At 41.3% G+C, this 57,671-nt stretch carries 56 protein-coding genes and 2 pseudogenes (1 of these 58 running past the window's edge); 31 read left to right on the forward strand and 27 right to left on the reverse strand.

All coding sequences use genetic code 11. The features are described 5' to 3' along the window. Positions 1 to 52: 52 nt before the first annotated feature. From V7K25_RS03140 to ada, 3 genes are all read right to left on the reverse strand, one after another. Complete coding sequence (locus V7K25_RS03140) at positions 53 to 1,063, reverse strand: DMT family transporter (protein ID WP_335154973.1); 1,011 nt, start codon at positions 1,061 to 1,063, stop codon at positions 53 to 55. A gap of 84 nt (positions 1,064 to 1,147) precedes the next feature. Next, the gene (locus tag V7K25_RS03145) at positions 1,148 to 1,786 is read right to left on the reverse strand and encodes a DNA-3-methyladenine glycosylase family protein (RefSeq protein WP_335154975.1); all 639 of its coding nucleotides are present in this window, start codon (positions 1,784 to 1,786) and stop codon (positions 1,148 to 1,150) included. After that, a complete protein-coding gene (gene ada / locus V7K25_RS03150) occupies positions 1,770 to 2,855 on the reverse strand; it encodes a bifunctional DNA-binding transcriptional regulator/O6-methylguanine-DNA methyltransferase Ada (protein WP_335154977.1) in 1,086 nt (361 codons plus the stop codon). The genes V7K25_RS03145 and ada overlap by 17 nt, the downstream gene beginning before the upstream one ends. Positions 2,856 to 3,537: 682 nt before the next feature. On the opposite strand from ada, the gene V7K25_RS03155 reads away from it, so the two are divergent. From V7K25_RS03155 to V7K25_RS03170, 4 genes are all read left to right on the forward strand, one after another. Beyond that, on the forward strand, positions 3,538 to 3,669 hold the full coding sequence (locus V7K25_RS03155; protein ID WP_335154978.1) for a hypothetical protein: 132 nt from the start codon (positions 3,538 to 3,540) through the stop codon (positions 3,667 to 3,669). Positions 3,670 to 3,722: 53 nt separating this feature from the next. Next, positions 3,723 to 6,293, forward strand: a complete 2,571-nt coding sequence (locus V7K25_RS03160; protein WP_335154980.1) for a sensor histidine kinase — start codon at positions 3,723 to 3,725, stop codon at positions 6,291 to 6,293. Between the two features lie 87 nt (positions 6,294 to 6,380). Next, the gene (locus V7K25_RS03165; protein ID WP_442948054.1) at positions 6,381 to 8,120 is read left to right on the forward strand and encodes a PAS domain-containing sensor histidine kinase; all 1,740 of its coding nucleotides are present in this window, start codon (positions 6,381 to 6,383) and stop codon (positions 8,118 to 8,120) included. Between the two features lie 226 nt (positions 8,121 to 8,346). After that, entirely contained in the window at positions 8,347 to 8,646 is a 300-nt protein-coding gene (locus V7K25_RS03170; protein WP_335154984.1) for a hypothetical protein, read from the forward strand. A 292-nt stretch (positions 8,647 to 8,938) separates the two neighbouring features. On the opposite strand, the gene V7K25_RS03175 is transcribed toward V7K25_RS03170, so the two are convergent. Beyond that, a complete protein-coding gene (locus V7K25_RS03175) occupies positions 8,939 to 10,531 on the reverse strand; it encodes an alkaline phosphatase family protein (RefSeq protein ID WP_335154986.1) in 1,593 nt (530 codons plus the stop codon). A gap of 303 nt (positions 10,532 to 10,834) precedes the next feature. On the opposite strand from V7K25_RS03175, the gene ureE reads away from it, so the two are divergent. Genes ureE through ureG form a run of 3 tightly spaced genes read left to right on the forward strand, consistent with a single transcriptional unit; the run spans position 10,835 to position 12,604 of the window. Beyond that, a complete protein-coding gene (ureE, locus tag V7K25_RS03180) occupies positions 10,835 to 11,281 on the forward strand; it encodes an urease accessory protein UreE (RefSeq protein WP_335154988.1) in 447 nt (148 codons plus the stop codon). Further along, positions 11,256 to 11,948, forward strand: coding sequence for an urease accessory protein UreF (locus V7K25_RS03185; RefSeq protein ID WP_335154990.1), 693 nt, complete (start codon positions 11,256 to 11,258; stop codon positions 11,946 to 11,948). Before ureE ends, V7K25_RS03185 begins: the two co-directional genes overlap by 26 nt. Before the next feature lie 59 nt (positions 11,949 to 12,007). After that, positions 12,008 to 12,604 carry an urease accessory protein UreG gene (ureG, locus tag V7K25_RS03190; RefSeq protein ID WP_335155095.1) on the forward strand — a complete coding sequence of 199 codons (597 nt, stop codon included), beginning with the start codon at positions 12,008 to 12,010 and terminating at the stop codon, positions 12,602 to 12,604. A gap of 316 nt (positions 12,605 to 12,920) precedes the next feature. On the opposite strand, the gene V7K25_RS03195 is transcribed toward ureG, so the two are convergent. The 5 genes from V7K25_RS03195 to V7K25_RS03215 all read right to left on the reverse strand — a co-directional run bounded on the left by V7K25_RS03195 (position 12,921) and on the right by V7K25_RS03215 (position 18,310). Beyond that, positions 12,921 to 14,804 (reverse strand): ABC transporter ATP-binding protein, encoded by a 1,884-nt coding sequence (locus V7K25_RS03195; protein WP_335154992.1) that lies wholly within the window; start codon positions 14,802 to 14,804, stop codon positions 12,921 to 12,923. A 79-nt stretch (positions 14,805 to 14,883) separates the two neighbouring features. Beyond that, positions 14,884 to 15,222 (reverse strand): HNH endonuclease, encoded by a 339-nt coding sequence (locus tag V7K25_RS03200; protein WP_335154994.1) that lies wholly within the window; start codon positions 15,220 to 15,222, stop codon positions 14,884 to 14,886. 180 nt (positions 15,223 to 15,402) lie between these two features. Then, positions 15,403 to 15,975 carry a single-stranded DNA-binding protein gene (locus tag V7K25_RS03205; protein ID WP_335154996.1) on the reverse strand — a complete coding sequence of 191 codons (573 nt, stop codon included), beginning with the start codon at positions 15,973 to 15,975 and terminating at the stop codon, positions 15,403 to 15,405. Between the two features lie 380 nt (positions 15,976 to 16,355). After that, entirely contained in the window at positions 16,356 to 17,612 is a 1,257-nt protein-coding gene (locus tag V7K25_RS03210; RefSeq protein WP_335154998.1) for an FAD-dependent oxidoreductase, read from the reverse strand. Positions 17,613 to 17,881: 269 nt separating this feature from the next. Further along, positions 17,882 to 18,310, reverse strand: coding sequence for a hypothetical protein (locus V7K25_RS03215; protein ID WP_335155000.1), 429 nt, complete (start codon positions 18,308 to 18,310; stop codon positions 17,882 to 17,884). A gap of 403 nt (positions 18,311 to 18,713) precedes the next feature. Between V7K25_RS03215 and V7K25_RS03220 the strand changes: the two genes are divergently transcribed. After that, entirely contained in the window at positions 18,714 to 20,036 is a 1,323-nt protein-coding gene (locus tag V7K25_RS03220) for an ABC transporter ATP-binding protein (protein WP_335155002.1), read from the forward strand. Positions 20,037 to 20,086: 50 nt separating this feature from the next. Here V7K25_RS03220 and V7K25_RS03225 read toward each other — a convergent pair whose 3' ends face one another. Continuing rightward, entirely contained in the window at positions 20,087 to 20,233 is a 147-nt protein-coding gene (locus V7K25_RS03225) for a hypothetical protein (RefSeq protein ID WP_335155004.1), read from the reverse strand. A 370-nt stretch (positions 20,234 to 20,603) separates the two neighbouring features. Between V7K25_RS03225 and V7K25_RS03230 the strand changes: the two genes are divergently transcribed. Beyond that, a complete protein-coding gene (locus tag V7K25_RS03230; protein WP_335155006.1) occupies positions 20,604 to 20,972 on the forward strand; it encodes a hypothetical protein in 369 nt (122 codons plus the stop codon). A gap of 16 nt (positions 20,973 to 20,988) precedes the next feature. On the opposite strand, the gene V7K25_RS03235 is transcribed toward V7K25_RS03230, so the two are convergent. Both V7K25_RS03235 and V7K25_RS03240 read right to left on the reverse strand, forming a co-directional pair. Beyond that, complete coding sequence (locus tag V7K25_RS03235) at positions 20,989 to 21,915, reverse strand: phosphodiester glycosidase family protein (protein WP_335155008.1); 927 nt, start codon at positions 21,913 to 21,915, stop codon at positions 20,989 to 20,991. Between the two features lie 85 nt (positions 21,916 to 22,000). After that, on the reverse strand, positions 22,001 to 23,269 hold the full coding sequence (locus V7K25_RS03240) for a DUF4912 domain-containing protein (protein ID WP_335155010.1): 1,269 nt from the start codon (positions 23,267 to 23,269) through the stop codon (positions 22,001 to 22,003). Between the two features lie 596 nt (positions 23,270 to 23,865). Between V7K25_RS03240 and V7K25_RS03245 the strand changes: the two are divergent. Both V7K25_RS03245 and V7K25_RS03250 read left to right on the forward strand, forming a co-directional pair. Then, positions 23,866 to 24,478, forward strand: a pseudogene (locus tag V7K25_RS03245) (PAS domain-containing protein); the annotation flags it as partial. 153 nt (positions 24,479 to 24,631) lie between these two features. Next, positions 24,632 to 25,015: a nuclear transport factor 2 family protein gene (locus tag V7K25_RS03250; protein WP_335155012.1), complete on the forward strand. Its 384-nt coding sequence runs from the start codon at positions 24,632 to 24,634 to the stop codon at positions 25,013 to 25,015. An 80-nt stretch (positions 25,016 to 25,095) separates the two neighbouring features. Here the strand turns inward: V7K25_RS03250 and pyrR are convergent, their stop codons facing one another. The 3 genes from pyrR to V7K25_RS03265 all read right to left on the reverse strand — a co-directional run bounded on the left by pyrR (position 25,096) and on the right by V7K25_RS03265 (position 27,189). Further along, positions 25,096 to 25,632 (reverse strand): bifunctional pyr operon transcriptional regulator/uracil phosphoribosyltransferase PyrR, encoded by a 537-nt coding sequence (gene pyrR / locus V7K25_RS03255; RefSeq protein WP_109008636.1) that lies wholly within the window; start codon positions 25,630 to 25,632, stop codon positions 25,096 to 25,098. 101 nt (positions 25,633 to 25,733) lie between these two features. Next, positions 25,734 to 26,705, reverse strand: coding sequence for an adenosylcobinamide-phosphate synthase CbiB (cbiB, locus tag V7K25_RS03260; protein ID WP_335155014.1), 972 nt, complete (start codon positions 26,703 to 26,705; stop codon positions 25,734 to 25,736). A 43-nt stretch (positions 26,706 to 26,748) separates the two neighbouring features. Then, on the reverse strand, positions 26,749 to 27,189 hold the full coding sequence (locus tag V7K25_RS03265) for an Rrf2 family transcriptional regulator (RefSeq protein ID WP_229554448.1): 441 nt from the start codon (positions 27,187 to 27,189) through the stop codon (positions 26,749 to 26,751). Positions 27,190 to 27,594: 405 nt separating this feature from the next. Between V7K25_RS03265 and V7K25_RS03270 the strand changes: the two genes are divergently transcribed. Then, positions 27,595 to 28,008: an AbrB family transcriptional regulator gene (locus V7K25_RS03270; RefSeq protein WP_334743222.1), complete on the forward strand. Its 414-nt coding sequence runs from the start codon at positions 27,595 to 27,597 to the stop codon at positions 28,006 to 28,008. A gap of 68 nt (positions 28,009 to 28,076) precedes the next feature. Here V7K25_RS03270 and V7K25_RS03275 read toward each other — a convergent pair whose 3' ends face one another. Continuing rightward, positions 28,077 to 29,981, reverse strand: coding sequence for a chloride channel protein (locus V7K25_RS03275; RefSeq protein ID WP_335155017.1), 1,905 nt, complete (start codon positions 29,979 to 29,981; stop codon positions 28,077 to 28,079). Between the two features lie 188 nt (positions 29,982 to 30,169). Here V7K25_RS03275 and V7K25_RS03280 point away from each other — a divergent pair, with 188 nt between their 5' ends. The 7 genes from V7K25_RS03280 (at position 30,170) to V7K25_RS03310 (ending at position 35,519) form a co-directional block, all read left to right on the forward strand. Continuing rightward, entirely contained in the window at positions 30,170 to 30,406 is a 237-nt protein-coding gene (locus V7K25_RS03280; protein WP_335155019.1) for a hypothetical protein, read from the forward strand. A gap of 168 nt (positions 30,407 to 30,574) precedes the next feature. Continuing rightward, positions 30,575 to 30,961 carry a hypothetical protein gene (locus tag V7K25_RS03285; protein ID WP_335155021.1) on the forward strand — a complete coding sequence of 129 codons (387 nt, stop codon included), beginning with the start codon at positions 30,575 to 30,577 and terminating at the stop codon, positions 30,959 to 30,961. A 228-nt stretch (positions 30,962 to 31,189) separates the two neighbouring features. After that, positions 31,190 to 31,426, forward strand: coding sequence for a hypothetical protein (locus tag V7K25_RS03290; RefSeq protein ID WP_335155023.1), 237 nt, complete (start codon positions 31,190 to 31,192; stop codon positions 31,424 to 31,426). Positions 31,427 to 31,845: 419 nt separating this feature from the next. Next, positions 31,846 to 32,730 carry a lipid kinase gene (locus V7K25_RS03295; RefSeq protein WP_335155097.1) on the forward strand — a complete coding sequence of 295 codons (885 nt, stop codon included), beginning with the start codon at positions 31,846 to 31,848 and terminating at the stop codon, positions 32,728 to 32,730. 51 nt (positions 32,731 to 32,781) lie between these two features. Then, positions 32,782 to 33,387 (forward strand): exopolysaccharide biosynthesis protein, encoded by a 606-nt coding sequence (locus tag V7K25_RS03300; RefSeq protein ID WP_335155025.1) that lies wholly within the window; start codon positions 32,782 to 32,784, stop codon positions 33,385 to 33,387. A 621-nt stretch (positions 33,388 to 34,008) separates the two neighbouring features. Then, the gene (locus V7K25_RS03305) at positions 34,009 to 34,563 is read left to right on the forward strand and encodes a hypothetical protein (protein WP_335155027.1); all 555 of its coding nucleotides are present in this window, start codon (positions 34,009 to 34,011) and stop codon (positions 34,561 to 34,563) included. A gap of 179 nt (positions 34,564 to 34,742) precedes the next feature. Continuing rightward, entirely contained in the window at positions 34,743 to 35,519 is a 777-nt protein-coding gene (locus tag V7K25_RS03310) for an SDR family NAD(P)-dependent oxidoreductase (protein WP_335155029.1), read from the forward strand. 127 nt (positions 35,520 to 35,646) lie between these two features. On the opposite strand, the gene V7K25_RS03315 is transcribed toward V7K25_RS03310, so the two are convergent. Beyond that, positions 35,647 to 36,426, reverse strand: coding sequence for a photosystem II S4 domain protein (locus V7K25_RS03315; RefSeq protein WP_335155031.1), 780 nt, complete (start codon positions 36,424 to 36,426; stop codon positions 35,647 to 35,649). A 200-nt stretch (positions 36,427 to 36,626) separates the two neighbouring features. On the opposite strand from V7K25_RS03315, the gene V7K25_RS03320 reads away from it, so the two are divergent. The 3 genes from V7K25_RS03320 to V7K25_RS03330 all read left to right on the forward strand — a co-directional run bounded on the left by V7K25_RS03320 (position 36,627) and on the right by V7K25_RS03330 (position 37,816). After that, the gene (locus V7K25_RS03320) at positions 36,627 to 36,776 is read left to right on the forward strand and encodes a hypothetical protein (protein ID WP_335155033.1); all 150 of its coding nucleotides are present in this window, start codon (positions 36,627 to 36,629) and stop codon (positions 36,774 to 36,776) included. A 143-nt stretch (positions 36,777 to 36,919) separates the two neighbouring features. After that, positions 36,920 to 37,090 (forward strand): hypothetical protein, encoded by a 171-nt coding sequence (locus V7K25_RS03325; protein WP_335155035.1) that lies wholly within the window; start codon positions 36,920 to 36,922, stop codon positions 37,088 to 37,090. A 174-nt stretch (positions 37,091 to 37,264) separates the two neighbouring features. Continuing rightward, positions 37,265 to 37,816, forward strand: coding sequence for a hypothetical protein (locus V7K25_RS03330; protein ID WP_335155037.1), 552 nt, complete (start codon positions 37,265 to 37,267; stop codon positions 37,814 to 37,816). A 65-nt stretch (positions 37,817 to 37,881) separates the two neighbouring features. Here V7K25_RS03330 and V7K25_RS03335 read toward each other — a convergent pair whose 3' ends face one another. The 4 genes from V7K25_RS03335 to V7K25_RS03350 form a co-directional block, all read right to left on the reverse strand. Further along, a complete protein-coding gene (locus V7K25_RS03335) occupies positions 37,882 to 38,088 on the reverse strand; it encodes a GNAT family N-acetyltransferase (protein ID WP_335155039.1) in 207 nt (68 codons plus the stop codon). Continuing rightward, entirely contained in the window at positions 38,089 to 38,400 is a 312-nt protein-coding gene (locus V7K25_RS03340; protein WP_335155041.1) for a hypothetical protein, read from the reverse strand. It abuts the gene before it with no gap. Further along, positions 38,401 to 38,910 carry a hypothetical protein gene (locus V7K25_RS03345; RefSeq protein ID WP_335155043.1) on the reverse strand — a complete coding sequence of 170 codons (510 nt, stop codon included), beginning with the start codon at positions 38,908 to 38,910 and terminating at the stop codon, positions 38,401 to 38,403. It abuts the gene before it with no gap. 261 nt (positions 38,911 to 39,171) lie between these two features. Then, positions 39,172 to 39,549: a hypothetical protein gene (locus V7K25_RS03350; RefSeq protein WP_335155045.1), complete on the reverse strand. Its 378-nt coding sequence runs from the start codon at positions 39,547 to 39,549 to the stop codon at positions 39,172 to 39,174. A gap of 411 nt (positions 39,550 to 39,960) precedes the next feature. Here V7K25_RS03350 and V7K25_RS03355 point away from each other — a divergent pair, with 411 nt between their 5' ends. The 6 genes and pseudogenes from V7K25_RS03355 to V7K25_RS31530 form a co-directional block, all read left to right on the forward strand. Next, positions 39,961 to 40,341: a hypothetical protein gene (locus tag V7K25_RS03355; RefSeq protein WP_335155047.1), complete on the forward strand. Its 381-nt coding sequence runs from the start codon at positions 39,961 to 39,963 to the stop codon at positions 40,339 to 40,341. A gap of 86 nt (positions 40,342 to 40,427) precedes the next feature. After that, positions 40,428 to 42,716: a TonB-dependent siderophore receptor gene (locus tag V7K25_RS03360; RefSeq protein ID WP_442948055.1), complete on the forward strand. Its 2,289-nt coding sequence runs from the start codon at positions 40,428 to 40,430 to the stop codon at positions 42,714 to 42,716. Positions 42,717 to 42,764: 48 nt separating this feature from the next. Further along, the gene (locus V7K25_RS03365; RefSeq protein ID WP_335155051.1) at positions 42,765 to 43,034 is read left to right on the forward strand and encodes a hypothetical protein; all 270 of its coding nucleotides are present in this window, start codon (positions 42,765 to 42,767) and stop codon (positions 43,032 to 43,034) included. Positions 43,035 to 43,106: 72 nt separating this feature from the next. Next, the gene (locus tag V7K25_RS03370) at positions 43,107 to 43,502 is read left to right on the forward strand and encodes a hypothetical protein (protein WP_335155053.1); all 396 of its coding nucleotides are present in this window, start codon (positions 43,107 to 43,109) and stop codon (positions 43,500 to 43,502) included. A gap of 350 nt (positions 43,503 to 43,852) precedes the next feature. Next, the gene (locus V7K25_RS03375; RefSeq protein WP_335155055.1) at positions 43,853 to 44,011 is read left to right on the forward strand and encodes a hypothetical protein; all 159 of its coding nucleotides are present in this window, start codon (positions 43,853 to 43,855) and stop codon (positions 44,009 to 44,011) included. 12 nt (positions 44,012 to 44,023) lie between these two features. Beyond that, a pseudogene (locus V7K25_RS31530) lies at positions 44,024 to 44,170 on the forward strand (helix-turn-helix domain-containing protein); the annotation flags it as partial. 136 nt (positions 44,171 to 44,306) lie between these two features. Here the strand turns inward: V7K25_RS31530 and V7K25_RS03380 are convergent. From V7K25_RS03380 to V7K25_RS03395, 4 genes are all read right to left on the reverse strand, one after another. Beyond that, a complete protein-coding gene (locus tag V7K25_RS03380) occupies positions 44,307 to 46,550 on the reverse strand; it encodes a TolC family protein (RefSeq protein ID WP_335155057.1) in 2,244 nt (747 codons plus the stop codon). Between the two features lie 103 nt (positions 46,551 to 46,653). Then, positions 46,654 to 48,216 (reverse strand): circadian clock protein KaiC, encoded by a 1,563-nt coding sequence (kaiC, locus tag V7K25_RS03385; protein ID WP_335155059.1) that lies wholly within the window; start codon positions 48,214 to 48,216, stop codon positions 46,654 to 46,656. 130 nt (positions 48,217 to 48,346) lie between these two features. Further along, entirely contained in the window at positions 48,347 to 48,670 is a 324-nt protein-coding gene (gene kaiB, locus V7K25_RS03390) for a circadian clock protein KaiB (protein ID WP_109012544.1), read from the reverse strand. Between the two features lie 104 nt (positions 48,671 to 48,774). Then, positions 48,775 to 49,356: a KaiA family protein gene (locus V7K25_RS03395; protein WP_335155061.1), complete on the reverse strand. Its 582-nt coding sequence runs from the start codon at positions 49,354 to 49,356 to the stop codon at positions 48,775 to 48,777. Between the two features lie 750 nt (positions 49,357 to 50,106). On the opposite strand from V7K25_RS03395, the gene V7K25_RS03400 reads away from it, so the two are divergent. Further along, positions 50,107 to 53,346 (forward strand): ATP-binding protein, encoded by a 3,240-nt coding sequence (locus V7K25_RS03400; protein WP_335155099.1) that lies wholly within the window; start codon positions 50,107 to 50,109, stop codon positions 53,344 to 53,346. 58 nt (positions 53,347 to 53,404) lie between these two features. Here the strand turns inward: V7K25_RS03400 and V7K25_RS03405 are convergent, their stop codons facing one another. Next, complete coding sequence (locus tag V7K25_RS03405; RefSeq protein ID WP_335155063.1) at positions 53,405 to 55,339, reverse strand: ArnT family glycosyltransferase; 1,935 nt, start codon at positions 55,337 to 55,339, stop codon at positions 53,405 to 53,407. 164 nt (positions 55,340 to 55,503) lie between these two features. Continuing rightward, on the reverse strand, positions 55,504 to 56,139 hold the full coding sequence (locus tag V7K25_RS03410; protein ID WP_335155065.1) for a hypothetical protein: 636 nt from the start codon (positions 56,137 to 56,139) through the stop codon (positions 55,504 to 55,506). Between the two features lie 560 nt (positions 56,140 to 56,699). Here V7K25_RS03410 and V7K25_RS03415 point away from each other — a divergent pair. Beyond that, positions 56,700 to 57,032 carry a DUF565 domain-containing protein gene (locus tag V7K25_RS03415; protein WP_335155067.1) on the forward strand — a complete coding sequence of 111 codons (333 nt, stop codon included), beginning with the start codon at positions 56,700 to 56,702 and terminating at the stop codon, positions 57,030 to 57,032. 26 nt (positions 57,033 to 57,058) lie between these two features. Beyond that, positions 57,059 to 57,671 carry the 5' portion of a glycerate kinase gene (locus V7K25_RS03420; protein WP_335155069.1) on the forward strand. It continues 392 nt past the right edge of the window, so only the first 613 of its 1,005 coding nucleotides appear in the window; it begins with the start codon at positions 57,059 to 57,061; the stop codon falls past the right edge of the window.

Genomic DNA, 57,671 nt, shown 5'->3' on the forward strand with positions numbered 1-57,671 from the left:
CGGGGGTCATGCCTATGGTTTAAGTAAGTATTGTGTTCTCCCCATACTACACTCATGAATCAGTATTTCTGCAAAAATGGGATGCTCCCGATTGGATCTGGGTATTAACTTTAGATTGCACAGCTTCTTTATTAGAAATTGCTAGATATATACCCCCTACAATTAGAGCCAAACCTAACAAGTTAAAAATACTCAAGTTTTCCGAGAAAAGTATCCAAGCAAGAATCGCAACAATCACTGGATTGAGTAGTAAGAGTAAAGAGATAAATCCTGATGAAAAATTTTTGAGACTGTATACAATTAGCCCATGACCCAAGGCTTCGCAAATAGCAGCTAGGGCAAAGACTACTAACCACCCCGATAAAGTAACTGGAAAAACTTGTTTTTCTAAGATTAGCACTACTGGTATCATTAATGAAGTTGCGATCGCACAGCGCCACAGGAGGATGGTGATAATTGAAAACTTATTGCTGATCTGCTCAATAAGTAAAAAGTTTGCTGCATAAAATATCGATGATATCAGGGCAACAGCATCACCTGTAATATTATTATTAGAACGCAATAAATCTTCTAATCCAACAGCGATCGCACCGATTATAGCTAAGATCAGACCGATGATAAATTTGCGCCCAAAAATTTGATTAAAAAATAGCCATCCTCCTAAAGTAGTAAATAGCGGATTGAGGCTACCTAAGGCATTAGCATTAGCAGCACCAGTCTGAGTTAGCGCCCAAGTCCAAGATAATCGACCTAATACATGAACTAGACCCACTGCGATTAAAAGCGCTATCTCTTTTATTGGATAAGGCTGCTGTGGTAATACAGGTTTATCATCTGTAATTTGAGTCCGTACTTGGTTAATTCCACTCCATAAGCCAAAGATAATAGTCGCTATCCATAAACGATTAAATAATGTAGCAACAGCGCTCATTTCTCTAACAGCAATTTTAATAAATATTGCTGTTAAAGATAAAGCTAATAATGCAATTATTACTATGATTATCGGCAGGATTTTTGAAGTTTTATCATTTTCTGGTGTTAGGCTTAATTGATTTTCTGCCATTTAGTTTATATTTATTATACGAACCGCCAAGTGCGCCAAGTGCGCCATCGCGCAGCGTCTCGTTAGAGAAGGGAGAAGTAGCAATTATTTGGGATTACTTAGGTAATAATGCCATAGAAGTCTTGCCGCAACTGCTCGCCACGGTCGCCAGTGCTGTGTCATTGCTTCTAGTTGTACTGGTGTTGGACGCGTCGCCAAGTTTTTGAGTTTTTGTAGAGCGATCGCGATCGCTAAATCGCCTTTAGGAAAGACATCAGGACGTTGCAGCGCCATTAACAAATAAATATCAACTGTCCAGTCTCCGATACCTTTGAGGCGCTTTAACTCAGTTCTGATCCTATTTTCGTCCATTTGTTCCAGCTTGCTGAGGTCAAGCTGACCAGTTGCGATCGCATTCGCCAACCCACGACAGTATAGAATCTTTTGCCGACTGAATCCAATCGCTCTTAATTGAGCATCATCTAATATCAGAAAATTTTCTGGCGTTAGAGTTACAACAACCCCACAGAGTCTTGTAAATACTGCCCTTGCAGCCGCTACAGAAACTTGCTGTTCCAGAATTATACACAACAGCGTTGCAAAACCCGCTTCTCTTGACCATATAGGTGGAGGCCCCAGTGTCTCTAAAATCCGAGCCAAATCGCTATCAAGTTTGGCAAGCACCATTAAACCACGGGTAAGACTTTCTTCAGTCAACGATTCTAGTTCAGGTGTTTGAGTCATCTTTGAGAAATTTCGATTCTTGTGTAAGCAGTTTTTGTTTGCGCTCAATTCCCCAGTGATAACCACCAAGACTGCCATTACTCCGCAGCACCCGATGACACGGTACAATCAGCGCGATCGGATTAGCGCCACAAGCATTACCTACAGCGCGGACTGCCTGGGGTTTGGCAATATCACAGGCGATATCAGTGTAGGTACGGGTTTCGCCATAAGGAATTTTTTGTAATGCTTCCCACACTTGTTTCTGAAATGCTGTCCCACGGACATCAAGTGGTAAATCAAGATGCGTTTCACCTCCCGCAATGAAGTCGAGGATTGCTTGTAGCCATTCCTTGTGTGTGTGGTCATCACGTATAATGTGTGCTTGGTGAAATTCCTGCTTCAAAATGTGTTCAAGCTTGTCTGCTTCATCACCTAGTTTAACGGCACAGATACCCTTCTCTGTTGTTGCCACAAGCAAATATCCTAGTGAACATGGAGCGATCGCATAAACAATGCTGATTGTCTTTCCAGCTTGTTGGTAAATCTTTGGTGTCATTCCCAATTGTTTAGGTGCTTTCTCATAGAGTTGGCTACTTGAACCATATCCCGTATCGTAAACTGCATCAGCAATTTCCTCCCCTGACTGAAGACGCTGCTTCAATCGTTGGCTACGCAGCGCATCTGCATATTGAAAGGGGGATACGCCAATTATTTGCTTGAATATTCTTTGCAGGTAACTGGGACTCATTTTCACCTGAGAGCATAATTCCGAGAGGGTTGGGATGCGATCGCCTTGTGCTTCAATATATCGACATACTGCTAAAACTTTCGCCTGAGCCGGATTTGGAACTCTTTCAAATTGTGGCTGACAGCGCTTACAAGGTCGAAAACCTGCAATTTCAGCCTCTTCTGGCGACTGGAAGAAACAAACTTGATTGCGATTTGGTCTGCGACTAGGGCAAATAGGTCGGCAATAAACGCCTGTAGAGCGAACACCGTAGAAAAGCTTGCCGTCAATTCTGGGATCTCGATTGACAACTGCTTGCCAAAGAGTTTCTTCTAAAACTGATACCTGTTGTAATTGCATTTATATCTCCTTAGATATATTACAAAGGGAGAAAAAGAAATCTAGTTCCCTCCCCTTTATAAGGGTCTACGGTATACAAGTCTAATTACCCCCCTTAATCCCCCCCTTATTAAGGGTGGAAACAAGAAATTTAGTTCCCTCCCCTTTATAAGGGGAGGGTTAGGGTGGGGTAAAACCTTGGCTAATCAGCTATTTCAGACTTGTTTGTACACCGTAGCTTATTAAGGGGGGGTGCCGCAGACGGTGGGGTTTTTTCTATGCATCTTCATACAGAATTAGTATTAAGTAAAACTAGATTAAATGCATCGATAAACTATTTTCTATCTGATTGTTGCGATCAAAGTTGATTATCTCAATTTTTCAATGTACAAACTCAGATACATTCAAGTCCTCAATCCCAAGCCGGAACTTCTCCCTACAGCCCTTGTCAAGAGAGGAGACACTGTTCGCATTCGGGCATCCTACGGCAGGCGCTAGCCTCTCCCTTTGTAATAGGACTTACGCAAAAGTACACGCTGTAGGGGCAATTCATGAATTGCCCCTACCTGAAAATAAGGGTTTTGGTTATTGTTTGCGTAAGTCCTGTGTAAGAAGAAGAGATGCAAAGTAGAGCATCTAGCGTGCAATGACTATGGAATCATAACTAAATTACCTGGACATAATATAACTCAGCACTCCTGAAATGATTCTCTCCCTGGCAAATCGTTCACCCGATTGGGGGAATGCGATCGCCTCATCAGGAACTACTCTGAAAGAAGGTGCAGTTTTAATTCTGTTAGCAATTATGCCTACAGAATCAAAACTGTTAAATTAGTTATTCTGGCTTTTAATTGTACATCAATAGCTTGTGTATCAAAGGGTCAAAGAGTGGATGAAACCGTTGTAAAATCGCTGTATACACCAAATTGCCCGCAAGACGCTATTAACTTGCTCTCAAAACTTGCTGTCAATTTACCAGGAATGATTTTCCAAGTTCTGCAACAGCAGGATGGTTCTGTGTTAGTTCTTTATGTTAGTTCTGGTTGTGAATATTTGTATGAATTAGAACCAGAAACTATACAGAAAGACTTTCGGGTGCTATACAAACTGATTCATCCACAAGATATAAAAACTTTTACAGAATCTATAGCTTATTGTACTACAAATATTACACCTTGGGATTGGGAAGGTCGCATCATTACGCCTAGTGGCAAACTTAAGTGGATTCAAGCTACTTCGCAACCCGAATTACAAGAATCAGGTGATTTGCTTTGGAATGGCTTGGTCATGGAGATTACAGACCGAAAACAAGCCCAAGAAAAATTGCTTGAGAGTGAGGCGCGGTATCAAGCAATTTTGGATGCTATCCCCGATTTAATGTTTCGCATCAGCCGTGATAGCGAATATCTAGATTTGAAAAGTGAAGGAGCAAATGTCACTCTTTCGAGAGAAGAAATAGTTGGGAAACATGTGCAGGAGTTATTGCCTAGTGATGTTGCCGCAATTAGCCTAGAAGCAATCGCTAAAACTTTAGATTCTGGAACTTTGCAAACTTGTGAATATCAGCTACCAACGCCTTTGGGACTCAAAGATTATGAGGCGCGGTTGGTAGTAAGTGGTCAAGATGAGGTAGTAGCAATTGTCCGAGACATCACAGAACGCAAACAAGCAGAAGTCGCCTTGCAAAATCTGGCCCAAAAATTTGCTAAAGCTTTTAGTTGCAGCCCCGATTCAATTACCATTAGCACACAACAAGAAGGACGCTTCATCGAAGTTAACGACAGTTTTGTGAAACTTTTAGGTTATGAGCGAGATGAGGCGATTGGTAAAACTTCTTTTGAGTTAAATCTTTGGGTACACGATCGCGATCGCCAGAATTTGTTACAAGAGTTGCAAGCCACAGGAGTTGTTCGCAACTTGGAAACTGAATTTCGGCAAAAGTCAGGCAAAATAATTACAACGCTGCTTTCAGCCGAAATCATTGATTTAGATGGTCTGCCTTCGATTTTAGCAGTCCATCACGACATTACAGAACGCAAGCAGGTGGAAGCACAATTACGTCTATCAGCAGAACGCGATCGCTTGTTGGCAAAAACCTTAGTCAGAATTCGGTCTTCCCTTAACTTAGAGGAAATTCTTCAAACCACCGTCACCGAAGTCAGGCAATTTCTACAAACAGATCGCGTTTTTATTGGTTTAAATAACACCCAATTAGGAGCCAGAACTCTTGCAGAATCAGTTGATCCTAATTATCCATCAGTCACAGGATGGTCTACTAAAGATGAAGCTTATCTACAAGAATTGAGAAACTTACTCAAAGATAATGTTGTCGGTGTCATTGAAGATGTAACGCAAGTAGCATTATCTCCCAAAGTCAAAGCGCACTTTCAAAAATTCCAAACGAAGGCGACTTTGACTGTACCAATTATGCTAAATAATGAATTATTTGGGGCGTTAATTGCCAATCAATGTTCAGGGCCGCGTCATTGGCAACCAATAGAAATTGATTTGTTACAGCAAATGTCAGAACAAGTAGCGATCGCCATTCACCAAAGCCAGATTTACCAAAAACTCGCAGAACTTAACACTAATTTAGAACACCAGGTAGAAGAACGAACAGCACAATTGCAGCAAAAAATGCAAGAAGTTGAAGAATTGCATCGGGTAAAAGATGTTGTTTTGCACACAGTTGCCCACGATTTACGAACTTCGGTGATGGGTAACTTGATGGTGTTAAAGAATTTGTTAAATCAGGGAGTGGGCAGTAAGGAAGCAGGGGAGCAGGGAGCAGGGAGCAAGGGGGAGAAAAAATTACCTCTTTCTCCTCTGCCCCCCGCACCCTGCCCCTCTGCCTCCTCCCAATCCCAAATTCCAGTATCTCGCTCGATAATTGAGCGGATGATTCAAGGCAACGATCGCCAACTGACAATGATTAACTCATTGCTAGAAATTAATTCTTGTGAAAAACAAGGTATTGACATTAAACCCGAACCTGTGGATTTTAACACTCTACTGGGAGCAACATTCACCCAGTTGCAACCCATACTGAGACAAAATCAAGCAACTCTAAAGAACTTGGTTCCCGCCGATTTACCATTAGTGATGGCAGATGCGACTCGGTTAGAAAAAGTTTTAGCACATTTAGTAACACATAGCTTGCAAAATAATCCACCAGGCTTAAATTTTATTCTGAGTGCCAGCGTTGAGGGCAAAATGATTCGCACTCAGATTCAAGATGACGGTGTGGTAATGAGTAAACTAGAGTGCGATCGCCTTTTCGATCTGCATGTCCGCGATCCCCAAGATTGTTGTTCTACAAGCATTGGCTTAAAAACGTATCTTTGTCGGAAAGTTATTAAAGCACATGGCGGCGAAATTGGTGTTATTAGTAACCGCAAGCGCGGGTTAACTTTCTGGTTTACACTACCTTTAGCAACATCTCCAAGAAATCGCCCATAAGTCACCAAAAAATGAGAGGGTGTTATTTATGGCAATGTTGAGTTAGAGAAACACCCTCAAGGTATGGGCAAAGTTGCTCGGATGCTAATGGCTACTCCGTTTACAACAGTGCAAAGGTGGTGCAAACAAAGCTTTTCTGCACCAACAAGAGACGAAACCACTACTCTTTACAGAGATTGGCGTAACCGTTTTTTGTGGCAGAGATTGCGTTTATGGTTATGCCTAGCGCTGATGTGTCTGTTATCTTTTACTTTGCGAGACATTTACGGCTTGTTTTTTCCTTTTGCAGAGTTGCAGCACCTGCCAGAAGTACTTAGAACTCAGCGCCTTGTAATTAATATTGCAATGTTGCTGAATATACTAATCTGCCTTGCTTTACATAAAACTAAGTTAGGTCGCGATCGTCCAGATTTATTATTTTTGGGGTCTTCTTGGTCAATTAGTTTAGCCTCACAGTTGTTTGCAACCATCACAGGTTTCGCACTACCCGATAGCATCGGTTGGTCGCTGCTATTCTTGAGTCAAGCTGTGTTGATGCCCGTCTGCTGGATTCTTCACCTGCTGACTCAAGTGAGTGTGCTAACTTACTATTTTGGTGTGAATACGGCACTTGGGCTAAAAACACCAATCCCCGACCATCCAGAAATATATAATGTAACATTCATTTTATACATTTTTTGGTTTTGTGCTATATGTGATATCGGTGTTTATCTGTACGATCGCCTGCAACGTTCTGAGTTTTACGCCCATAAAGAATTGGAATCTGCCTACCAAAAACTTAAGGTTGCAGAAGCTAAATATCGCAGCATTTTTGAAAACGCCGTTGAAGGGATTTTTCAAAGCAGTCCCGATGGACGTTACATTACAGCAAATCCGGCTTTAGCAAGCATTTATGGCTACTCTTTAGCGGAGGAGGTGACAGCAAATTCCACTGTTATTGAACAATTGTACGTTGATCCGAACCGCCGCGCCGAATTTGTCCGCCTGATGGAAAAGTATGGCAGCATTTCCGAGTTTGAGTCCCAAATTTATCGCCGAGACGGGAGTATTGTCTGGATTTCGGAAAAAGCCTATGCAGTGCGTGACGAAAAAGGAAAGCTACTTTACTACGAAGGTTTGATTGAAGATATTACCCAGCGTAAACAAACTGAAGAAGAACTACGAGTATTTTTCCATGCAGTTTCCCACGACTTACGTAACCCAGTGCTGGGTACTTTAATGGTGCTGAAAAACTTGCTTGCACGTCCAGGAGAGAATATTTCCATTTCACGCTCAATTTTAGAGCGGATGATTCAAAGTAGCGATCGCCAACTTAATTTAATTAATTCGTTGATGGAAGCTCATATCAGCGAGGTGCAAGGTGTTGTTTTGCAGCGTCAAGCCGTACAATTACTGACAGTTGTCGAAGCTGCGATCGTAGATTTAGAGCCATTGCTAGAGCAAAATCAAGCCAAGCTGACAAATTTAGTATCCGCAGATTTGCCATTAGTCAATGCAGATCCCACGCAACTATGGCGAGTTTTTTCTAACTTAATTGTCAATGCTCTAAAACATAATGCCCCTGGTTTGCTCTTGACAATTAATGCTACCTGTGAGGGTGAGATGATTTATTGTACTGTTAGTGATAACGGTGTGGGCATTAGTCAACAACAAAGCGAACGGCTTTTTGACCTTTATTTTCGGGGTGCAAGTATCCGCAATTCTGTAAGTTTGGGATTGGGGTTGTATCTGTGTAAGCAAATCATCCATGCTCACGGTGGCGAAATTGGTATTAATAGTGCATTGAATGCAGGGGCAACCTTTTGGTTTACATTACCTATTAGCTGACCTCCGGTTATTTATCCGCCAGCGATGCACTGAGCATAGCCGAAGTGTCGTACAAAATACTCAACTGAATTCTGACTTCTGACTCCTGAATTCTTTAGTCTGCCGTAAATCTTAGTATTAGTGACTAAAGTAACTATTTAAAGGTGACTTTAGATACAGGCTTGTGCCTGGTTATTCCAATTATATTGAGAATATACAAATCAATGCAACGGAGATTAAAGGATATATGAACCGCTTTAAATCTATTCTTCTTGGAGGCTTATTAGCAGCTGCTTCAATTGCCGCTCTTTCTCAAAATGCTAATGCTGCTGAATTTAAATCTGAGCATGAGCATTTTAATCGTAGTAATAGTGTAGCTTTTAATAACAATAGAGTCCAACACGAACGTCAAGTCCGTGAACAACGCGCTCGTGAATTGCGTGAACGTCAAGCCCGTGAACGACGCGCTCGTGAATTGCGTGAACGTCAAGCTCGTGAACGACACGTTCGTGAATTGCGTGAACGTCAAGCCCGTTTTAATCACTAAGCTGAAAATTTTCCCTCAGATTACGTTAGGAGAGTAGCAATACTCTCCTTTTTTTGTTTGTATAAATCTATTCAAATTAATGCCAAAATAATATTATTAGGACTAGCCCTTTCAAGGTGACTCGTAAAATAAGATTGTTTTTTCTCAGCGCTCTCTGTGCCTCTGCGGTTTAAAAGTAGTTTATTGAACCACAGAGACACAGATAACACAGAGATATAAAAGCACATAAATAAATGCGATCGCCTTTTCCCAGTGACGTGTTTAGCTACCAGAAATCTCTATTAAAAGATTCTCAAAACTTTCTGGCATCTTCGATTTCCGTTCCCGGTAATGCAACTGTATTTTCAGACCTAGCTCCCTGGAGCCTCCTGGGATCAAGTCCCAGTGCCTCCAATACTGTAACTGCAATCTGTTTGCTAGAAACTTTCTTGATCTGAAAAGTCCCCTTAACACGATCTTCTAGTCCACGACTACTGAGGATCAAAGAAATATGGGTATCGTCATCAGAAAAACCGCCGTGTTCTGCCCTTTTGGTACTGTCTGAAATCACATATCCTGGTTTGAGTTTGATAATGACATCAGGGGTACGATCTTCCTGCAACGGATTGCCAAAACCTGCTGCTAATAGTGCGCCACCCGAATAAAGTGTATCAATTGCTGGATTTGCCAGTTTCTTTAAAACACTTGTTGCAGTGCTAGCTTGGCTTTGATTTTTAAGCCAGAGTAAAACAACATCATCCTGAGTAGCTTGATTAACTGTAATACCAGCTTTCATTAGGGCATCTGTAAAAGTATTTTCGGGAATGAGGGTAGCTGTTCCCAAACGAGGATTTTGGCCATGTTTCGCTGTCAAAACTATCAGTGTCGAGTCAAATTTCCCTTCTTTTTTTAAGGTATTTACTATCTTGCCAATACTGCTATCTGTATGTTCCAGAGCATTAATTAAACCTGACGAAGGTGTGCCATTGCTGGCAATACCACCATTACTGCTGGCATCTTTCTGGGCTACGCTAAGAGCTTGGAAATTCATGCCAAAAATCGCGGGAATTCCGGGTTTAGCTGTACCTTGTGAATTTTTTCCAGCAATTTCGTTCAGTATCGCATTTACCTTAAGATCATCGTAAGCTTCCGTGAGGTTAGTGTCTTTAGTTGTCGTTTTAAATGTGAGATTACTAGGATTCTGAGCAGTTGATTGGTCTACAAGTTTACCATTTTCTAAGGCAACTTTGGCATTTATCTCTGGAGCGTATAAGTCGTCAACTCCTTTACCAGAAGGGCCATTGGCAATGTCATAAGCAGGATGCTTATCAATAAATGCAGTGTGCAAACCTGAAGCTTTAGCTATCTCAAAAATGGTATTTACTTTTAAATAATTGTGAGGATAAACACGATTTCCATTACTGTCTACTGGTAATTTACCTGGATCAATACTATTTATCCCGAAGTCACCGCCACCGCTAAGGAGATTCGAATTTTTATCAATGTTTTCCGCAAATTCAACTTCTATACCAGCAGGAGAACCTGGTTTTTCTGATAATACTCGACTATATGTATCGTCATAATAAACCCCAGTGGTTTTGGGACTTGCTCCTGTTAAGTAGTTTAATACACCAGGAAAGGAATCGGAGGGAGTGCTAGTAAAAGCGTTAGTGTAACTGATACCCGTTTCTTTCAAACAATTGATGTTCGGCAAATACTGTTGTAGTTTAGGATCTGACAAATCTGCTTGACGCAAACCATCAATTGATAGTAAAAGTACACTCTTAAACTTCCCAGGACGCTTATAGAAGGGTTCATTATCCTTCCGGCTATCAGCTATTCTGACTATGGGCGAGGAATAGTCATATCTGATTACTGGAGGCTGTAAGTATTGAATTGGTATCATGATGTTTATATATACTGTGTAAATAGAGTTCTAGAAGTTATTTTTGATAGTCACGCTTGGGCTTATGTCAATAAAGCTTCACAAAAGACTACTAAATTTTCAATAGAAACCCTAATATTTTCAACCTCAAGATACGAATAAAAGATTAAGAGAAGGTTATATCGAATAGTGACAAAAGGTTATGACATGAAACCAGTTAACTGGCAAGGAGACATGATTTAAGAGAGCTAAGGGTATTAGAATAATTCGTAATTAGTTAAATTAGAACCATAATAAAAAGCGGAAGTTCAGGTAAAACTCTGTATGCTGACATTTACTCAACTTAAACCACCTAATTACGATGCCGCAGTTACTTTTACTCTGGCGCTGACAGCAGAAGAACGTACCCGCAGCCGTCATCGTTTTGAAACCGAAGATGGTAAAGTTGTGTTTTTACGTTTACCCAGAGGAACTGTCTTATCCGATGGCGATATTCTCCAAGAAGAAACCTATAGCAGTTTAATCAGAATTACAGCCAAACCAGAACTAGTACTGACTGCTTTTGCCCAAACACCACTTTTATTATTACGGGCGGCATACCATTTGGGAAATCGTCATGTACCTGTAGAAATTACCCCAACTTATTTACGCTTGTCTTCAGATTCGGTTTTACGCACGATGTTAGAACAACTGGGCTTAGAAGTTAAAGAGGAAATTTTACCGTTTCAGCCAGAATTAGGAGCTTATGGACAACATCATCATGCTCACTGATAGCCATCTTTTGAGTATTTTACAGTTAGCTAGCCCCGCTTTACCTGTGGGAGCATATAGTTATTCTGAAGGATTGGAAATGCTGGTAGAAAATGGTACGATCGCTAACCACACACACCTCAAAGATTGGTTAAAAGCAGAGTTGCTCTACGGGGCAATTCGGTTAGAGGCGGCGGTGATGGTACGATCGCAGCAATCTGCAAAAATGGGTGATGTAGAGTCGCTATGCCGTTGGAATCGGTGGTTATCGGCTGCTAGGGAAACAGAAGAGTTACGCGCCTCTAGTTGGCAAATGGGGCGATCGCTGATCCAATTACTTGGTAAACTAGAACCGCAGATTATACCTATTGCCAATGCTGTCGGTAATCCTTGCAATTATGCGATCGCTTTTGGTATTGCAGTTGCTCATTGGCAAATTAGTATCCAAGCCGCATTACTCGCATATCTGCATAGTTGGGCAAGTAATTTGATTACTGCGGGTGTGAAACTTATCCCGCTTGGACAAACAGCAGGACAGCAATTATTACTAGATTTGCAACTATTATTTAGCGTTGCGGCGTTAGAAATTCTCGCATTGCAGGATGATGAACTCGCCTGTTGTAGTTGGGGTTTATCGCTGGCGAGTATGCAGCATGAAACGCAGTATACAAGGTTGTTTAGGAGTTAGTCAAAATAATTCGTAATTTGTAATTCGTAATTATTACAAAGGACAAATGACAAATGAAAATGAATGCATTTCGAGTGGGAGTTGCTGGCCCGGTGGGTTCGGGGAAGACGGCTTTGGTGGATGCTTTGTGTAAGGGATTGCGTGAGCAGTATCAGATTGCAGTGGTGACGAATGATATTTATACTCAGGAGGATGCTCAGTTTTTAGTGCGTTCTCAGGCGTTGCCAAGCGATCGCATTTTGGGTGTAGAGACTGGTGGTTGTCCCCATACTGCCATCCGCGAAGATGCTTCGATGAATTTGGCGGCAATTGAACAGTTAGAAGAACGTTTTATCGATTTGGATTTGGTATTTTTGGAAAGTGGCGGCGATAATTTAGCTGCTACCTTTAGTCCAGAATTGGTAGATTTAACGATTTACGTTATCGATGTTGCGGCTGGTGATAAAATTCCCCGCAAGGGTGGCCCCGGTATTACTAAATCTGATTTGTTGGTGATTAACAAAACTGACCTAGCACCCTATGTTGGTGCAGATTTAAATGTGATGGAACGAGATGCTAAAAAAATGCGCGGCAATAAACCTTTTATTTTTACTAATTTAAAAACTCAGTCTGGACTTGCAGATGTAATTAACTTTGTTTGCACAAATATTTGTTGAAAAAGAAGTCAGACTTCAGAATAAAGACAACTAAATCTGCATATTTAGTATGGGTGTAAAAATGCCGTTTAGGAACTTCCAAATAAAAAATACTCATACTTCTTGTGGGGTGGGCGTCTCGCCCGCCCGTAGTCAAAGGCGGACAAGATGTCCACCCCACAAGATTGGATAATTTATTTGTTGGAAGTCGCTGATTTAGACGTGACGCTTGAATACTCGCTAACCCTGCGCTATCCGCAACTTGTACAGAATTCATGCTGTTAGCGGTAGCGGGGCGTTTAGCCCCATTCTGACTGCTGACTCCTGAATTCTGTTTCTATAAAGCCTTCAGATGCCGACTTCGCACCCGTTCAGCACTACCAGTAGGAATCGCAGCAATTAATTTTTGCGTGTATTCTTCTTTGGGTTCTTGGTAAATGCTTTCGGCTGTGCCTTCTTCAACAATTTGACCGCGATTCATAACTAAAATGCGATCGCTCATAAATTTCACTACACTTAAATCGTGAGAAATAAAAATATAAGTAAGCTGAAAGTCTGACTGTAATTCTTTGAGAAGATTTAATACTTGCGCTTGTACTGAAACATCCAGCGCTGAAACTGATTCATCGCAGATGATAAACTTAGGGTTTAACGCCAAAGAACGGGCTATACAAATTCGTTGGCGTTGACCACCAGAAAACTGATGAGGATAGCGGTTAATCGCATCTGCACTCAACCCCACCCGTTCTAAAAGTTCGACTACGCGCTGCCCTCGTTGTTGCTTTGTCTTACCCACAGCGTGAATTAACAACGGTTCCATCACCGCATCCCCAACCTTCATCCGGGGATCGAGGGAACTAAAAGGATTTTGGAAGACTATTTGCATTTCCCGCCGCAGTTTTTGCAACGGTTCACCTTTGAGGCTAGTAATATCTTGTTTCTCAAAGATAATCTGACCACCCATCGGTTCAATTAATCGCAACAAGGTTCTGCCAAGGGTGGTTTTACCGCAACCAGATTCTCCCACTAAACCTAGTGTTTCTCCTGGTTTGACATCAAAAGAAACGCCATTAACTGCCATATTGTAGCGTTTTGTCCCACCAAACACCCCGCGCACTGGAAAACCAACTTTCAGGTTACGGATTTGCAGCAGAGGTTCCTTTTGATTAAAGTTTGCCAATCTTGCAGCAATTTCTTCGGTGGTGACTTCTGTGGGTTGTGCTGGTTCTTTCGGCTGAATTACTACTTGTCCCGTTGCTGTCTCTTCTGCACTCATGTAGTCAGAAACGGTGAGTAATTTTTGGGGACGACGGTTGAGTGTGGGCCGACAAGCTATCAAACCTTTAGTATATGGATGCTGAGGACTGCTGAAAATTTGCCGAGAAGTACCAGATTCAACAACTTTACCTTTATACATCACCGCTACTTCGTCAGCAATTTCTGAAATTAGCCCCAAGTCGTGGGTGATGAAAATCATTGCCATGTCACGGCTTTGCTGCAATTCTCGCAACAAGTCCAAAATAGTCGCTTGCACCGTCACATCTAAAGCTGTGGTTGGCTCATCGGCAATTAAGATTAATGGGTTGCAAGAAATTGCCATTGCAATCATTACCCGTTGCAACTGACCGCCAGAAAGTTCATGAGGGTAGCGTTCCAGCATGGCTTCTTTGTGTTCTTTAACCAACTGTGCCAACTTTGATGGTTCTGGTTTCGATGACTTGCTGGTTTGATGCCAAGTTTCGATATACTGCTGCTGGATCTCCTCATCACTAGGTAGAAGTTTAACCTCTTGTAGACCTGCGATCGCAATTTGTCGTGCTTGGGCTGCTGACACATTTTGATGCCGCATAATCGCTTCTGTTAGCTGAAAACCGATGTTATAAACTGGATTAAGCGAACTCATCGGTTCTTGAAAAATCATGGCGATGTCGCCACCCCGATGTAACTGCATTTGCTCAGGAGGCAATGTTACCAAATCGATGGCGTTGGCATTCTCCTGCGGACGAAACCAGATTTCACCGCCAGTAACTATACCGGGACTTTGCAACAAACCCATTACAGCTAGGGCTGTCACTGATTTACCACTCCCCGATTCTCCTACTATTCCTAGAGTTTCACCTCGATGCAGCCCAAAGGAAATACCATCCAAAGCTCTGACAGTGTTGCCATCACCGGGAAATTCAACTTGGAGATTGCGAACCTCTAGGACAGTTTCTCTCATAGGAGTTGGGTGGAAATATTAACTTAAAATTATTTGATTTTAACAATAGTTTTGATGTATATGTGGATAAATTTGGTTTTTACCTTTGGATTGGATCGTCCATTGATGGATGCCGACCGATTTCTTTATCAGCTGCACGAATATTAATAATCCGTTCCCGATTCAAGATTAATACAGTGACGGTCACTCGTCCAATAGGTGTCAAACCAACAATTAGCAGTCCATCCGCAGACCAGATAAAATGCTCACTCCAAATGTGCGATCGCGGATTAAACAGTAAAACTTCTTCTCCAGATTGAGGGTCAGTTGCTGTAAGCCGATTTGTCTTCCTGCGATTGCAGTGAAAGCAAGCCAACGCCAGATTTTCCAAATTATCTGTTCCACCTAATGATCTACTGTGAATTGCACATATTGCCATTGTTCAGATGCATGACAGTACTCACACAAGTAGTTGGCGCGTTGACGTAATTGCTTTTGTATAGATTCAGTAGATAAAAAAAATAGCACATCTTCAAAGATGGCTATTTCTAAAATTATTTAATCCTAATGCTTTTTGCCAAGTATGTAAGTAAATTGAATACACGCTCAACTACCAACTTTAGAACGGAATATCATCTGGATCTGGTTCTTCCGCTTTCACTGCTGGATAAGTGGTTCGCTCATAATTTGTGGGTTGGGGTACAGGTTCGTAACTTGGTGTTTGGGGAGCAACGCCAACAGGATTTGTCGCCGGGGTAGGCGCTGGACGTGGTGAATCGTAACTGGGAACCTCTTTCTGTGCAGGACGAGATGCTGATGGTTGTCGGGGGGCAGTTTCAGTGAATGATGGAGTTACGGTTGCTGAAGGCAATGGATCGGTATTAAAACTACCTCCAACAGGTTGAATTTGTTGCACTGTCAATTCAGCGCGTTTTTCTTTAAAACCTTCTTGACGCTCAACAGTATTCATGTTTAAACGTCCTACCAGGATGACGCGATCGCCTTGGTGGTAGTTTTGCTGAATTTCTGTCGCTAAATTCCCCCAGCCGACAACTTTCAGTGTGGCTGGCGGATCTTCTTGTTTCTGGGAATTGGGAAACTGCACCAGCATTTCCGTGACTCCCAGATTATCTGCTGTATAACGCAGTTGCGGTTCGTTAATAATTTCCGCCATCAAAACGCAGCTGTTCATTAAAATTACTCCTGACTGCAAAAAGTACTGATTCAAAAAGACAAGGTTTTTCTATTTAGTGCCAATTAATATCTAGATAGGTTTAATCTTTTGCATTTTTTAATAATGTTTGAACAAATTTTCTAACATAATTCAGAAGTCAGGAAAACAGTTGATGAATGAATATACCAATCATACTAAACTCTTTATCAATTCTGACTTCTTACTCCTGGGTGCTGAATTCTTTTTAGTCCTTTCTAGCATAAAAGCCAAGCGATCGCTTTGAACAGCATAGAGTATGCTGCTTTCCACCCTCGCCTGACTAAATGAGCATTGAATTCTGTCTGGAGTAGTATAATTGTACCACTTATTGATTAAATAGAAAAAATTATTGGCAAAAATTAAGTCTTGACGTGAACTGGAAAAACACCCAAGGCAATCAACCTACCTGGAAGGTCACGCAAGATGGGTAAGCGCAAAAACGCAGGTGGTACAAAGGTGCGATTTGAGATGAGAACTGGGGCAAATACCCGCTTTTGGATAAAAGTTTGAAACGCCTGAATGATCCGTGTGGGCAACTCGCGTTGACGCTGTACTTTTGCTAGCTCGCTAAGTTGTACTTGTCCGTTCTTGAGCGGTTTGCTGAGTACATTCGCCGCGACTACAGCATCTTGAATCGCGTAGTTAATGCCAACTCCACCAACGGGGGACATTATATGGGCAGCATCACCAATGAGTAACAAACCTGGACGATACCAGCGTTTGACGCGGCTGGACTCCACTGAAAGAAAAGCTATTTGTGACCAATCATGTAAATTTTGGATGCGTTGCTGGAATTCTGGCACTACTTCCACAACAGATTTTTTTAATTCCTCCAAACCCGCAGCCCGCAGTTGATGATAGCCTCCTTTAGAAATAACATAGGCAACTTGCCACTCATCACCACGGTCAAGCATGGCAATGATTTTACCTTGACCAAAGCGCCCCATCCCCCCTTCAGCGTCTTCTGGCTGACGCGGTAGGCGGAACCAGAGTACATCCATTGGTGGCGAGGTTTCGATTGACTCAAACTCACCCAGGTGACGTAAACGTGAGTGGCGACCGTCTGCGCCAACTGTCACTATTGCCCGGATTTCATGCCAACCACCGCCTCCCCGATAGCGGACACCTTGAATTACGCCATTTTCCGTAATTAATTCCTGTACATTCGCACCCATTACCAGATGGAAATTAGGATATTTTTGTGCTTCTTGGGTGATGAACTCCAGGAATTTTACCTGGGGAAGCATCGTAATATAGGGGTAATGGGTTTTCAGATGACTAAAATCTGCCAATGTGACAGTATCTTGAGGAGTTTTAAACCTAATTTGGCGCATTTTGGTATGGGGGAGTTTTAGCAAGTGATCGCTAAGTCCCAATTCTTCCATAATTTCCATTACCGACGGATGAATCGTATCGCCGCGAAAGTCCCGATCGAAGTCTTTGTGTGCTTCCAGCAGCATCACAGAAATGCCTTGACGTGCTAACAACAGCGCCAATACTGCTCCTGCTGGGCCTCCACCCACAATGCAACAATCTGTAGTTTGTCCGTCTACAATGTCATGGACAGGGTTAATGCTTGGGTCTTGGGAAAGATTTTTAGGTACATCGGTAGTCATAACAACACCTCCTGATAGCCCTAAAATTCAGCATAGTTTGCTTTTGATGTTGCAAGCTGTTTTTTTTACTTTTCGTATTTACATAGATGTTATTAACCCTTCATACCAAGTGAAGGTGGAACCGATCCTGGATATCTACGCCTAGACAAATCTTGTCCATTCCAAGGGTATAAGGCACAAACTTCTTCCCTGTTGTAAACCAATACCTCTTCAAGCTCCTCATAAGTCCATTTACTATAATGAACAATTTTTTCAAGGAGAAACTCGATTTAACGTCCAGCAAAAGCATCTTCCAGTATGCGTTCTATACCCGTTTCAGCAAATGCTGCTAAAAAAATAATTGCTTTAAGATTACGTAGAACTATAGCTTCATAAGTAACAACTTTTATAAAATCCCGAAGACTAATGGTTTTTGCTACAGAAGAACCTCTGGCAGATTTACCTTCAAATTGCCTGATAACCCTAAGCTCAACTTGTGCGCCTGTAAAACCTGTATTCTGTAAACTTTTCAGCCATTTTGACTGTCTTTTTGTGCGGTTGTAAAACCAACGATCTGTATACCCAAGAGCAATACCTGTTCCTTCAATACCAAGACGCTTTTCATTACTAGGCAACATGTAAACGTCTAAGAAAGAATTGCCAAGAGGGATATCACAAGCAACCGCTTTAATAACATCAAACTCAGAAACATCACTCATGGTAGAAACACCTGACTACGCATTTAAATAAGTATAAGACCAAGTAATATAAGAACAGCATATTAAAAACTAAAAGTTTATATCCAAAGTACGGTTAACCGAACTAAAAATACGGTTATTACCTAATTAAGGAATGTATAATTAAGCTGATTTAAAGAATAAATACTAAAACACGTTTATTCATGTTGCCCGGAGGAACTGGAAGACCGCTTCGCTGCTTAATCGTCTTCCAGTTCTTAAATGAAAGGTTTTGAAACCTAAACTTTCAGTTACCCTGAACGTGTATTATGATGGGCGCTAAACTGTCATTTGTCATTTGTCCCTTTTTCAAGCTAATGCCCAATGCCCAATGCCCCATGCCCAATGCCCCATGCCCAATGCCCAATGACAATAATTAACAATTGTGTCCCAAGTTGTTTTAGAAAACGTTTATAAAAGTTTTTCCCCGCGTAAAGGGGAAAGTGTGACCTCACAAACTCAATCTCCCCTCACGTTTGGGGAGAAAACTGATGCAGCGCAAGAACGGGCGGGAAGTGTCAACGTTTTGCGACGGATTAACCTGACGATCGCAGATGGCGAGTTTATGGTGCTAGTGGGCCCTTCTGGTTGTGGTAAAAGTACCCTGCTGCGCTTAATCGCTGGTTTGGAAGTGATGACTGGCGGTAATATCTGGATAGGCGATCGCTTGCTCAATGACCTACCACCCAAAGAACGCGACATCGCAATGGTATTTCAAAATTACGCCCTCTACCCCCACATGACGGTGTACGACAACATCGCCTTTGGGCTGCGCCGCCGTTTTGGGAGAGCAGGGGAAGCAGGGGGAGAAATTACTCCTTCATCTTCCTCCTCATCCCCTTATGTTCGGACGTGGACAGAAAATCTTTTTGTGGGTGCGACAAGAAAGTTACCTAAAGGACTGCGCTACATTTCTGACAAAGAACGGGCGGTGGATGAACAGGTGCGTAGTGTTGCCCAACTGTTGCAAATCGAAACATTGCTGAATCGCTTACCCAAACAGCTATCTGGCGGACAAAGACAACGGGTTGCATTAGGACGAGCGATCGCGCGTGACCCCCAAGTATTCTTAATGGATGAACCGCTTTCTAACTTAGATGCCAAACTGCGGGCAGAAACCCGCGCTCAAATTGTCAAATTGCAGCGCCAACTGGGGACAACGACAATTTACGTTACCCACGATCAAACCGAAGCGATGACAATGGGCGATCGCATTGCGATTATGTCTGAGGGTAAAATTCAGCAAGTTGCTTCTCCCTTAGAACTTTACAACCGCCCTGCCAATCTTTTTGTAGCAGAGTTCATTGGTTCACCACCGATGAATTTTATTCCTGTAGAATTTCATGCTCCACAGTTGATTACTCATTCCCAGTTTCGTTTCACCCTTCCAGAAGTTTGGGGAAGAGCTTTACAAAAATATGATCGGAAAACTCTAGTTTTAGGCATTCGCCCAGAACACTTGAACTTGAGTATGCCTGCTACCAAAAATATACCAGTTCAAGTAGATTTGGTAGAGAATCTCGGCAACGATTCCTTTCTCGCAGTTAAGATTGCCGAACCGGGATCTCAACCTGCTACTACCAATTACTTACAAGTGCGAATACCACCAGACCGATTTGTACAACCTGGGGAACAACTTTGGTTATCGCTAACTCCAGAAAAAATTCACTTTTTCGACCCGGAAACTGAGCTAGCAATATTTCCCTAAAGTGGGAGCAGGGGAAGCAGGGGAGGAGAAATCCGATTATCGCTTTCGTTTTAAAAATTGGGTAATTTAATTTCTGGAACTCCCTTAAAAGACACTCCCAAATCGGAAATTAGTTTTGTCTGAAGCGTTGCGGAAGCGATCGCAAAAGTCCAAACGGAATCAGAATTGAGAGCAATTGTTTCAGATTGCGATCTCAAGGCAGAGCATCACAAATTTTATAATAAATTTAATTTATCCTTTTAACAAATAAGACTATTTGCTTTTATTTTATAAATCGCTTTATGCTGAAATTAGCAGAGATTTGTACTTTGAACAAAAATAAACTTGGCTTGCGATTAATACAAGCCTTTGGCTCAGTAATTAATTTTGCAAATCTCTAGTACAACACGGCTGAAATAAACATACCATTTCAAATGTCGCAAGAACATGGAATACAATTCTTTTGACTTCCGCCTTGCAGTATTAGTGCTATCAAATTTAGGTGTCTTGCCAGCATTCAAACAGCAAACTAATGCTAACTAAATTCCCCAAAGAGACTTTAAGAAAATAAAGGAGAATAATAATTAAATGCTAGATCAGCAGATTGATTATCCTACCAGACCCAAGACAAGTGCGATGATCATGAAACTTTTCCAAATCACTCTAGTGGTTTTAGTACTTTTGATAAACTTAGCAATTGCTTTCCCCTCTTGGGCGGAAAAAGCGCCTTCTTTAACTAGTAATTCTGACTACTTTCAAGTAGGGCAAAAAGTCATTTGGCTTTACAAACCTCGCGCCGATTCTAGCGATGTCCAAAGAATTCCCGCCGAAGTAATCAAGTTAAGTTCCAAGCAAGTGCAAATCAAGGTGTATAAACATAATCACGAATTTGTCAATCGTTGGGTGAATCCAAACAAGCTTGAGAATTCGCAAAAAATTAAAGAGTCAATACTATAAAATTGAGTCATTATTTTTATTTTTTGTAAATCAAAAAAACTGAACCAATCGGCCCAAAGTTTTCTACATAAGTTTTCTGGTTATAATACAATCCTGGAGACATACCGCCATCAAATAATATCGCTTCTTGAATCTTACCTAAACAGTTATTGCTAGCAATACCTTCTAAGACATTATCAAACATGTCTGGCAGTAACTCTTGATTAAGTTGAGATAATTCAATATCTGAATTAGCCTTCAAGTCATTAACTAATAAGATTACATAGCCTTGATTGGTAATAGCTGCCATAGAGCGATTTTTAGCATTTTTACAAGCAAATTCTCCTAAATCTTGACAAATATCTTTAAATTTACCCTGACGATAGAATCTGCCATTACCACCCACTAAGTTGTAATTGAGAATATCACTTTTTCTTCTACCAGCTTGGATAGTAGCCTGTCGCTGATTGGGTGTACCTCCTGATATTCCAAAGGAAGAACGCTTATTTTTAAATGCTCCTGAATACTCAACACCACGAGAAACATTTAAGCCTTGTGGTTTATCATCAGTACCTATATAGTCAGCATTAATTGCAGCAATGGGTGGGTGTCCATTTAATTTGGCATTCTCATCACCTATGAGTTCACGAAACTGTTTTGCTACATATTCTTTACGCAGTTTCCCCCTAGCATCTTTGGCGTAGAGTTTATGAGATAGACCAACATTAACTTTGAAATCTAATTCTGCTGATTTAGGATTAAAAATAATCACATTGTTAATACCTCTTTGATTTCTTTTACCTTGATTATTGGTTTTAAAAAAATCGATGCTGAACTTAGCATCTTTGCCAGGACAAGTTTTAGATGCTTTTAGGACTGAATTTGCTTCAATCTCTTGACAACCTGATAATAAGGTTGCACCAATTATCAAGATAAATAACAAAAATAATTTTTTTGTAGACATAATAATGCAAAAAAAACCGCTACAGAATTACTATAGCGGGGAATAATTTAAAATTTCAGTCTGGACTTTATCTTAGAACCAAAACTTAAGAGAACCATTCTAAAACAGCTTCTTCTTTGGTGTTGGTATTTCTAGATGGTGTCTCACGGTTAAATTTCATTTGAATTGACCGGGTTTGCTCACCATCAGCAGCTACAGCTAAAATTGGATAGTCAATTAAACCATCCTGGAAGGACATCTGGAAGCGGAATGTTCCATCTGGATTTAGCTGAATTGGACGGCCACCAATGGTTACGGTAGCATCTGGTTCGGTTGCACCGTAGACTATCAATTCAGCATCAGCAATTAACCAGAACTGGCGCGGACGCACTGGTACGGCGGAAGCCGAGAAGCCAACACCTGACATTCCTGCACCGGAAGCGGTTAAGCCTGACACGGTAGGAACTGCCCACATACCCACACCAGATGGGAAAATGTAGGAGCTAATAGCTTGTTCAGGACGCGCTGCTCCTGGTACTTGGTGCTGGGAACCGAAGATAGAACCAGCAACCCGTAGTGATTCGGCAGATTCTGCTAAACCAAAGATTTGGTCGTAGATGGGGTTGCCGTTAACGTTACCATTGACAACACCATTACCATTGGCGGTAGCTGCAACCTTCTTGGCTGGGGGTACGAGTTCGTACTGAGTCTGACCACGCAAATCTTCTTCAAAGTTAACAGTGATGAATACATCCTCAATCCAGTCAGAAGGATAAACGGGAGGAATGTGTACTTTAGCAGAACGAGCTAGTACTAACCAGCGACCATCAGCAGCACGATAGCCGATATCTATCACATAATCGCGATCGCTAACTGGAACTGGTAGATACCATTCTCTAGCTAGTTCATCAGCAGGATATTCTTGAATGCTGTGGGGGCTTTGGTATTCGATATTGATGTCGGTGACATCATAAATCCGTAGTGCGAGTTGTTGTCCCCCTTGTCGGCGCAGTTCCTCTTTATGCTCATTGGGAATATCCCAGTAAGTGTAAGCCCACTGAGGATCTCGTGGTAAGAGTACAATCCGGCTGTCACCATAGCCAGAAGGCAAATCTGCGAGTCCTTCATCAACATCAGCCAAAGATCCACCAGTCCGATCTTCCTGACCTAATTCAAACTTTGCAGCTTCCACGGTTTCCTGTGCCTCCAATGAACGAGATGGACTAAGTAAATTTTTACTGCGCTGGACTTCTTGAATTGATGCCAGCAGTTGTGATTTACGCATTCGGCTATACCGAGAGATGCTATATTCGCTAGCAACTTTGCGTAGTTGGCGTAAGGTCATCTCCTCTAGTGGCGGGCGTTCTTTTGCCATTATTTTGGCCTCCAGTAGTTTAAGCGGTAAATGATTTCCCCTGGTTAAAGAATGCTATATAAAATGTCATCCACTCCAGATGAATTTCTTATCCTGACTCCTGGTTTTGCCCAGTGTTTAAGTTTTTTAGTCTGTTTTTAAATTGGGATCACTTCCAATCAATTCCTTAGTTATGCCAAAATTAGCATTTCTTTGGGATCGAGGAAGTTCTATCTGTTAAGTCAATATTAACCACTAAGCATATCTAGGGATCAAGGGGTTTTAATAGCTTTTTTGCCTGTTTCACGAATTTATAAGCCCTTTCGGGATCGTATTGTCATTATTTCATGACAATACTAGCTGCCTAGATGTTAAGCAATGGTAATAATGTCAATTTTTCATGACATTGTGTTTTGGGCATTGAACCCACCACTATAGGGCTTCTAGGTTGAGTCGAATACAGACCTAACCCCCAGCCCCTTCACTTGCAGGGAAGGGGAGTAAGATTCAAAACTTTTCTCCTAAATTAAGAGAGAAGTCGGAGTGTATTGCATACAAACCAAAAGCGCGATCATTATGATTCAGTTGACATCATCCTAGCAATCTGAAAAAGAGCGATCGCTCGCTACCAATATGACATTTATCTAGTAGACTACCGTTTGGGGGCAGACAGTGGACTGGAACTTTTGCGCGAAGCAATTGCCAACGGCTGTTGTTCTCCGATAATTTTGCTGACTGGGCAGGGCGACTGGGAAATAGATAAGCTGTTGCGCCTTTAATTTGCACTAATATTTTTTCAAGATGATTGTGGGGTGGACATCCTGCCCGCCCTGATAATGCAAATTATATACGTAACAGCTTATTGAAGCGATGAAAGCCGGAGCCGCAGATTGTCTCGAAAAAAGCTAGTTGACTGCACCTTTATTTGAGCGTTCTATTTGTTATGCCATTGAGCGCAAACAAACAGAACAGAAAATCCGCGAACAAGCTGCTTTACTAGATGTTGCCACCAATGCAATTTTTGTGTGTGATTTAGACGAAAAAATTTTATTTTGGAACAAAGCTGCTGAGAGCCTGTACAGTTGGAAAAAAGAAGAAGCTATCAATAAAAAGACACGAGTTCTCTGGCATGAAAAACATGTGTCTCAAGTTGAAAAAGCACTCAGTATTATGATGAAAAATGGCTCTTGGGAGGGTGAGTTACATCAAAAAACAAAATTAGGTAAAGAAAATTATTGCAAACTATTAGCACAGCCAAAAATAATTAGAAGTTGGGCATTGGGCATTGGGAATTACTAATTTATTTTTCAAAGTTGAGAGTTATAATTTAGGAATTCTTAACTCCTAACTCTTCGCTCATAACTCTTAACTATTTAATTACCCATGACTAAGGATGAAGTCTTAGCGGCTAATGCAGCTTTTTATCGAGCTTTTGAAAGAAAAGATATTGAGACAATGAGTGCAGTATGGTCACAAGGAACTGGTAGTTTTTGTATTCATCCTGGAAGTAATATACTGCGGGGTTGGAAGGAGATTCGTACCTCTTGGGAGCAGATATTTAAAAACACCGCTTATATTGAAATAAACACAGATATAATTGCTACAGAAATTACTGAAAAAATTGCTTATGTTGTGGTGAGAGAAAATGTGTTCCAAGTAGTAGGTGGGAGAAGACTTGAAGCACAATCAACAGCTACAAATATATTTCAATTCCTTGGCGAGAAGTGGTATTTAGTACATCATCACGGTAGCCCAATTTTGCGGTGAGGTGCGGGGGATGGGGGATGGAGGAGGCAGGGGGAGCAGGGGGAGCAGGGGGAGAATAACTAATGACCAATGACTAATGACTAATGACTAATTAACTCCACTGCATCTCGTTCATCGTAATTTTGTAAGTAAACTTTGACAACTTCTTCTTTAGCAGTAGGTAACTTCTTGCCAATAAAATCGGGGTGGATTGGTAATTCTCGGTGGCCCCTATCTACCAACACAGCTAAACGAATCACCTCTGGTCTACCGTAGTCGTTGACTGCGTTCAAAGCAGCGCGAATCGTCCGTCCTTTGAAAATTACATCATCCACAAGTACAACGGTTTTACCCGTCAGGTCAAAAGGAATTTCGCTTTTCGCCGGAGTCCGCAATCCAATTTTGTCGAGGTCATCTCGATAAAATGTAATGTCCAAAGCGCCGACTGACACAGCTACACCTTCGAGCGTCTCAATCTGACGTGCCAACAATTCGGCTAATAACGCACCTCTTGTATAAATCCCAAGAAGCACCAGTTGAGACAAATCACGCGTCCTTTCCACAATTTGAGAGGCAAGGCGAGTCAAGGTACGACGGATTTCTTCTGACGAGAGAATTTCAACTACTTTGGCAGACATAGTGAGTGATAAGTTAGGAGTGATAAGTTAGAAGTTAAGAGTTTTTATTCTTAACTCCTGTATAGACGGGATTAATCGCGTCTCTAACTTTATATTTATCATTACTTATTTGGAAATATTAAGAATATTGCGATCGCTATCCCTAACCATACCAAAAAACAATATCGCGTCAACTGCAAAGCATTCTGAATGGAAGTTGCAGTAATGGGATAAATAGCATCTCCTAGCAGTGGTTTGTACTTAGCTACCCCACGATACCAATTTGTACCCCCCATCTGCACACCCAAAAAAGCAGCATAGGCGCACTCACTCCAGCCAGAATTGGGACTGGGATCTTTAATCGCATCCCGACGACAAATTTGCCAAACATGCATCGGTTTACCCGATAACAGCGCCAGAGTCACGACTGTTAAGCGACAAGGTAGCCAAGTCAAACAATCTTCCAACCGCGCACAGAACCATCCCAAATAAGTATAGGGTGCTTCTCGATAGCCCACCATTGAATCGAGGGTACTGCTGGCTTTATATGCTAAAGCCAAAGGAGTTGGCCCTACAACTGGCACAAAGACACCAACAATTGCATAAAAAAGCGGAGCCATCACCCCATCAGTAGCATTTTCTGCAACCGTTTCTAAAACGGCTCGGTAAATTTCTGTTTGTGAGAGGTTTTGGGTATCCCGACCAACGTAATTACTTAAAATCTTCCGAGATTTTTCCAAATCTCCTGCTGTTAAAGGTTCTAAAACAGCCACTGCTGCGGCTCGTAAACTTCTGCCAGCAAAACAACTAGCCAAAAGAATGCTATTTATTACAATTCCCAACAACGGATGAACCAATTTGGCACTTTGAATAATCAAAAAGCCAACAAGTCCACTACCAATTATTAGGATAATACCTAGTAAAATTCCAGCTAGGCGTTGCGTTAGAGAATTTTGACACAATTGCAGAGAAAATTTGGTCAGACGAGAAATTACCCACCCCATAACTTGCACTGGATGAGGCCAATTCCAAGGATCGCCAATTAAGTAATCTAAAAGTGCAGCAATTATTAAGATATAGATGCTATTGGTCATAAGTTACTAGTCAAGGGTCAATATTTGGACTATTGACTTTTGACTAAACCACAAAACTAGCTTCTTCCCCAAGGGCAGCTTGCCAGCTACGAGCATCATAATAAAGGTCTGCCAAAGTAATACTGTATAAAGCTTCTTTGAGCTTTTGGTTGAGTCTCTGCCATAGGCTAAATGTTACCCAATCTTCAGCTTGTGCAGGTGCTGGAGTGTGATGGGGTAAAGGGCTAGTCTCGCCAACTGCTTCTAAAATTTGTCCTATAGATATTTGTGCAGGCTCTCTTGCCAATTGGTATCCGCCGATGCTACCACGAATTGATTTCACTAAAGATGCACGACGCATTTCTATTAGTAGTTTTTCGAGGTAAGGAGCTGGGATATCTTGGCGTTTAGCGATCGCTCTTACAGATACAGGGCCATATTTTGGCTGTAAACTCAAATCTAGCAACGCCTTCACACTATAGTGTCCTCTGGTAGTTAGTTTCATTTTGGTAAGCTTTGTTGTTTGTCCTCTGTTTTATGTAAATAAGCAATGACCAATAACCAATTATCAATGGCTAAGGATCAGTTTTACTTATCATTCTGTGACACTGTTATCATCCTCAGCAAGTAAACAACTTTTCGAGCGTCACTTTAGAAAACTTAAAATTTATATAGTTTAGCAGTGATTCACTAACTATATATAGATAGATAGATAGTTATCAGCATTGCCAGCGTTATCTAAAATAGATTGTCTTAGCAATATTGGAAATGGGATAACAATTGTGCCTATGAGTGTAATATACTTGGCTAGGTTGAGATAAAAACTAAAGGATTATGTTCCTATTAGCTCAACGTCAGCTAAAATAAAATCGATTCCAACACTTCAAACATTCATTTTCGACCTAAGTTGATGCCTAAACAGAAAAAAATTGAACCCCTACTCGGTGAAGAACTGCTCAAAAAAGTCAAAGAGCTAGAGAACGAGAGCAAAGAAGACAAAGCCAAAAAGTGCGGCTACTATACCGTTACCAAAAATGGTATAGAGCGTGTCAATATGATGAAATTCTTAAATGCCCTAATTGATGCCGAAGGCATTCAGTTGGATAGTACACCCAGTGCTAATGGGCGTGGTGGACGTAGTGCTAGCTATAGAATTAGTGTGCAATCGAATGGTAACTTACTTATAGGTTCAGCTTATACAAAACAGATGAATCTGAAGCCAGGAGATGAGTTTCTGATCACTTTAGGCAAAAAGCACATTCGTCTGAAACAGGTAGACCCAGAAGATCGGGAAGATGATGAAGTCATAGACGCTACAGCTTAATAAATATAAATGGTCATTAGTCAATTGTCATTTGTGAAAACCAATGACTAATGACCAATGACTAATGACTAATGACTAATGACTATATCTGTGGTCGGTAAGATCGGTAAATAGTGGAAAAGTGCTTTGCGCGTAACGGCTAAATTGCAGGTTAATGCAATTTGCTCTTTTTCTAGTAAACCCAAAATGCGATCGGGTTTATCTCGTGCTACTACTGGTAATTGATGCAAACCTCTAAGATTCATGCGGTCTAAAGCTTCAGATAATAGTTCATCTTGCCATGCATAAAGGATTTCAGTAGTACAAATGTCTATGAGAGTTTGACTGGATAAATTATCTGGAATTTCAGTTGGTGAATTTGAGTAAGTTTGCCAAAGAGCAAGGGCACGGTTAATATCTTCCAGAGAGAGTATACCAATTAATTGCTCTGCTTCATCAATTACTAAAGCACTGCGGACGCGATCGCGGATCATTTCTACAGCTGCATCTAATACTCCAAGAGTTGCAGGTAACTTTTTTGGACAGGGATACATAGCATCTTCTACCAAAATTTGCTGCACAATTTCCGCTTGTTCATCTTTCAATTCAGAAAGACCAATTTGTTGTAAGTTAGAGTTAGAGTTAAAAGTTGGTTTAATCCTTTCCACTAGCCAAACACTCAAACCCACAGCTGCCATCAACGGTAAAACAATGCGATAGTCGCGGGTTAATTCAAACAGCATTAAAATAGACGTTAACGGCGCTCTAACACTACCAGCTAGGACTGCTGCCATTCCTACCATTGCGTAAGCTGGGGGAGCCGCCATTTGATCGCAAAGAGCCGGGAATGCTACAGCCAAAATTTTGGCGTAAGCCGATCCAAAAGAAGCACCTAAAAACATTGCTGGTGCAAACAAACCGCCGATGAAACCACTACCTGCACTAATTGCAGTCATCACTAACTTCACCACCAACAGCACCACCAACAGGTAGAGTGGAAACTCCACATCCTGAAGCATTGCTTCTACAGTTTCATAACCTACGCCCAGAATTTGCGGAAAGTGCAAAGCAACTGCGCCAATAATTACACCGCCAATAATTGGATGAATCGGCTCAGGAATTTGTCCCAAAAAGGCAAAACCTGGAACTTTGCCAGCAAAGCAGGCTTTTGCTAAACGAATTGATTGAGTATAAGTGACAGAAATTAGGCTGGCCCCTAAACCCAAGCCAAGGTATAGGGGTAATTCTAAGGGACTGCGGACTTGGTAGACAGGTAAATCAAAAGCAGGTTGTGCCCCCAAACCAATTTGGGCAATTAATGCTGCTACCACCGCCGCTAACAGCACCACACTCACCGCAGAAGTAGCGAAAGATGTCGCCCCCATCACCACCTCTAGGGCAAAAAATACTCCAGCGATGGGAGCATTAAATCCAGCCGCAAGTCCAGCCGCCGCGCCAGCACCTAAAAGCAAACGTTGGCGTTCTTGAGATACATTTAGGATCACAGACAACAACATCCCAAAATTTGCACCAATTTCTACACTCGGCCCCTCTGGGCCCAAAGAAGCACCGCTCCCCAAAGAAACAGATGCAGCCAGCATCTTCGTAACTGGTCGTAGTGGTTGCTTAATCTCTGTTCCCTGAGAAGCGGCGATAAGAGATGAAAGTCCAGGGCCAAAATCTTGAGTGCGCCAGCGCATCAAGCCAACGATTAATCCGCCAAGGGTGGGAACGCAGGCTAAAGTCCAAGCACCCCAGACGCCGATTTGACCCATTAAATTTTCCAGCATCAACTGGTGAATTAGCTGGATTAAATAGTGAAAGGTGACTATACCCATACCCGTACCACCGCCAATGAGCATGGCTAAAAACAGGACAACGGTTTCTGGGGATGGTTGAAAACGATTTATTAGGTAGGCTAAACGAGTCGAAGGTGTAGGAAAGGCAGGTTGTTCCGTTACCTTCCTCAGTTGAGTGGGAGGCAAGAGAGTCATTGAGAGGCGGGGTAAATGTAAGAAAAAATTTAAATTTTTATCTGTTACTTATCATTGTGAGCCATTATTTAGCAACCAGACAAGTAGACTTTATTTGCTTGATTTACAAAGATTTAGTAAAAAATGTGATTGTGCAAATTTTTATGGGGAAAATGGTTACATGGGAGACAATTATTTAAGGGTCAGCGATGCCTAGTTTGGATGTAGCTACGGCTAGTGGGGTGGGAGTGAGCGCCAACGCTATTCTTTTTAAAGACAACAAGTTTTTGTGGACTGGGTGGACGCACCCACAAATATTAACTAGTAGTGCATTAAAGAAACTTTGCACGGGTTTTATGGTAAGAAAATCAAGTTATTTTCTTCTCCTGCTTCCCTTCACCCGTCATTTTTGCATTGGTCGAGTACTAGAAGTCATCCTTGCCTAAATCTAGCTATACTCGTGTTGCGACCATTGAGCCATCCTTGGTAGTAATACAATATATATGTGATTTATGGCTGATGTCAGACCATACTTGGAAGTCTGCTAAGTATTGATCGGAATTCAGTATAGCTATTGTTATAGAGCGAGTAAATGGACTAGGCGGACGAGGTAAATGAATATACACACCTTTGATAATCATTATGTTACTTGCCCAATTTGCCAAAGAAATAATACGCCCAAACTAGTTAAAACGCGCATGGGCTTGTTTTGCTGTCCCAATTGCCAGGAACGGCTAGTAGTTTGCCAAAGCGGTCATTATGTGCGCGATCCGTTTACTTGGAGACAATTGATGGTTGCTTCGTCGCTACGTCGTCAAAGCCGACCTTTAGCTAGGATTATTAGAGATTTTGTCTTGCTGAAACGTCCTATGGTAGCCTTGGCTGTAGGGAGTGCGATTTTCTTTAGTGCGATCGCTTTAACTCAAGAAAGGACAAACTACGATCACCAAGGATTACCCACAACAGAGAAAGTTAATAAACTAGGAAACAACTCTCAGTAAATGGATTACTTTGGTATAAATCAAATCTTAACTTTGATTTTTGTAATATTATAACTAAATACTTCTATGAAACCGTGTCTTATTGCCCCAAATAGGACACGGTTTTACATTATGTTCGCTGAAATACACATCATGGTGCAACAGTAAAGTTATTCGGTAGATGTTCACTTCGTAGTACTCCTTAATTCACTGTTTCTGAATAACTTCCTTAGAAGATTCGTTCATCAGATGGTAGATTCCTCTAGCCTTTATTCGCTCTCATACATCACATCAGCTTACAGAGTTATTACGGCAAAAGTTATGAAGGATTTTCGGCTTCAAGCTTCTCCTGGAGCAACTCCGAAGATTCAACCGATCGATCAACCTGCTCATAGCCCTCAACTTCATCCTATTGAGCGATTATGGCAGTTTATTAAATGCCAGTTCAAAGGCGAAAGCTTCTCTAGTTTACAAGAACTACGCTAACGGATTGAACACGAGTTAGCTCAAATGTTTTCTCTCGTAATCTCGTCTTTGACAAGTTATGATTTTATTCTCGAAGCTCTCTTTCATGAAGCTTTATTCTATGCATCTTCATAGACAATTGGTATAAAAATATATATTGATATTAATAAATAATATCTCATTTTTAGACATTATCTTCTGGGTATTATAATATTGAGATAAATGAATGGTTCTCTCAAAAATATCTAGATCCAGTTATTTAGTGAGTATCAACACACTGACGGCTAATAGAGATAAACTAGATAAAATAGAAATTAGAAATTTGTAAGCATAACATAATAACAATTCACGAAATTAATTAAACGCTTTTTGATAGTCAACTTGAAGCAGAATACATGGATGCGGATAATTGGACATATCAACTACAAAAGGTACTACCCATGAGTTCTCGCGCACTGTTGTTAGTCAATCGTCATGCCCGCCAAGGAGAAAAGGGTATATCAGAAGCGATTGAATATCTGAAAACACTCGGCTTTGATTTAATTGAGGAGTCTACAGAAGACCCCAAACATCTTGCTGAAGTTATACTTCGCTATCAGCATCAAGTTGACTTAGTAATCATTGGTGGAGGAGATGGAACTCTCAATGCGGCAGTAGATGGTTTAGTTAAAACTCAGTTGCCCTTGGGAATTTTGCCTTTAGGAACTGCCAATGATCTGGCTAGAACTTTGGGAATCCCAAATTCCCTCAGCGAAGCTTGCAAAATTATTTCATATAGAAATTCACACCGCATCGACTTGGGCTGGGTAAACGGCAAGCACTTTTTTAACGTTGCCAGTCTGGGATTGAGTGTAAAAATTACTCAGCGACTTACCAAAGAAGTCAAACGCCGTTGGGGAATATTTGCTTATGCTGCTACTGCATTGCAAGTGATTTTGGAAGCTAGACCTTTTACTGCGGAGATTTTAATCAATGGTGAATCACTTCGCGCGAAAACAGTGCAAATTGCTGTGGGTAACGGCCGCTATTACGGCGGCGGTATGGCAGTGGCTGACGATGCGACAATAGATGACCAAAGGCTAGACCTCTATAGCTTGGAGATTAAAAATTGGTGGGAGATTATACTATTACTCCCAGCGATGCAACAAGGGCGACATATACATTGGAAGAGTGTACGCTCTCTTCAAGGTCAAGAAATAGAGGTACATACTCGCAAACCTCGCCCTATTAATACTGATGGTGAAATTACTACCTATACACCTGCTCATTTCCGAGTTATACCTAAAGCTATAGCTGTTTTAGTACCCCCAGAAATTAAGAGTTAGGAGTTATTATCTTTCATCTCCCTCTACTAAAAATGTGGGAACTTGCACCAAATGCATCTGAGATTTTCTCAAGATATAAAGTCCTTGTTGCAACGCCTAGCTGAACAACCGCTAACTCTAGGTGATATTTTGGCAGAAACCTCAGAACGGGGGTTCTGCCTGGTAATTACATTATTAATTTTGCCTTTTTTATTTCCTATGCCACCGGGATTAACCGGTCCTTTTGGTGGTGCTTGTTTACTGTTGTCAGTGCAAATGCTTTTAGGGAGGCGTGAGCCTTGGCTGCCGAAAAGAATTGCTAACTACAAATTTCCTCGTCCCTTTGCCCAGTTACTTTTGCAAAATTTGGGACGTCTTACCAAAGTGTTACAGAAAATCGCCCGTCCTCGATTGGCAAAAATAGCTTATAATCCTTTGATTTGGCGAATTAATGGGCTTTGTATCTCTTTGTTAACAGTATTACTAATATTACCAATTCCCTTTACAAATCCCATCCCCACTGTAGGTATTTTACTTTTGACTGTTGCCACCATCGAATCTGACGGGTTATTAATTTGCATCAGCTACGGTATTACTATCCTAATTACTTTGCTTTTTGGATTTCTTGGTTATGCAGTATGGTTAGCTCCCAGTTTACTGCCATCTATATTTAAATAATAAAAGCCCCCAGCTTTAGGCTGAAGGCTGTAATTTATTAGGGTGCATCTACCATTTATTTATCCAGTTTATTCATTGTCATATCCGGGGGAATTAAACCTTTATTCTTAAATTAAAAAATATCAGCAATAAAAAAGCCTTCAACTAAAAGCTGAGGGCTATGATTTAATTAAGGTGCATCTACCATTTATTTATCCGCTTTATTGATTGTCATATCCGGGAAAATTTAACTTTGCAAAAAAAAATATTTAATTTAAAATCAACAAATATCAAGAATAAAAAAAGCCCCCAACTAAAAGCTGAGGGCTGTGATTTAATTAAGGTGCATCTACTATTTATATATCCGCCTTAGCTATTGCTGCATCAGGAAGAATTGAAAAAAAATGGATAGCTGTAGAATTGATTTCGTTAGTTACAAAAGTAGTACTGATATCATCGAGGATAACCTACAGTATTTAACTAGGTAATCATTGACCAACTTCATAGCAATTTTACAATTACCCAAAATTTCCCTTAGATACGCAAAGTTTCTGTTAATATCTCTGACCCTATATCCGCAATAGTACGAATTTAGTTTATTAGTTGGGTATATAGCTATGAAAGTTAAACATACCCAACTTGATGAAGCGATCGCAGTTTCTATTAGCCCTTGCTAGTTTTAGTATTGTCGGGGGAAGCTTTTTTCTGAGAACAACTTTTAGCAGTACTAGGGAACCTAAAATAATAACTGATACATCACGCTACCAAGAAATTCGTAATCAACTATGGTCTGATAATGACCAAGTAAAACATTTTCCTAATGAGATTCCCACTGATGCCAAAAATGTTCGCATTGCTTACTCTCCCGAATCGCAAGGAAGTAGTTTTTTTCAAATTAGGCTGAAACAGCCGCCAAACAAGATAGAAAAACTACTTTCACAATACAGAAGTAGTGCAAAGCACAAATATAGGGGTGGTAGCACAAATGACCACATAAATCAACCTAATGGTGTGCCGACAACTTTTTTCTACACCAGTGACTCTCATACAGAATCTTTTCCACCTAATTATGAAATATTAGTATTAAATACAGAGGATAAAGGTAGACCTGGCTTCAAGTGGAATCATGGAAATAGCTACGGCGTCGCTATCAATACTTCCGCCTCAGAAATTATTTATTGGTCTGAAAAATGGTGATTAAAAATTTCATTTTGTATTGGAATTGCCATGAAAAAAATCGTTATTTTGGTCACGGCTCTCTCTTTAGTACTAAATACTACTTTTCACCTTTTGGGTATATCACTTTGGGTAGTTAAAACTTATAGCTAGCATAGCTAAAATTTTAATGCTGGTTAAAAACTATCTTAATATGTAGAATGCCAACTGCTTTAATTACTGGTGCTTCTAGTGGTATTGGTAAAGCTTTTGCCCAAGAACTAGCTGCACGCAAGACCAATCTTGTACTCGTTGCTCGTTCCGAAGAGAAACTAACCCAATTAGCTAAACAACTAGAAGAACAACACGAAATTCAAGTAGAGGTTATAGTTAAAGACCTCACAGAACCTAATGCTGCTGCTGTTGTATTTGATGCCACTAAAGAAAAGGGATTAACCATTGACTTATTAATCAACAATGCTGGTTTTGGTTACTATGGCGACTTTGCTGAAGGGGATGGAGAAAGACAAGTTAAAATTGTACAATTAAACATTTTGGCATTGGTAGATTTAACCCATAAATTTCTCCCTTTGATGCGGCAACGTCGTTCTGGAAGTATTATTAACGTATCCTCTATTACCGCATTTCAACCGATACCATACCTTTCTGTTTATGCTGCCAGTAAAGCTTTTATTCTTAGCTTTAGTGAAGCAATATGGGCAGAAAATCGTCAATATGGTGTCCGTATTTTGGTCACTTGTCCAGGACCAATAGAAACAAACTTTTTTGCAGAAGCTCATTTTCCTCCAGCACTGGCAAGTACTACAGATAAAGTGTATTCTTGCCAAAAAGTTGTTTGGGAATCTTTAGACGCTTTGGAAAAAGGCTATCCAACTGTTATTAGCTCTGATACTATTACTCAAATGAGAAGTAAGTTATCTCGACTTGTACCGCGCAAACTTCTGTTGAATATGTTAGCAAAACACTTTAAAGCCTAAGTATATATTTAAGAGTTAGGAGTTGATGGTTTGGAGCTAAAGAATGCGGGGAATTTAAAAATCCTAACTTTTCACTCCTTACTCTTCACTTCTAACTCCTAACTCCTAACTTTTCACTCCTCGCTTATTACATATATCTTGTTAGTTGAACTCGGTAACGGTCTTTTTTTGTAACAGCGATTTCCCCAACTTCTAAACGTCCTTTAGAGCGAATGGCGATTAAGTCGCCTGATTTGACTTGAGAACTAGCTTGAGTAACTTCCTTCCAATTGACGCGCACATCACCAGCATCAATGAAATCAACCATTTTGCTGCGAGACATGCCAAAACCAGCAGATGCGATCGCATCTAATCGCAAAGAAGCCTCTACAGTAGTTAATTCTTTTTTCTTTGGTTCCCTAACCCTTAATTCACTTACCTCAATTAGCTGAGTTTTCACAGGAACCGATCGCACCTGTTTAAGACTCATTTCCAAAAATTCCACCAACTCTGGGGCGACAATCGCCTGCGCTCCCCGTTCTCCCAAGACAATAATATCTCCCGTCTTTTCGCGAACAATTCCCGTCCCCAACATTGCGCCTAAGAAGTCGCGGTGAGAGGCGGTGTCAAACAGGAAATTACCAGCAATTTCCACAGCTACAAGGCTAACTTGAGATTGATCTAAGGGAATTTCTGAACGAGCGATCGCTATTCTTTGGCGTTCAGCTTGCGGATATCCACCCCACGCAACTAATTGCACTTCTGTTAATCGGTTAAACACCCGTTGAATTTCTGCCAATTCTGGCGGAGACAGAAAATCTGTCAAAACCACTTCCCAAGTTTTGATGGCTTGCTCTGCTTGATCGATTACACGAGCTACACTATCTCGATTTTCAACACCTTTTAAAAGTTCTTCTCGTGGCAACATTCTTAAAAATTATAAGTTATGAATTGAGAATTAATCTGCTATAACTATTTTAATTCTAGCTTTAATTCTCATTTCAGCCATTAGTAACAAGTTAAGGCTGTAAGGCATCAGAAGCACTAGCACTATAGACGACTTATATCAAATCTGGTGCTATCACTTTTCGCAAGTCTATCACCAAAGGGAAACATAAAATCCGGATTGTGGATATCCCGCCAGCACTAGCAGCAATACTTGATGAATACCAACCTAAACCCGAGGCAATGTTTCCTGGGATACGCGGTGTGACTGAGCATCTGACTCGATTCATGGCAGACATATTTTACCTGATGCCTGCAAGCGCATTGGCGTAGAAAGAGCCAGCACTCATTCGTTTAGGCGAACTGCCCTCACGCAGGTTCTGAGGTAAACTACCGATTTTATACGATAAATGTTAGCCTATATAAAAGCTATTACTGAATTTTTTAGACAATCTAATAGTTGTAGAAAATATCTTATGAGTAAAAAAACTGACGAGAATATCTCGGTTTCTAAAACTATAAATACGTTTATGTATCTTAAAAAAGCAAGCCAGCTTCTGCTCAAGGAAGCAAAAGAAAATCCAGAAGGCCGTCCTTACGATATCCTTGTACATTATTCATTGGTTGAAAGAACATCAATAGTTTAAGTAAGTAGGTGGGCGCTAAAAAACCCAACTATATTAAAAAATATAAATCCCTTAAAAGCCTATATTCAAAGCCTTCCTGGTGCTTTACATAAGTTTACGTAGTTTAGTTTAATTGTGCCTACCTACTTAGTTAAAAACAAATTTTAACCAGAAAAATATATAATATATTAAGATATGCAAAAAAAGATTATATTATTTACTTCAACTTTACTGTTAATTTTCACTTTTCCAGTACATGCAAAATCTTGTTATGATACTGAAAAAGCACCTATACCAGCTTCGCTCAAGTTTAGAGAAGTAATAATAAAAGAACATAATATAAAGCTAAAAATACCTGATAATTATAGATTGTTAAAATGGAATAAAAGTAGATATAACGTTGTAGATCCTAGTGCTTTTGAATTTATTCAGTGCTTTTTACGTAATCCAGAACCAACGGAACTTGATCCTCGTGGCGTAGAGATTGAAGTTATAACAAGTTTAGAAGTTTTTTATGAACTTATTAAACAAAGTGATGGAAAAATATTTCAAGATAAGACAAGAAACTACAAAGCATTGATTTGGAAATCTCAACGTATGTATAACACAGGGTATATTGCAATTCAATCTCCAGATACTAGCAAATATATAATTTTTTCAGCTATCTTAGATGAAGATGATAAAACACCTTTAGAAGCGTTGATAACGCTTGTGACACATACATTAGAATTCTTACCGCAAAAGTAAGTTTAACACGCAATTTTTGTGTTGGGGTTAAATCCCCATCACAAAACTTAATTACAAATTATGAATTACGAATTATTTAATTCCCATTCCAGCAGGTTTTTATCCTTGGCAATTTGTTGCATTCCCAGTTTTTCCAAAATGTGAATCGAGGCAACATGATCCTCTGGAGAATGAGCGATAATTCTCTTGAGTTCTGGCTGAGTAAAGGCAAAATTAACCAGTGCTTCTACTGCCTCAAAAGCAAATCCCTGCTGGCGATAAGCTGATAGCACTTAATAACCCATTTCTACAGTTCTTGTTTGATCGGGTTTGCCAAGAAAACCCAAATCGCCAATTAAACTACAATCGGTAATGTGAATCATTAGCCAGACACCCCAACCCAACGGGGAAGAATCATCTATTAGCATCTGAGCATACATTGGGAAAATATCTAACACCTCAGATGCATGCGAATCATCAGGAACCTGTACCCCCAAAAGCCTCTCTACTTGGGGTTTATTCCTTGTCACAACGGCTTGCGCCACTTCCAAAGAGCAGGGAAGTAACTCAAGTCGCTGTGTCGTGATGTGTAAACTACGATTCATTCAATACACAGTATTTGTGTCAGCATAACCTTGGATATTTTCTGGATCAAACTGACGTAATATTCGGGTTGCTTGCCGAGTCAGAGTTTCAGAACCTTGAACGGCAACTAAATATTTACCTGCATCTAAGCGGTTGCGATAAGGTAAAGCATCACCACCACCTACTAGTAAACCGACTCCGCCACCGACAAACACACCACCCATAGCACCACTAGCAGCACCTAGCAGTCCGCCAACGATGTGATTGCCAATTTCACCCGCCCAGGCAAAAGTATCTAAACCAGTGATCAGGCTGAATGTAAAACCTGCAAAAAAGCCAAATGGTATCAGCCAGGTTGCCATCAGTTTTGCTTGCTTTTTAGCTTGGTCTTTGGGGTCAATTAAGCCAAACTCGTCAGCCGTTTTATACCCTCTCCCCAGGATAGTGCTGTTTATGCCTTGTTCTTCTAAAGCTAAGTAAGCAGCTTCGGCTTGAATGCGGTCTGGTAGTACGGCAACAAGGTAATTCATTGATTTTACAATTTGTCTAATAAAAGTTTTGCCTTAATTAACAGCGTATCAGTCCTGGTCGAATCATCTTGCATTGGTTAGAAGTATTGAGTACAGACAAGGGTTAACCCTTGTCTGTACAAGAGTTAAAAATCTTACTCCCCTTCCCTTGCAGGGAAGGGGCTGGGGGTTAGGTCTATATTAAACTCAACTACCAACCGCGACGCCGAATAGCCCGCCGCAGGCATCGCCGAAGTTAGCATAAGTTAAATGTACATCCGCTCACTTTAGCGAATCTAGTGGCTCACAAAAATTGTTCACGCCTTGCTTAAGGACATATATCAAAACTGGTGTTGCCAAAATTTTAGGAAACGTCGGCATTGCTTTTAGATGTTCCATCATCTTTTGAGGTGAACTATTAAGCAAATCTTCCCGATATTCTTGTTCGCAAATCACCACACGCCATTTTCTAGCTAAGGCATCTAACCACTCGGAATTTGCTCTTTCTGGTTGCTGTCCCGCCCGGATAGCTAGCGTCATCGCCGCATCTTCTAAATCTCCATCACAGTCTTCAATCAAATCCAGCGCTTCCATATCGCTGGGATCTTCTGCAAATTGAGAGCGAAACTGTGCAATTTCTTGAGATGTTACTTTAGTCATGAGTCTTTGACAAGGCGAGCAATCGGACACTCAGTTATGCTACATCATTTCACAAAATTGCTGTTATAAATAGGTTTTTCCGGGCGCTTTCAGAATCTAAAATCCGTCTTGGAAGCTTGAGCTACTGCGTTGCATTGGTTTAGCATTCCCGCTTTGAAAGTAAGCGGCGACTGTTTTAAGGAAGCCGACGCACCCGGCGACATTTTGCTAGATTTTTGCAAAATCCAAAATTTTATCCAGTCAGTAACAGATTTTACCAACAATATTTTTCAACAATTTTGATAACTATTTGCAATAGCTTAGTCATGTACTGTAATGTATATTCTCAATAAGCTCATTACTAAACTCAGGAAATAACAGCTATTTGCTGCTTGATTAAGAGTAATAGCAAGTCGGGATGTAGGAGTGTAAATGGTATTGAAGCAAATATTAAAGATTCTTTTGGCCACAAGCTTTATTTGGTTCTACATTGCAATAAGTGCTATTGCTCAAGAAGTAAACAAACAAGCACAAGGTAAATCTGTTGCGTCAGTACTACGTGATTCCAGATCGATTAGAGAGATTCCACGACTGGGTGAAGGAGAATTTTTTAGCACCAGCGCTCAAGAGTTAATATCGCCAACGGCACAAGCAGCGCCGACTTCAGAAGTTGTGCAAGTGACGGGAGTGAAAGCCAATTCTACCGACAAAGGTGTAGAGGTGATTTTACAAACTTCCTTTGGGCAACAGCTGCAAATTACAAATCGTAGTGCTGGCAATAACTTTATTGCTGATAAGCTGATGAGCATTTAAGTTGCATAACACCAGGGCTGAAGCCGTTACTACAAGCGAATCAGTCTGGAAAAATGAATGACGATTAGCTTATCCCTAACGCGCAACTGCGTTTACCCAATGGCGATGCGTTTACATTCCGCTCCCAAAAACCTGTTGTTGGGATTAGTGAAATAACTGTTACTAATCAAGACAGTAATACTATCCGGGTGACGGTGATAGGTGAAACGGGTGTGCCAGTTATAGAGTTGTTTGATAGTGATGAAGGTTTGATATTGGGACTGACACCTGTTGCATCTTCGGCACAAACGCGACCCATTCCACCACAACCAGAGAATCAAACCCCATCAGAGAAACCATCGGCACAAACTGATGAACCGATTGAACTGGTTGTGGCAGGTGAGCAAGACGGTTATCTTGTCCCCGATGCTGCTTCTGCAACCAGAACTGATACCCCGATGAGGGATATTCCGGCATCTATTCAAGTGATTCCCCAACAGGTGATTAAAGACCAGCAAATCACTCGTTTGGATGAAGCACTTCGTAATGTGAGTGGTGTCACATTTGCGGGAAATAATGACAATCGAGGTATTAGGTTTAGTTTGCGAGGGTTTGGCGCACAGGCGTATTCAGCTAGTGTCCCTGTGTTGCGAGATGGCTTTAGGGTATACGGAAGCCAAGGGTTTCCAGAACTTTCCAATTTGGAGCGTGTTGAAGTTCTCAAAGGGCCAGCTTCTATTCTCTACGGCGAGATTGATCCAGGGGGTGTAATTAACCTAGTTTCCAAGCAACCACTAGCTGAACCATTTTATGAAGCTGAACTGCAAGTAGGTAGCCAACCATTTGTGCGTCCTCGCTTTGATATTTCCGGCCCATTGACAACCGATGGCAAGGTTCTTTATCGACTGAATGCTTTATACCAATATAGTGAGAGCTTTCGGAACTACGACAATGATATTGATCGCTTTTCTGTAGCACCGATTGTTACCTGGAAAATAGGCGATCGCACCAATTTAACTTTCAACTTAGAATACACCAAGGATAATGGCCCTGCTGACTTTGGTATCGTGGCCTCGAACAACGGAATTGTTAACGTTCCTCGTAGCCGCGTTAGTAATAATCCCAACGACACTATCGAGAATACTTACCTCAGCGTTGGCTACAATTTAGAGCATAAATTTAGCGACAATTGGACAATCCGCAATGCCTTTCGGTATATGTCTTACAGCTACGATTACAGTCCTTTAGCACTGCCTTTCAATTTTGATGGCACAACAGGAACACTGACTCGTTTCTTTGCTGACCAAGACGACACCACAAAAGATTACTCACTTCAGACAAATGTAGTCGGAAAATTAACCACAGGTTCCATTAAGCATACTCTTGTGGTAGGTGTTGACCTTAATGATAGTGACGAGAGCGGTACGACTAAGTTTGGTTTTAGTGGCTTCGATACTATTAATATTTTTAATCCTATTTATGGCCCTGAACCCAATCCGAGTACATTGCCTCTTTTCAGTGATACTAGTACCAACACCAAAAGGCTCGGTGTATACGCACAAGATCAGGTAACGCTAGTCGATAACTTGTTTTTATTAGCAGGATTTCGCTATGACACCGTAGAGCAGACAGTAACTAACAATATCAATGGTAGCGAGCAATCGCAAAGCAATGATGCTATATCACCTCGATTCGGGATTCTTTATCGAGTCATACCAGAATTTTCACTCTACGCTAGCTATTCGCGATCGTTCAATCCCAACACAGGAAGAACCGCAAGTGATTCTCCCTTAGAACCTGAAACAGGAGAAGGTTACGAAGTAGGTGTGAAAGCAGATTTGCTCAGAAGCAAACTTTTCGCAACCTTGTCATACTTTGATATCACAAAGCAAAATGTTGCGGTTGCCGATCCCGTTAATTTTGGCTCCTCTCTTGCTACTGGCGAACAACAAAGCCGAGGGGTGGAACTGGATATTACTGGGGAAATCTTACCTGGATGGAATATCATTGCCTCCTATGCTTACACGGATGCGGAAGTTACAAAAGACACAAATATAAATTCCGTTGGCAGCAGATTACCAGGTATTCCAAAGCACAGCGCCGGTTTGTGGACAACTTATGAAATTCAAGCTGGCGATTTGCACGGGTTAGGCTTCGGACTGGGATTTAACTATGTAGGCGAACGAGAGGGGGGATTACCAAATACTTTTCAAGCTGATAGTTACTTTGTCACCAATGCAGGGCTGTTTTATCGCCGCAATAATTGGCGATTTGGTTTGAATTTTAAGAATCTGTTCGATGCCAATTACATTGCAACCGTTAGTGATAACCCAGTCAGAGGCAATGATTTTGGCGAACCATTTACTGTGATTGGTTCAGTAACATTTCAATTTTGATTGAAAGCTCTCATGAATTGAAGCTAGCCATGAAAACCTGCGATCGCTATGAATAAACCATCTAAACCTAGTTCTCTCAACGTTCAGCAAGTCGAAACTGTTTTAAATCGACTGCACACAGAGGCAAGTAAGCAATTTGGTGCATTACTTCTTCACTATTTACCTAAGCTTCCTGGCTTTTTTTTGGGCAAGGGTATTCAGTGGGATCAGACAAAAACTGAGTTCTACAGTGATAAATATATTCCCATTGAAAGAGATCAAGCCCAGTCAAAGGCAATGATTTCGGTAAAAATGGATAAGAGCCAGTTAGCAACCTGAGAATACCTTTTTACATCTAAATATTTTGCTAATAAGTCTGAAATTCCCATAAATAGTAACATACAAAAATCTATGGTCAATATAATCGACAACCGAGAACAGTCATATTGTCTAATCCAAATTGGTGAGGAAGTGACTGAACAAGATACTCAAAATTATCTTGCTCGCTTTACAAATCTCATCAATCATCAAGAGCGCATAGGCTTTGCTTTTCAATACCTGAGTGGTAAACCTCGAAAATCAAAAGCTGGCGAAAAAATGGAGGGTGAGTGGCTGCGTGTACACAAGCAAGAACTTGAGAAATATTGCTTGGGAATAGCTATGGTTACTTCTCCTAGTATAGAATCCCTACTAAAACGAATAATTTTGAAAGGATCTGGGAAGCGTTTATTTGGTTGCGATTGCGAACTATTCTATAGTTTGGATAAAGCAGAAGAGTGGTTTAATACTCGTAGCCAAAGCAGATAATAGGGATTGGGGATTGGGACAGGGTTGATTAACTTGGGTATGTCTAGCTGGTATCTTTTTTGTTGGCTTGTACCTTAACACAAGCTTAAATCCCAGTTAACCTATTACCAGCACACATAAAGAAATAGGACTTACGCAAACTCTAGGATTCTTCTCTACGAGACGCTGCGCGAAGGCGTTCTTCTCTAACGAGACGCTGCGCGTTCGCGTAGCGTTCCGTTCGCGCAGCGTCCCGTAGGGAAGTAAAGGCGTCTTCTCTGCGAGACGCGAAGCGCGTTGGCGTCAGCCTCTCGTAGAGATGGCGGTTCGATGAATTAAGCTTTTTAGCACTTTTTGTTTCAACTAAGTAGATGGTTGTAATTAAATATAAAATAGAAAAGCTATTCAATCACCTTGCTATGCCAGCACCTCTACGTATAATTCTCAGCCCGGAAGAAGACTCGACCCTAAATGAATTGCGTCATGCTGGATGTGTTCCTAAACGAACCCGTGACCGAGCGCAGATGTAGCGATTAAATGCCCAAGGTTGGAAAGTAGCAGTGATTGCCAAGATATTTGAGTGTCATCAACATACAGTCAGAGCGACATTGCGACGATGGCAAGAAAGAGGCTTTAAGCTCTCACCGATGCTAAAAGCCTCATTCTTCAATGTAATTATTGAAAAATGAGGCTTTTAGAATTTTTAATTGAAAATACAGGTCGGCGGAAATCAACTTCCCATTTCATTACAGCCAGAAAGCCCAAAATCAAAGCATGGTGACTTTTAACTTTTGACTTTTGACTTTTGACTTCCCCAAAGGGGCACTAGCGTAATGCTCTGAGGGTAACAGACCGTTGTAACTGAGCTAAAGCACGGTTGTAATCCAAAATTGCTGTAACTCGATTACCTTCAGCTTGTGTGAGGTCGTTTTCAGAGTTAATGACATCAGTTTGAGTACCTACACCAGCTTGGAATCGCAAACGCGCTAAACGTAGAGCTTCCCTAGCTTGTTCTAAAGCGGTATTAGCGGTTTGAACATTCTCTAATCTAGATTGCTGGGTAGAATAGGCTTGTTCTACCTGAAAGCGAATTTGGTTGCGCTGTTCGGCAAATTGAGTTTCTGCGATCGCAATATTAGCTCTAGACTGAGCTGCCCTTGCTCTGGCTGCTCCTCCATCAAACAAATTTAGGCTTGCCTGAACTCCGAATGAATAACCATCAGTAGCACTGACATTATCATTGAACTGATCTTGCAGGTTGTAGCTAGCGACCAAACTAACTTGAGGCCCCAGTTCCGCAAGAGCCTGCTTACGCTGTTGCTCATAAGTATTGCGTTGTGCTAACTGCTGTTGCAATTCTGGACGATTTTGATAAGCCAGCACAATACTTTGTTCTAGTGTTGGGTTCCAAAGACCAGCTAATTGTACAGGATCGGCTGCACTGATATTTACCACCTGCGGCAAACTTATCCGAGTTGCTAATTGACGACGGGCAATTTCCTGCTGCGATCTAGCATTAGTCAAATTTTGTTGGGCATTTGCTAAATTCACCTGCGATCGCAACACATCAAACCGCGTACCAACCCCAGCTCGCTCTAAAGCTTCTGCATCACGCAAACTAGCCTCAGAGTTCACCACAGCCGACTGGCTAATGCGTACTTGTTCATCGGCTTGTTGCAGATTGTAGTAGTCAGTGGCAACATTCAGACGGATTGTCTCAGACTGAGTTTCTACAGCCAACTCATAGTAACGTAACTGTTCTTCAGCCGCTCTGACATTAGCTTGGACTCTCCCAGAAGTATAAATGTTATACGACAGTTGTGCTTGACCAGAAAAAGATGTACTGGGTTTATCTTGGTTAGAAGGAAAGCCATTTCGCGCACTTAATTCGTCTTGAAGCTGACTACTAGAAGACTGACTGCGAGTAAGACCCGTGCTAACGTTGAGAGTGGGCAACAAAGCAGATTGCGCCTCTCGTAGAACCGCTCGATTGCGTTCTAGCTCTAATAGAGACACCTGTAAATCCCGATTATTCCGCCGTGCTAGCTCTAGAGCCTGTGCCAAAGTAATCGGCTGATTTCCCTGAAGTCTCACTTCCTCTGGTTTGGTGGGAAATTGCAGGGGATTTGAGCTAGGAATCAGGTTCTGTGGAATTTGCACTGGCCCTGATGGGGCAGGAGTTATGCTTCTCGGCACTGTGGAAGGTTGCACCGAACTCCCTGGCGTAGGAATTACGGTTTCTGGCACTGTGGTCGGTTGCACTGAACCCTCTGGCGTAGGAATTACGGTTTCCGGTGCAGTGGGAGTTGGCGTCGAATCTGTCGGAATTGGGGTATTACTCTGAGCAATGCGTAAGCCAGCAGCATTTTGTTGTGAGCAAAGACTTGAAATCAGTACTAAAGCATCTGAGGAATCAGTTTTGCTTTTCCCTAACTCCTGTGGACATTGTTGCGCTGACAACAGTTTTGCTGATCCTACACCTGTAGCTGAAGTTTGTAAAAATGTCTGCGACTGAGTAACAGTATTTATCTTTTGAACCACTGGCTGCTGGAAAGAAGACAGGGACAAAATTTCTTTTTGGACAGAAGAGGGTTTTGAAGTGTAGTTGGGAACTACTATGCTCTTTGATTTTTGCCCATAAGCGCTTGAATTACTGTTTTTTTGGTTATTTTGAGCAGAACGGCTGACAGCAAGCTGTTGGGAAGCATTAGAGGTAGGTGTCAAACTGAAAAATCTACCTTTATCTTTCTTAAGTACTTGTTTTATTGGCACAACAGTATTTTCATCCGTAAACACTGGAATACTGTTATTACTTAAAGGCTTCATACTAAGTTTAGTGAAACCGAAAGCAGGTACTAGGGTTGGAACACTAACATTTGCACCGTAATGCAATTGCGTGTTCAGAACCCCCCCAACTAAGTCTTGACCATAAGTAGAAGTCAAAACACTAGGAGAAGAGGCCAGCTGTACCCCAGTTAGTTTTACAGTACCAGCCCAAGTCGGCTGAGTTGTTAAAACTGCTGCTGTCACACCAGGCAATAAGCTATGGAATAATTGCTGTCCTTTCACCGCATCCCTCACACGAAAATCAATCTAGCGGCAGAAAACCTTTCTTCACCACAGAATATAGCACGATACTAAATTTAGGAAAGAATATACTACGATACTAAATTTAGGGTTCGGAACTCTGTTTGTCTTCAAAACGTCTAACAATGCGAGAAAGTTCCGCCTTTTCATCGATACTAACGCGAGTAGGAGCACCGCTAATAATCCGTTCGTAGTTTCGGAATGAATCTTTAATATCGGGCCCGTCAGCAGTAATATTATACTCACGAATGCCCTTATCATGCCAAGAGCCTCTCATTTTAAATACGTTAATTGCCCGCGACATTTCTCCACGAATTTCTACGTACTGTAACATGATAATTGTATCGGTGATCGTGGAAATATGAGAGTCAGTAATGGAATGCGCTCCCAGAAATTGGTCAGTTGTGTTAGTAAAGAAACCAGTAATTTCTTCTTGTTTAGCATAACCCGTCACACCAATTACAAACTGCCGAAATGCATTATTGCTGACTCCTCTAGCTAATGCTGATAGGGAGTCAATGGCTATCCGGGCTGGTTTGAATACAGCAATTTCTGATTTTATAATTTGTAAGTGGTCTTCTAAACCAGTTGATTCGGGATAAGTACAAATTATTTTCAGTAAACCCTGATGTTCTAATTCTTCAAAATCAATTCCCCAAGAGGAAGCATTACGAGATAGTTGGGCGCGTGATTCTTCGTAAGCAAATAATATTGCTTGTTCTCCATTGAGACAACCATCTTGAATAAACTTACTTACTAACAGGGTTTTACCAGTCCCTGTGGCTCCTGTTGCCAAAATAATCGAATCTTTAAAGAAACCACCACCGCACATTTCATCTAAAATTTTGACACCAGAAGATACCCTGACATTAGAAGAGCGTTGAGTCAAACGCATTGCTCCTAGTGGGAAGATGTTAACCCCTTCATTAGTAATCGTGAAGGGATACTCGCCTTTCATGTGAGTTGTACCGCGCAACTTGAGAATTTCAGTTGTGCGACGGCGGCGTTCTCCTTCTAAAACGTTGCGAACAATTACTACATTATCGGAAACAAATTCTTCCACTCCAAAAGAGGCAACGGGGCCATATTCTTCACTACGTTCAGTTGTAATAATAGTAGTGACATTGAGTAGTTTGAGACGTGCTACTAGGCGGAAAATCTCGCGCCGGACTACTCCCATCGCTTCATACTGCTGAAATACTGCTGTTATTGAGTCGATTGAAACTCGTTTAGCTTTGTATTTGCGAATCGCATATTGCAATCGCTCAATTAGTGCAGATAGATCAAAATTACCAACTATATCCTGTCCTTCAGGATCGGGAGATGCATCAAGAATAAACAACTTGCCTTCTTCAATTAGGCGTGGCAGATTCCACCCAAAAACATGAGCGTTTTTAATAATATCACTGGGTGATTCTTCAAAAGTAACAAATACTCCTGCTTCGTCAAAGTAGGTGATGCCGTTATAGAGAAACTGAAGAGAGAATAAAGTTTTGCCTGTACCGGAAGTGCCACTAATCAAGGTAGTTCTACCAATTGGTAAACCACCATGACTAATATCGTCAAACCCTTCGATCATCGTGCGAATTTTTTCTACACCTCCAATTTTCGGTGTTTTTTTTGGTTTTACTTGCTCTGTTTCACTCATTGCTTGATAACAAAAGGGTATTAAAAACTGTTTTTTATGACTAAATTTCTGACTCTATTTTGGCGAGGCTACTTGTAAACATGCTCCCCTATACAGTTAAAAAATACTGTATAAATGGTTTCTTGGAGTATTAATTATTTTCCTCTTCAAAATCTCCTTCACTCAGTTCTTCATAAAGCAAATCTAATCCAATTAATACTCTCTCCCTATCTGAAAGATCCCCGATAATTTTGCGAACGGGTGGAGGCAAAATTTTAGATAATGTTGGCGTCGCCAATATTTTATCTTCTTCTGCCAATTGCGGGCTTTTTAGTACATCGATCACTTTTAAAGCATAAACCCCTTTAAACTCCTGCTCTAAAATATTTTTGAGTGTTTTTAATGCCCGGACTGAATTAGGGGTATTCCCTGCTACGTAAAGTTTGAGAACGTAGGTTTTTCTGGCTTTATCCATATACATACAAGCTAGTCATGAGAATATAAATACAATATTTGTTTACAGATTGTGCGTGATTAACAGAGGTAGCTTTTGCTAAGTTCAACATTGATAATTTTAATTTATCTAGAAATCGAACTTCTGTAGAGTTCGCATAGGTGAGCCAGGATATCTATCAACGTAAGACGATAATCAAGTAACGCTTCGTTGCTCCTGCCTTCTAATTTTAGCTGGTTAGAAAATTCTTCAATTATCTCCATGTGAATTTCGATGATTTGGGGCACAGGAATATTCGCATAAAATATAGTATTGATAAATTTATCAATTTTTTCTTTGAGTGTTTTATCTGTGGTAAAATAGTTTATAAGAATCAAGCTGTAATCTGATTTAAGGTGTCTTAATAATCCTTGCCTTTCTGCTGGAGTCATCTCCTGGAAAAGCTGTTGGCTTTTTTGGATGTGACTGGCAAATACATAGATGTACTTGTCTGTGTATAGTTGGTTTAAATTCTGTTGCAGCAAATTTGGTAAATAGTTAATTTTTCCAGAGGTAGTTGCAACAACGGGTGGATAGCAAAATTGGGCAATAATCGCGTCAATAAATTTCCACACCCATCTGCTCCAACCTTTTTGGTTGTGTAAATCAACTAGATTATTTAAACATTTGTTAACATCAGTTTGCAGAATCAATATCGGTAATAACATTTATTCTTAAATCTATCTCCTAGATCGCCCTGACCAAGAAACGTGGGCTGATAACTTTGGCTAACGTTTCTAAGGGAATACTAGCTGTGCAGGAAACTGGTAATTACACACCAAAATAACGCTCTATGTTAGCAGGTAGTGCTAGTACAGCGTGGCGTAAATCAAGCTACCATTTTAAAACTTGCAAAAGCCTCGACATACAAAAATTTTGACTTTTGACTTCCGCCTTGCGGCCCCTAGCCACTCAACAACTTAGTGCAGCAACTGAGTAATTAGACTTAGTAGGTCTTTGATGATGAGGTATTTGTCGGCATAGCAAGACACAGTAGCTAATCTATTATTTGCATATCTATGTATATAAATAGATAGATTTTTTAATTTTGCTCCTTGATAAGATACTTAAACGAACTTAAAGGATTGTCCCATTCTAAATCATTATAATTCCTCAAGGTTCTAAAGCGATTCTTTGGGGCCATAATTGTTTTAGCTGTCGCTATCGATGAGGAGTTTAAATACCAGTAAGACACTGGGGAGGCTAGTTGCTAGAACTTAGAAACGTCGCCTCTTAGAAAAATATAAAGGACGCAAAAGTGCCCGTGAGGGGAAATCCCGTTTTTTTATGGCGTTGAAATAACCAGAGTTGCTTATATGAGTCTTCTTAGAGGATATGGCTTCAGGCGAAAACACCATCAACATTTGGCAGATGGAAATGCCGGAGGGTTCCACAGGAAGAATGACCCCAAAAGCCCTATGTTAATGCTAGATTACCCGCTTTATGACTTTCAGGCAACCGTACCTAGCTGCCCCCAAACAAGTTCTCTAGCAGTGGTGTTGGAGATTTTTGAGCAAGAGCAGTGCGATCGCTTGGTAGTAGTGAATCAACATCACTGCCCCATCGGATTGCTGTATTCTGCCCGTTTAATCCAAAAATTATTAGCACATAGTGACGATAAAAATCTAAATTTACACCAATCACTCTCTATCTGGGGTCAAGGTCTAATTGAGCCAATACAGACAATATCAGCTTCTGAGCGTGTAGAGCAATTAGGCTTGCACTTGAGTTATGCACAAGTCGAAAAGCAGAACTTAGATTGGGCGCTGATTGACTCTGATGGTCAATATTTGGGGTTGCTAGATAGTTCCCGCCTGTTGCGATCGCTGGCTAAGGAACGCATGGCTGGGTTACAAAGTTCTGAGCCTCGCCATGAGTATGGTACTCGTGTACAGCCGCCAAATCAACCCAAGTCATTGGGACACCAGCCACTGGTACAGTTGCTAGAAAGACTGCCTTGGCCTTTGATGTTGCAAACGGGTACTGGCGAAGTGGTAGCACGAAATCCCGCCTGGTGGGAGCAATTAGGAGCCTTGAAAGATCCAGAAGGAGTTAGGCAACAGGTGGAGGCAATACTTGTCTCTAACCGCTCCGAAAAACCAGAATATGTCACCCAACGAAGCATCAAGGTTTATCCCAATGGTAGGGAGAATGAACATGGTGGTGAAGAGGAACTGACCCAGCAAGAAGCATCACCAGATCCTGTATACAGTCGCTGCTATTTAGATAGTCAAGTAGGTACTTGTACTTGCGTTGTCGAAGTGCAAAATGGTCAGGAGCGAATCTGGCAGTTTGCCAAAATTCCCTTAGATAGTCCTGAGTTTCAAGTCATGAGTGCTGAAGCTGAGGTTGCACTCAGCGAGGATTTGTGGTTGGTTTTAGCTACTGATGTGACTGAGCAGCAACAGCTTTGCAAAGAACTGGCTGCAAAGAATGCCGATTTAATTCAACTAAATCGGTTGAAAGATGAATTTTTAGCTTGTATTAGTCATGAACTCAAAACTCCCCTAACTGCCGTTTTAGGATTATCGCGGTTGCTGGTGGATCAGCAGTTGGGAGAACTCAACGAGCGTCAAGCCCGTTATGCGGGGCTGATTCATCAAAGCGGACGCCACCTAATGAGCGTAGTTAATGACATTTTAGATTTGACCCGGATGGAAACGGGACAAATGGATTTGACGCTAACTCCGGTGAAAATTCAGGCTGTGTGCGATCGCGCCTTATCAGATGCTAAAGCCATCCACACTCAAATTCCCAAAACTACATCTGCCTCGCCAACTCAAAACGCCCGTTCATCTGCTCCCCAATTCTGCCTTTCCATTGAACTAGGTTTAGACCAGATAGTGGCAGATGAATTGCGCTTGCGCCAGATGCTAGTACACCTACTTTCCAACGCCTTTAAATTCACCGAAATATCTGGTGAACTTGGGCTACGGGTGAGTCGTTGGGAAGGATGGATTGCCTTTACAGTTTGGGATACAGGCATTGGGATTCCTGAACACCAGCAACACTTAATCTTTCAAAAATTCCAACAACTAGAAAATCCCCTGACTCGCCAATTTGAAGGTACTGGTTTGGGGCTGGTATTAACTCGGGCCTTGGCTCGTCTCCACGGAGGAGATGTTAGCTTCTTATCGCGTGAAGGAAAAGGTAGCCAGTTTACACTACTTCTGCCACCCAGTCCCCCGAAAACAGGCTTTTTGGAACCAGATATAGGAATTGGAGAAGAGGAAGAAACACGATACCCATCGACACGGGAAAACTCCGCAGCCGCTCTTGGGCATGTTATTACGTCCACACAGCATCATCCGGCCAGTTCGCAACGGTTGGTTTTAGTAGTCGAGGCAGTAGCGCGATATATTGAAGACTTGACCGAACAACTTAAAGGTTTAGGATATCGGGTAGTGATTGCGCGATCGGGAACAGAAGCAGTCGAAAAAGCTCGGCGCTTGCAACCAATAGCGATATTTTTGAATCCTTTGCTACCCTTGCTATCAGGCTGGGACGTGCTGACTTTACTAAAATCTGACACCGCAACCCGTCATATATCTGTAATTGTGACCGCAACGGCAGCCGAAAAGGAGCAAGCATTTGCTAACCGAGCCGATGGTTTCTTAAGCTTGCCAGTAGAGAATCACCTTTTAGCACCAGTTCTCGAAAAATTATGTACTTCACCAGCAGTTTTGCCGCAAGGGTCAAATAACAGCGCAATTGTCCCAACTAAAACCCCACTGCGAATTCTCCGATTGGTGAATCCCCAGTTGGAATCGGTCAATCCCCACCCCTCACTTCGAGAACACCGAGTGATTGAAGTAGATGACCTAGATCAAGCAGAACTTTTGGCGCGGGTATGGCAGTTTGATGTCATTTTGCTAGATGTCGAAAGTACCACCGCCCAAATTTATCTGCAACAACTAATTCAACACCCACGTTTGGCGGCTATACCACTAGTTACTTGCGATGTCGCAACTACTCTAATAGCTTCTAAAATACCAGAATTATCTGTATTTCCTTACTTAACACCATTTGCTAGGGACAACAATAGTCGCACCGAAAACACAAATGCCTTACTATCAGTATTGGAAATTGCTTCTGGTATTTGCTGTCCTCCTAACATCTTGGTAGTAGATTTAACAATGCTGCGTGATTTACCACAGATAAGACGCAAGCAAGTTAAGGGTTCTCAGACAGCAAAAAATTGCTCAATTAGCAGTGAAACTGCGGAACGGGGGTCTGAGTGGTTCCAAGCTTTAATTCAGTACTTACAAACAGCAGGCTTCAAAGCGGCGATGAGTCCCTGTTGGGCAGAAGTATTACAACAAATTCGCCACCAAAGCGTTGACTTACTGCTAATTTGTTTAGGAGAATCCACGATCCACAAAGACGTGCTAAAAGCACTGAAAACATTGGGAGATTCGCCTGATAAATTACCACCAATTTTAGTACTGAATCAGCGATTAAATCACCCAGAAACCAGTTTCCAGTCTGGGATAGCTTACAAGGAAATTGACAAGCAAAAGAAGAATGGTTTGGAATCGATAGAAACTATTGTTGGTGCGATCGCTACCCAAATATTACCGCGATCGATATCAATGGAAGACCTATTAAACCAGATCAATCACGCTTTAGCTGTCAATGGTTACAATCACAAATGTTGATAGAGTCATTGGTCATTAGTTATTCTCAAAGGACAAATAACCAATGACTAATGACAATTTATGAAATATCCATTTTTTCACTTTTCTTTTTCTTAAAAGGAACTCGAACCAAGTTATAAGCACCCTTGGTTGATAAATTCTTGTAATCATCTGGCTGTAAGTCCATTTGTAAAAACTTTTTCTGTTCAGCCAACAGCAGCACTGAGGCAGGTTTTAATCCTTTGGCAGCCTGGTTTTTGATATGCTCGATAGCCTCTTGGGGAAATCTTAAATAATTTACATGAATGTGGCTATAAAATACCACAGTAGGCTTTTTGAAGCCAAGCATGATCAATTCTTCATTTGGTTGTTTTGCTTCTAGAATGACCGCAGACAACTCCCTTAAGGGTAATTGACGTTCTCGATCAATAAAGAACGAAGCAGGGGTTAAAACAAAAATTAAAAACGCCACAAACCCGATTAAATTAATAGCGATAACCTGGTTCCATTGGCGACTTAGTAATAAACCCGCAACTAAAACGGCACAAACTAGCCACATTACCCCGGCTATTACTGGTAAACCAGTTCTTTGAATTAGTTCGTGGAAGTTGCTTATAGCTGGATCAGTACCTAATATGTGGGTTATGTTAAACAGTGCTGTAGACAGAACTGATAAAAATACTACATTTACCCAACCACTGACTCGGAGAAAAGACGGGGAGATGGGAGGAGTGGGAGAGGAGGGAACAGGTATTGTTTGCCTAGCCTCTGTATCCTGGAAGAAGTCACTCCACAACAGGGCTACCAGGATGGCTGCTGCTGGCATTAAAGGCAACACGTAGCTAGGGAGTTTGGTAACAGCAACGGTGAAAAAGCCAAAGATGCTAGCAAACCAGAACCAGGCGAATAAACCAAATTGCTGAAAACGTTCAAGGGATCGCCAGTGCGATCGCTGCCAAAACTTTAATCTTACTATAGAAAGTGGTAAATACACTGAGTAGGGCGCAAAACCCAGCAGCACTACTAAAAAGTAAAAATACCAAGGTGCTGAATGACCATTAACTACTTCTGTAAAGCGTTCCAGGTTATGATAACCAAAAAAGGCATTAATATAATTCCAGCCATTACGCCAAATTACTAAAGCATACCAGGGCACTGATAAACCTAAAATTATCAATACACCCACGAAAAGGCGCATTTCTCGCAACACCTCTCGAAATTTTCCCACGTAAAGCAAAAACGCGGCAACAATTAGCCCTGGTACAACAATTCCCACTGGCCCTTTAGTCAAAATTGCGCCAGCAATCAGCACATAAAAAGCTAAGTACCACTTATTAGGGAATAGGGCAGAAGAGGCAGAGGGGCAGGGGGCAGGGGGCAGAAAAGAGGAATTTTCCCCCTGCTCCCTGCTCCCTGCTCCCTGCTTCCTACTTCCTCCTTTCCCTGCATAGCCGAGAAAGAAACATAACAAAGCTGATGCCATACATCCGGTGAGCAGCATATCAGAGACACCAGTTCTCGCCCAAATAATAGTTTCGGGATTAAGTGCCATGAGGGCTGCTGCTATAAAAGATGTGAAGTAGCGGCGAGTAGGACGTGAAACTTGCTCTAATTCGTCTTGTTTAGCGAAATACCACTGTATGGTGTAAAAAGCTAAACAAACTAAGGCGAAGGCTGCGATCGCTGAAGGAAGGCGTACTGCCCACTCATTCACCCCTATAATTGCATAAGCGATCGCCTGACACCAGTAAATTAAAGCAGGTTTATCGAAACGAGTGTCACCATTGAAAAATGGGGTAATCCAATCACCTGTGACGAACATCTGGCGGGAAGCTTCGGCAAATAACGGCTCTGTCTCATCAATCAAACCAATACTGCCCAAGTTCCACCCAAAAGCTATCCAGCCAATCAATATCAACCATAAAATCGACACAGTTACACCTTGGGCTGGATTCTTTGCTATTTTGTTGAACCACTGATCAACATTGTGCTTAACACTCAATTTCATGCTCATTAGTCAATAGTCAACAATCACTACTCAATAGTCGTTGATTATCTATCTTTTGTTCTTCGGAGTTTTAAATTCAACAATATTACACTTTTTCCCGTTCAGTAACGCCAGTTGTTCCAAGTTACCAAAGAAACATTCTCCAACACGCTAGTACTACTAAATATCGATTATGGACTCAGCACTAGTTGCCATTCTCTGTTTTGGGAATTCCATTTAGGTAATTGAGTTTCGCCAACAACATAGGGGCCCCAGTAACGACGGGAACCATCTTGTGCGAAAGCAACTAAAATATCTCCCTTCTCCAGCTTTAAATTATTCTGAGGTAGGGATAAAATTAGTCCCTTCTCACTTCCTTCTTGGGGAGCGAAATCCCAATGTGCTGGTACATCATAGTTAGCCTGTTTAGTACCAGAGCCTTTTGCGAGCGACTGTCGCGCCAGTAGAGCCAACCGTACAGGCTGATTTGTTTGATTGCTCATTCGCAAAGTTCCTTGATCCTTACTTTTGCTTGCTGATTTATCACGCTCTGCCAAGACAGGATAAGTATTCTCTTTAATATTATGTTCTACTTGATTGGTTGAGGTAGTTGCTGGAGTAGATAGACTAGCGGAAATACCCTTTTCAGGTGAAACGGGTGTAGAGGAAGCCCTCTCCCACTGAGTAGTTTCAGCCGGCGGTTGTGAAGATGTATCTGGGTTTGTGGACTCAAGGGATACGCTCACTCCAAAGCATCCCACCAGAGCAACAAGCAGTCCCAAGCAAAAAACTGTAATACCGAGGTTACGATATACTGAGAATTTCATATTGATAGTTATTAGAAATAAATATTTTGTTTAAGCTTGACCAAATAGTAACCTATTATCCCAAAAGGGAATCATAGAAAGTAATCTAATACAAACTTTCCTAAAATTAGCGATACGAATGTATTATAAGTATCCTTTTGATTAGAAAATATTTGGAGAAAATAATTTCCTTGATGTTTGACAAACAAGGAGTACAAATACTCATTGCTTTGTGTCTTGACCGTAGGCTTGGATAAAAACAAGAAAATTAGATACCGAGCCAGCCAATTCATTTGTATAAAGAAAAATAAAAATTCCGTGAAACCACTAGTGGCCCCAACAAGGCGTTTTTTGCCAAACCCTTAGATAAATCTAAGATGCATATTTCATCTTGCCTTAGAATAAGCAGCCTTTTAAGGGGCTATACTTCCCTAAACATGATAGGATGTGCAAATTTGAATCGACGCTGAAAGCGTAGCAGATATCTATAATATTAACAAACAAGCGATGTTAAAACCAATATCCTCCTTAATATAAAAGATATTTCAAGATATCTTGACTTTTTTTCAGAAGTCTATGTGATGCAAAACACTCGTCTCAATAACTTATTCGATGCCATTGCTACACGCTTGGGGCAATGGTTTTTAAATCCTTGGCGACGGCTATCGTTGCTAATCATTAGTTTTTTGTTTGGTTTTTTTCTGGCAAACGTAGCTTCCACTACAGCCGGTCAACGAGCAGAATTAGACATTGTGGTAGCTGCTTTTTTAGTAGTGTTGACGGAAATTACCAGTAGGATATTTTATCATCGCAGCTTTTTGGAAAGGCGATCGCTCTTAGTAGACTCACTAAATCTCCTCAAAGTTGGTTTTATCTACGGGCTGTTTCTCGAAGCCTTTAAGCTGGGATCGTAGGGTGGGAGATGAGGGAGATAAGGGAGATGGAGAAGCAGGAAACAAGAGAAGCGGCGTTAGCAGATAGGTTAAGGGCAAAAGCTTTTGGGATCACGCCGGAAAATGTCGATGAGATGATAGAAAAGCGATCGCATTTACTAAAATCTGTCTTCCCAGCTTTTAGCCAGTTCTGCCAAACTAGCCTCAAAGTCGAACCCCAGCAAATGTTACAGGTGTTGTGGGACTTGTGGCTGCCTTTGGGAATCAAGCTAGCATCGCAGCGCCAACAGTTAAAACGCCCCCTGATTCAAGGAATATTGGGAGGACAAGGCACTGGTAAAACCACTATGTCCAAGGTTCTCAGTTTGATTCTCGATCGGTTGGGATATCGGACTGTGAGTTTATCTTTGGATGACTTATATAAAACTTACAGCGATCGCTTGGTTTTAACACAGCAAGATCCTCGCTTGATTTGGCGCGGCCCACCAGGAACCCACGATGTAGATTTAGGTTTAAATGTACTAGATCAGATTCGCCAGTTGCAAAGTCCTGTGATGGTTCCCCGCTTTGATAAATCTGCTTTTGGAGGTGCTGGCGATCGCACTACTCCAGAAATCGTTACAGGTGTAGATATTGTACTATTTGAAGGTTGGTTTGTGG

This window comes from Nostoc sp. (assembly GCF_036919495.1).
Lineage (GTDB): Bacteria > Cyanobacteriota > Cyanobacteriia > Cyanobacteriales > Nostocaceae > Nostoc.

Coding starts and splice junctions, on each gene's coding strand:
- V7K25_RS03140 (WP_335154973.1), bottom strand. CDS start 1,063: ATGGCAGAAAATCAATTAAGCCTAACACCAGAAAATGATAAAACTTCA.
- V7K25_RS03145 (WP_335154975.1), bottom strand. CDS start 1,786: ATGACTCAAACACCTGAACTAGAATCGTTGACTGAAGAAAGTCTTACC.
- ada (WP_335154977.1), bottom strand. CDS start 2,855: ATGCAATTACAACAGGTATCAGTTTTAGAAGAAACTCTTTGGCAAGCA.
- V7K25_RS03155 (WP_335154978.1), top strand. CDS start 3,538: ATGATTCTCTCCCTGGCAAATCGTTCACCCGATTGGGGGAATGCGATC.
- V7K25_RS03165 (WP_442948054.1), top strand. CDS start 6,381: ATGGCTACTCCGTTTACAACAGTGCAAAGGTGGTGCAAACAAAGCTTT.
- V7K25_RS03170 (WP_335154984.1), top strand. CDS start 8,347: ATGAACCGCTTTAAATCTATTCTTCTTGGAGGCTTATTAGCAGCTGCT.
- V7K25_RS03175 (WP_335154986.1), bottom strand. CDS start 10,531: ATGATACCAATTCAATACTTACAGCCTCCAGTAATCAGATATGACTAT.
- ureE (WP_335154988.1), top strand. CDS start 10,835: ATGCTGACATTTACTCAACTTAAACCACCTAATTACGATGCCGCAGTT.
- V7K25_RS03185 (WP_335154990.1), top strand. CDS start 11,256: ATGGACAACATCATCATGCTCACTGATAGCCATCTTTTGAGTATTTTA.
- ureG (WP_335155095.1), top strand. CDS start 12,008: ATGAATGCATTTCGAGTGGGAGTTGCTGGCCCGGTGGGTTCGGGGAAG.
- V7K25_RS03195 (WP_335154992.1), bottom strand. CDS start 14,804: ATGAGAGAAACTGTCCTAGAGGTTCGCAATCTCCAAGTTGAATTTCCC.
- V7K25_RS03200 (WP_335154994.1), bottom strand. CDS start 15,222: ATGGCAATATGTGCAATTCACAGTAGATCATTAGGTGGAACAGATAAT.
- V7K25_RS03205 (WP_335154996.1), bottom strand. CDS start 15,975: ATGAACAGCTGCGTTTTGATGGCGGAAATTATTAACGAACCGCAACTG.
- V7K25_RS03210 (WP_335154998.1), bottom strand. CDS start 17,612: ATGACTACCGATGTACCTAAAAATCTTTCCCAAGACCCAAGCATTAAC.
- V7K25_RS03215 (WP_335155000.1), bottom strand. CDS start 18,310: ATGAGTGATGTTTCTGAGTTTGATGTTATTAAAGCGGTTGCTTGTGAT.
- V7K25_RS03230 (WP_335155006.1), top strand. CDS start 20,604: ATGCTAGATCAGCAGATTGATTATCCTACCAGACCCAAGACAAGTGCG.
- V7K25_RS03235 (WP_335155008.1), bottom strand. CDS start 21,915: ATGTCTACAAAAAAATTATTTTTGTTATTTATCTTGATAATTGGTGCA.
- V7K25_RS03240 (WP_335155010.1), bottom strand. CDS start 23,269: ATGGCAAAAGAACGCCCGCCACTAGAGGAGATGACCTTACGCCAACTA.
- V7K25_RS03250 (WP_335155012.1), top strand. CDS start 24,632: ATGACTAAGGATGAAGTCTTAGCGGCTAATGCAGCTTTTTATCGAGCT.
- pyrR (WP_109008636.1), bottom strand. CDS start 25,632: ATGTCTGCCAAAGTAGTTGAAATTCTCTCGTCAGAAGAAATCCGTCGT.
- cbiB (WP_335155014.1), bottom strand. CDS start 26,705: ATGACCAATAGCATCTATATCTTAATAATTGCTGCACTTTTAGATTAC.
- V7K25_RS03265 (WP_229554448.1), bottom strand. CDS start 27,189: ATGAAACTAACTACCAGAGGACACTATAGTGTGAAGGCGTTGCTAGAT.
- V7K25_RS03270 (WP_334743222.1), top strand. CDS start 27,595: ATGCCTAAACAGAAAAAAATTGAACCCCTACTCGGTGAAGAACTGCTC.
- V7K25_RS03275 (WP_335155017.1), bottom strand. CDS start 29,981: ATGACTCTCTTGCCTCCCACTCAACTGAGGAAGGTAACGGAACAACCT.
- V7K25_RS03280 (WP_335155019.1), top strand. CDS start 30,170: ATGCCTAGTTTGGATGTAGCTACGGCTAGTGGGGTGGGAGTGAGCGCC.
- V7K25_RS03285 (WP_335155021.1), top strand. CDS start 30,575: ATGAATATACACACCTTTGATAATCATTATGTTACTTGCCCAATTTGC.
- V7K25_RS03290 (WP_335155023.1), top strand. CDS start 31,190: ATGGTAGATTCCTCTAGCCTTTATTCGCTCTCATACATCACATCAGCT.
- V7K25_RS03295 (WP_335155097.1), top strand. CDS start 31,846: ATGAGTTCTCGCGCACTGTTGTTAGTCAATCGTCATGCCCGCCAAGGA.
- V7K25_RS03300 (WP_335155025.1), top strand. CDS start 32,782: ATGCATCTGAGATTTTCTCAAGATATAAAGTCCTTGTTGCAACGCCTA.
- V7K25_RS03305 (WP_335155027.1), top strand. CDS start 34,009: ATGAAGCGATCGCAGTTTCTATTAGCCCTTGCTAGTTTTAGTATTGTC.
- V7K25_RS03310 (WP_335155029.1), top strand. CDS start 34,743: ATGCCAACTGCTTTAATTACTGGTGCTTCTAGTGGTATTGGTAAAGCT.
- V7K25_RS03315 (WP_335155031.1), bottom strand. CDS start 36,426: ATGTTGCCACGAGAAGAACTTTTAAAAGGTGTTGAAAATCGAGATAGT.
- V7K25_RS03325 (WP_335155035.1), top strand. CDS start 36,920: ATGAGTAAAAAAACTGACGAGAATATCTCGGTTTCTAAAACTATAAAT.
- V7K25_RS03330 (WP_335155037.1), top strand. CDS start 37,265: ATGCAAAAAAAGATTATATTATTTACTTCAACTTTACTGTTAATTTTC.
- V7K25_RS03340 (WP_335155041.1), bottom strand. CDS start 38,400: ATGAATCGTAGTTTACACATCACGACACAGCGACTTGAGTTACTTCCC.
- V7K25_RS03345 (WP_335155043.1), bottom strand. CDS start 38,910: ATGAATTACCTTGTTGCCGTACTACCAGACCGCATTCAAGCCGAAGCT.
- V7K25_RS03350 (WP_335155045.1), bottom strand. CDS start 39,549: ATGACTAAAGTAACATCTCAAGAAATTGCACAGTTTCGCTCTCAATTT.
- V7K25_RS03355 (WP_335155047.1), top strand. CDS start 39,961: ATGGTATTGAAGCAAATATTAAAGATTCTTTTGGCCACAAGCTTTATT.
- V7K25_RS03365 (WP_335155051.1), top strand. CDS start 42,765: ATGAATAAACCATCTAAACCTAGTTCTCTCAACGTTCAGCAAGTCGAA.
- V7K25_RS03370 (WP_335155053.1), top strand. CDS start 43,107: ATGGTCAATATAATCGACAACCGAGAACAGTCATATTGTCTAATCCAA.
- V7K25_RS03375 (WP_335155055.1), top strand. CDS start 43,853: ATGGTTGTAATTAAATATAAAATAGAAAAGCTATTCAATCACCTTGCT.
- kaiC (WP_335155059.1), bottom strand. CDS start 48,216: ATGAGTGAAACAGAGCAAGTAAAACCAAAAAAAACACCGAAAATTGGA.
- kaiB (WP_109012544.1), bottom strand. CDS start 48,670: ATGGATAAAGCCAGAAAAACCTACGTTCTCAAACTTTACGTAGCAGGG.
- V7K25_RS03395 (WP_335155061.1), bottom strand. CDS start 49,356: ATGTTATTACCGATATTGATTCTGCAAACTGATGTTAACAAATGTTTA.
- V7K25_RS03400 (WP_335155099.1), top strand. CDS start 50,107: ATGTTAATGCTAGATTACCCGCTTTATGACTTTCAGGCAACCGTACCT.
- V7K25_RS03405 (WP_335155063.1), bottom strand. CDS start 55,339: ATGAGCATGAAATTGAGTGTTAAGCACAATGTTGATCAGTGGTTCAAC.
- V7K25_RS03410 (WP_335155065.1), bottom strand. CDS start 56,139: ATGAAATTCTCAGTATATCGTAACCTCGGTATTACAGTTTTTTGCTTG.
- V7K25_RS03415 (WP_335155067.1), top strand. CDS start 56,700: ATGCAAAACACTCGTCTCAATAACTTATTCGATGCCATTGCTACACGC.